This is a genomic window from Candidatus Thermoplasmatota archaeon, from assembly GCA_035541015.1.
GTDB lineage: Archaea > Thermoplasmatota > SW-10-69-26 > JACQPN01 > JAIVGT01 > DATLFM01.
In genome coordinates this window covers 1-47084 of record DATLFM010000008.1, presented here as the reverse complement: position 1 = coordinate 47084, position 47084 = coordinate 1, and the positions used below count along the sequence as shown (strand labels likewise).

The following is a 47084-nucleotide window of genomic DNA, read 5'->3' as shown; positions in this document are numbered from 1 at the left end:
TACCTTGGCGACGTGGACCCGCTCACACTTCCGCCACGCCGACGACGCCCCCGAATCCGCCTTCGAACGTGGCGACCTCGGAGATTCCGGCCTCGCGCATCACGACGATCGTCGTCCAGTCCGTGAACGAAAGGCCGCGGTCGAAGCCGGCGGACATCGCGTGGGTTGCGGAGGCGAACCGTCCCGCGTGGACGCGCTGGACGTCGCGCACGATCGGAGGTTGGCGCGAGCTGCCGAAGGCAAGCTCCATCACGCGGTCCATCGCGTCCTTTCGCCGGATCTTGCGCTGGACGAAATTGAGCGTCTCGGCGAGGACGAAGTCCGACGTCGTAACGTAGCTCCACTCGCGAGCGGCGATCCTGCGAAGGAGCTCGCCGGCCCGCTCGTGGAACCGGTCGCGCGGCGAGGCGAGGGCTACAAATGGGCCCGTGTCGACAAAGAGCGACCGCATGCGCGCTCTACTCTCCGTAGAGCGTCTCGTCGACACGGCTTGCGTCCGTCTCGGGGCCCTCGTCGGGCAGGCTTGCAAGCCAACGCTCGACTTGCTCGGGCGAGGGCGGGGCCCACGCCGCGCGTTTCTGCAAGACCGCCGTCGGGTCCTTCTCCGCTTGGCGAAGGAGGCGGGCGAGCAGTTCGCTCTGGCTGATCCGCTCCCCGGTCTCGGAAAGGACGAGGCCTTGCAGCCGATCGAGCTGCTTTTTGACGTCCTCTTCCACCCGAACTGTTGTTGGCATATACAAGGTGTATATTTGGTATCATATTTGTATTCTTTGGATTCGCAAGCCTTATCCCCCGCTGCTTTTCTGCCGCCGCGATGCGCGTCGCCAAAATCGGGGGATCGTACCTCGACTCGCCGCAACGGTACGCGCACGCCGCGCGCCTTCTGACCGAAGGGCCGCCAAGGCCGCAGGCCGTGGTCGTGTCGGCCATGGCGGGCGTGACCGACGGCATCCTCGCAACTGCTTTCGTGGACGGCCTTTCCGCGCGCGACATGGACGAGCTCCTGGCCTGGGGGGAGGTGGAAAGCGCCCGCGCGATGCATGCCGCGCTGCAAGGCGCCGGGATCGATTCGCACCTTCTCCTGCCCGACGATCCGGCCTGGCCGATCCTCACGGACTCCAAACATGGGGACGCCTCGCCTCGCGGCGAAACGTTCGACCGCCTGCGCGCGGCCTTGGAGCCCCTCCTTGCGAAAGCGGTCACGCCCGTCCTGCCCGGCTTCGTGGGCAAGGACGGCAAGGGCCGCCTCACGACGATGGGCCGGGGCGGAAGCGACCTCACGGCCGTGCTCGTCGCGCGCGCGCTCGCCGCGCAGGAGCTGGTCGTCGTCAAGGGCTCGCGCGGCAGGCCGTTACCGTGGAACGCGCCGGTCAATGGGGACTTCCTGCAGGCAAAGGCCGTCGCGGAGCTGCCCGCCGGGCTTTCCGTTCGGTTTGTGTATCCGGAGCGCGCCGATGGGTGAGAAGAAGAGCGCCGTCACCGCGATGTTCGACCGCATCGCCCCGCGCTACGACCTTGCCAACGCCGTCCTCACCGCCGGCGCCGACGCGAAATGGCGACGGCTCTCGGTGTCTCTGCTTGCGCCCCGCGTGGGCGATCGCGTGCTCGACGTCGGCTGCGGAACCGGCCGCCTCGCGGAAGCGGTGCTGTGGCAGCAACCGACGGCGCGCGTGGTCGCCGTGGACCCCGCGCGCGCCATGGCCCGACGATGCCGGCGCGACGTGCGCGGCGCCGACGTGGCCATGGCCGACGGCGAGCGCCTCCCGTTCCGCGACGCAAGCTTCGACGGTGCGGTCAACGGCTTTGTCCTGCGCAACCTGGAGGACCTGCCCGGTTTCTTCGCGGAGATGCGGCGCGTGCTGCGCCCCGGCGGGCGCCTTGTGAGCTTGGAGATCGCAAAGCCGCGCGGCGCCCTGTACGGCCCCATCCATGGGCTCTACTTCGGACGCCTCGTTCCACTGCTTGGCGGTCTTGTCGGCGGGGATGCGGCCGCATATCGTTATCTCGCGGGGTCTCTGGCGGACTTCCCTTCCCCGGAGGCTCTCTGCGGTCGCATGGAGCAGGCGGGGTTCGAGGCGGAGAGCGTGCCGCTGCAGCGGGGGGCGGTCGTGGCGTACGTGGCGCGGGCGGTCTGAGGGTGAGGCCCCTCGAACGCCTCACACCATTTCCCGCACGTCGGGCGCGTCGCGGTTCTTGTGGATGTGGTAGCCGATCACGGCCAGCGCCAACCCGAGAAGCACGGGCGGGACGCCAAGCGTCCACCCGGCAAACCCGCGCGTTCCGGTGAACATCACAAGCGCGCCCAGGGCCAGGAGGAACAGGCCGCCGACCATGAGGACGGCCGACACGAAACGGGCGTGTTCGGGCAGGGCGTCGGCGCGTGGCAGCGCCGTCATTCCGCCGCCCGCCGGGACCTTCCACTCCTCCCATCCCTCGCGCTCGCGTTCCCCCCGGTAGGCGAGAAGGGCCTCCTCCGTGTCGAACGAGAGGGGCATGGCCTTGTAGCCGCATCGGCCGCAGACGACGGTGCCCATGACGTCCTCGGTCCCTGGAATGAAGGCGTCGCCGGCCCCCACGGAAGGCATGTTCACGTCGGCCGAACCGCAGCGCAGGCAGGCGCGAAGCGTGGAAGTCACGCGCCTCCGAAGCTCCGACGGGTCATAAGCATGAGGGTGACCGGCAATACATTGATGCAACCACTGCTCTTCTCGGGGGCGCCCGATCGGGCAAAAGGGAGGCCAATCCGTGCACGCCCGCAGCATCCGAGCTTCGACCCTTGCCTGCCTTGTGTTGACTGCCGCGACCCTCGGAGCCGGGACGCACGTCGCCGGCCAACCCGAATGCGTCTCCGAAACGGTCGGACCGCTTTTCGGATACGCTTGCGCGGACGCCAATCCCGATGGGCCGGCCGCATCGGCGGGAATCTGCAGCGCCGCCATCGGGGCGGGGAGGGAAACGAGCTTGCCGTGTGTGGAATACGGTGCGATGCCTTGCGGTCACGCGACCCCCGAGGCGGCCTCGCAGCGCTGCGACGTTCACCCGCCAAAGGGCGGAGGCCTGACGGACGCTTGGCTTGACACGTGGGGTGACGTCATGTTCGGTCCTCTCGACATGCAAGCCCACCCGCTGCTCTTGAATGGGTACGGCCTTTCTGCCGACGGGGACGGCGTGCTGACGTGGAACGGATTGGCCGTCGCGACCTGCGTGCCGTTGCAGCTTCCGGGAGACGGAGGAACCGTCTTGGACGGGTGCGCAAGCGCGCTTGCCGCCGGTCTGCTGCCGGGAACCTACGTGGCGCAACTTTCGTTCACGAACCCGCAAAACGCGTTTGTGGGAGACGGTAGCGGTCTCTCGGGATTGGACGCTTCCGCGATCGCGTCGGGAACGCTCCCGGGCCCGCGATTGGCGGGCACGTACGGCGAAACCCTAGCGTTCCCCAACGCGGGCAATTCCTTCGCGGGCGCGTTCGACGGCTCGTTCGCGGGTACGTTCACGGGGGCTGCGGACGGATCGTTTGCGGGCACGTTTGCCGGCGCCGCGGACGGGTCCTTCACCGGGACGTTCACGGGCGCGGCGGACGGGTCGTTTGTCGGGACCTTCTCGGGGGACGGGTCCGGCCTTGCGGACGTTACCGCATCGAGCGTCGCACCCGGCTCCGTCACGGCAGCCGGCATCGGGGAACCTTGCCCGGCCGGATACGTTCTCAAGCGCATCGACGGCGCGTGGCAGTGCGATCGTCCGCAGGACGTCGTCGCTCGCCAGACGAAGGAGAGTTCGCCTCTCACGTCGGCGTGCGCGATCCTCGAGAAGGCCGTGCTCCAAGTTCCCATCCCCACGGCCGGGACCGTCGTCGTGCGCGGTATCGCCGCTGTCGCCCTTCAACACACCTCCGGCCAACGGGACGAACTCCGGCTTTCCCCGATCAAGCTCCCCGGGACGGCGCCCGGTTGTCTGCAAGCGCTTGCGGACAACAGCCCGTCGGCCGTCTCACGGCACACGGTCCCCGCCGGGCTTCCTTCCGCCAACGATTACGAGGCGACGTTGCCGCTGCATGCGACGTTCGAGGTGGAACCATCGGGAGCGGGAAGCGTCCTTTCCATCGGCCTTGCCGCGTGGATGCGCGAGGGAGGCGACGGCCTTGGCTTGGACAAGGTGCTTTCCTACTCCTTCGACGCCACGTTCGCCCCCGAGTAACCTTTATTCGCTGCTTGCGCGTGCCCATGGCAATGGGCTACGCGGACCTGCGCGAATTCCTCGCCGACCTCGACAAGCGAGGCGAGCTCGTCCGCGTCCGGGCGCCCGTGGATCCCGTCCTCGAAATGGGCGAGATCGCCGACCGGCTGGCCAAGCGGCGAGGCGGCGGACCGGCGGTCCTCTTCGAAAACCCGATCGGCTCTACGATCCCCGTCGCGATGAACCTCTACGGGACGCCCGCGCGCGTTCGGCTGGCCGTGGGTGATCGCGATCCCCGCGCCATCGGCGCGTCGCTTGCCGCCTTCGCGCAGCCCGAGGTGCCGCACTCGTTGCGGGAGGGCTTCGAGGCGTTCATGAAGATGAAGGACCTCGTCGTCTTTCCCCCGAAGGGCGTGCGCTGGGGCGATTGTCAAGCCGTTGTGAAGCAAGGCGCCGACGTTCGGCTGTCGGAGCTTCCGATCCTCAAGACCTGGCCGCTCGACGGCGGGCGCTACGTCACGCTTCCGCTTGTCATCACAAGGGATCCGGAAACGGGCAAGCGCAACGTGGGAACGTACCGCATGCAGGTGCTCGACGAGCGCCGCACGGCCATGCACTGGCAGACCCACAAGGGCGGCGCCATCCACTACCAGAAGGCCGAGGCGCGCGGCGAGCGTTTGGCCGTGGCCGTGGCCATCGGCGCAGACCCAGCCACGATGCTCGCGGGCATCCTGCCGGCGCCCGACGGGATCGACGAGTTCCTCTTCGCGGGCTACCTGCGCGGAGCCCGCGTGCCGCTTGTCAAGTGCAAGACGGTCGACCTCGAGGTTCCCGCCAACGCGGAGATCGTCCTCGAAGGATACGTGGAGCCGGGCGAGCGCGTCCGCGAAGGACCGTTTGGCGACCACACGGGCTACTACAGCATGCCCGACGACTTTCCGGTCTTCCACGTCACGGCGCTCACGCACCGGCGCGACCCGATCTACCCGGCCACCATCGTCGGCAAGCCGCCGATGGAGGACGGCCACATCGGCAAGGCCATCGAGCGCATGTTCCTGCCCCTCATCCGCTTGCAGCTCCCCGAGATCGTGGACATGAACCTGCCCGTGGAGAGCGTGTTCCACAACCTCATGATCGTCTCCATCAAGAAGCGCTATCCGGGCCATGCCCGCAAGGTCATGGCCGGCCTGTGGGGCATGGGGCAGCTCATGTTCACGAAGATCATCGTCGTCGTCGACGACGACGTGAACGTGCACGACCTTCGCGAGATCCTATGGGCGTTCCCCGGCCGCTACGACCCGGGCCGCGACACGTTGCTTCTCGACCGGATGCCAACGGACACGCTCGACCACGCCGCGCCCATCCGCGACCTCGGCGGCAAGCTTGGCATCGACGCGACGAAGAAGTGGCCCGAGGAGGGTTACACCCGCGAGTGGCCGCCCGTGATCGAGATGGACGAGGAGACGAAGGGCAGGGTGGACGCGCGGTGGAAGGAGTACGGGCTCCCCGACCCGGCGGGCGCGCGTTGAAAAAAGCGAGGAAACGATTCAAGAAGGTCCCTCCGGATCGGCGGACCCGGAGGCTGATTCCATCTCGAACCCGCGCACGGCCCGCGCCCTGCTTGCGACCGCCGCTTTGCTCCTTCCCGCACTCCTGGTCGTCCCGCCCGCCGTGGCGCAGGACCCAGGCCGCGTTGTCGTGGCCTTCGACGACCTCCCCGCGGGGACGGTCGTGGGGGGGCTCCTCCTGAACGGGCGCGTCGTCCAGGCCGATCCCGTGCTGCGCTTTGCCGTGGTGGATGTCCCGTCGGCCTCGCAGGCGCTTGCCTTGGCCCGCGGGATCCCCGCGGTGCGCTACGCCGAGGTCGAAGGCACGTACGAAGCGTACTTCACCCCGAACGACCCCCGATTCGCGCAGCAGTACGGGCCCGCGCGCATCGGCCTGCCCGAGGCGTGGGACCTCGGCCTTGCCACGACGAAGTCCGTCTGCATCGTGGACACGGGCACGCGCTGGACCCACGAGGACCTCGCGGGCTCGTACGTCGCCGGGCGCGACGAGGTCAACAACGACGACCTCCCCGACGACGACCACGGTCACGGCACGCATGTCGCCGGCACCGCGCTCGCCCGCATCCACAACGGCGTCGGCGTGGCCGGAGCCGCAAACGCGCCCCTCTACGTCTCGAAGGTGTTGTCCTCCCAGGGCTGGGGCACGTGGGGATGGGTTGCCTCGGGCATCCGCTGGTGCGCCGACGCGGGCGCGGATGTCGTCAGCATGAGCCTGGGCGGCGGCTTCTCGCAGATCGTCGAGGACGCGGTCGCCTACGCGGCCGGCAAGGGCGTTCTCCTCATCGCCGCGGCTGGCAACTCGGGCTACTACGGCCAGTGCATCGAGTGCGTGGGCTGGCCTGCCGCCTCGCCGCACGTCGTCGCCGTCGGCTGCACGGACCAGACGGACCAAGCCTGCTTCTTCACCTCGCTCGGCGGCCCGGTGGAGATCGCGGCGCCCGGCTACCAGATCGTTTCCACGGCCGCTCCGGACCTCCCCACGAGCGGGTGCGGTGGCGGCGGCCAGAAGTACTCCACGTGCAGCGGAACGAGCATGGCCACGCCGCACGCCTCGGGCCTTGCGGCCCTCGTTTGGGGCCACGCGCCCTCGCTCTCCGCCTGCCAGATCCGGCACGTGCTCCGACTCACGGCCACCGACCTTGGCCCGGCCGGATGGGACGAGACGTTCGGCTACGGCCTCGTTCAGGCCCGCGCGGCGATCGACCTTGCCGTCGCGGTCGAGCAGGGAACCGAAAGCCTGCCGTCCCGGTGCGACTTCACCCCCCCGACCTGCGTGCTTGCCGCGCCGGCCAACGAGGCGCGCGTTTCCGGACTTGTCACCGTCCGGGCCACGACGGCAGCCGGCGTCGCGCCCGTCGTCGCCGCCGACTACGTGCTGAACCGCGCAGGCGTCGCGTCACCGCTTGCCGAGGTCGCCGGCGGGGCCTTCGAAGGCGCGCTTGAAACCGCTACCGTGGCCGAGCGCTGGCACCGCCTGTCCGTGCGCTGCATCGACGCCGACGGCTTTGCGTCGGGCCGCGCCGCGTGGGTGCTCGTCGACAACCTGCCGGACCCCGTCGTCCGCATCGTGTTCGACGGCGTCGGCGGCCGGGGCGATCGCCTCCGCGTGGACGGCGAGATTGCGCCCCTGTTCCCCACGAAGGCGGCCCTTTGGCCCATGCAACCGGTGATCGTGCAGGCCGAGTCCCGCGTCGGGGATCCCAACCCGAAGCTCGAGCTTGGCATCTTCTGCTTCGGATGGACGTCGTACTGGGGCTGGTACGGTGGCTTCAAGCGGCTGCGCGAGAACCCGCAGGGCGGACACGACTACTACTACAACTGGAACACGGCCACCGAGCTTGGCAACGAGTGCGCGCTCGTGCCGTGGATCGAGGACGCCGGCGGCTACGCCTACGACGTCGACTTCGTGGTGGTGGGCGGTTTCCACTTCGCCATGGGCGCCCCCTCGGGCGGCGGGCCCGCGCTTCCGCCGGTCGAGTTGCTTCGGGACGCGGCGGTCGCCGCCGCGCTTCGGGGCTAGGATCCGGCACCCTCGGGCGCGCGCCCCGTGCGCGCGTCCGCGGGGCGTGCGAGCAAGCTGGAACAAAGCTTGCCCCCTGCGCCGCCTCCTTCTTGCCGGCGGCCGCGTGGAGGGTCGCCGGTGAGACCATGCGGGGACGCAGGAACCCGGAAGCAGGCCGGTGGAGGATCGTGGGCTTCGTCGCGATGGCGGTCCTGGCCGCCCAGGCAGTCGCGGTGCCGGCAGCCTCGGCAACCCTCCTGTCGCCCGAGGTCGACGCCGACGAGTGCAAGAACATCAAGGGACGCAAGAAGTGCTACGGCGGCTCCAGCGAATCGTACTGCGCCGTCGACTACTACGATCCCTACAACGGCGGCGGCGTCGACACGGCCGAGTGCCTGTTCAAGTGCGCCGCCAACAGCGTGATCGTCGTCCTGCTGTGGGCCTACGACAGCGACGCGGGAAGCTCCGCGTCGGCCGAATGCAGCAAGCTTGCCAAGTGCGCGCAGGACGCTCGCACGTGCACCGCTGCGGCGCGCACCGTCGCGGGCAAGATCGGGGAATGCTTCGGCTACGCGGACGAGACGTGGGAATCCGGCTTCTTCCTGTACTGCGAGGACGTCGGCGCGCAGACGGGCGAGTTCTGCAAGAACTTGAGCCAGTACGTCGCCGCGCTCAAAAAGGTCTGCTGGGCCATCCCCGGAGGCTCCGAGGAAGTGGGCGCGGCGACCTCGCGCGGCGGCGTCGGCCTTTGAGCGTCCCGTCCGGCGGCGCGGCCGGCGGGCTCAACCGTTCACGATCGCGCCGCCGTTTGGATGCAGCACCTGACCGGTGATGTACGAGGCGTCGTCGCTTGCCAAAAAGACGTAGCATGGCGCCACCTCGTCCGGCTCCCCGGGACGGCTCATGGGGTAGTTGGAGCCGAAGGTCGCCACGTCCTCGGCAGGGAAGGTGGCGGGGATCAGCGGCGTCCAGATGGGGCCCGGCGCCACGGCGTTCACGCGGATGCCGCGCTCGACGAGGAGGCCCGACAGGGATCGCGTGAAGGTGACGATGGCGCCCTTGGTCGCCGAGTACGCAAGGAGCTTCGGGTTGCCCTTGTAGGCCACGACGGAGGTGGTGTTGATGACCGACGAACCCTCGCGCAAGTGCGCAAGCGCGTGCTTCGTGAGGAAGAAATAGGAGTACATGTTCGTGCGGAACGTCCGGTCGATCTCGGCGGCCGTGATCTCTTCGAGCGTCTCGTGGCGGTGTTGCTCGGCCGCGTTGTTCACGACGACGTCCAGGCGACCCAACTCGTGCACCGTCCGCTCGACGTGCGCTTGGCAGACGCCCTCGTCGCCGACGTCGCCGGGCAGCAGGAGCGCGCGGCGGCCCTCCTTCTCGACCGCGCGGGCCGTCTCCTTGGCGTCGTTGTGCTCCTCGAGGTACGCGATCGCCACGTCGGCTCCCTCCTTGGCAAAGAGGGTGCAAACGGCGCGGCCGATGCCCGAATCCCCGCCCGTCACGACGGCGGCCTTGCCCGCAAGCTTGCCCGCCGCACGGTAGCCCGCTCCGCGGTAGCGCGGGCGCGGCCGCATCTCGCTCTCGCGGCCGGGCTGCCGTTCCTGCGTTTGGGGCGGGCGGGTCTGCTCCGGGGCCATGGCCGCACGGTTGTCGCGCGGTCGGCATGGGCCGTTTGGGACGGGGCGCGGTGGCGAGCCGGCGCTCGAGCGATGGATCACAGAAAAGGAAGACGGGCGGGGCGTCTCGCCCCGCCGCGGGCCGAAATTGCCCCCTAGAAGTCCATTCCGCCGGGGCCGCCGTGGCCGCCGGCCTCGCCGCCCTTGCCGGGCTCGAAGTGCTTGGCCGCGATGATGTCGTCGATGCGCAGGATCATCGTGGCGACCTCGGTCGCGCTCTGGACGGCCTGGGTCTTCACGCGGACGGGCTCGAGGACGTTTGCCTTCCACGAGTCGACGACCTTGCCGGAGTCGAGGTCGATGCCGGCGAACTTCTGGCCCTTCTCGTGGGCCGAGCGGAGGTCGACGAGCACGTTGATGGCGTCAAGGCCGGCGTTCTCGGCAAGCGTGCGGGGGATGATCTCCACCGCGTCGGCGAAGGCCTCGATGGCCAGCTGCTCGCGGCCGCCGACGGAGGCGGCGTACTTGCGGAGCGCGAGCGCGACCTCGATCTCGGGCGCGCCGGCCCCGGCCACGATCTTGCCGTAGCGGATGGCCGTCGCGACCACGCCGATCGCGTCGTCGAGGTTGCGCTCGACCTCGTCGATGACGTGCTCGCTGCCGCCGCGGACGAGGATCGTCACGGCCTTGGCGCCCTTGGCGCCGGAGACAAACGTGAGGGCGTCCTCGCCGATCTTGCGCTCCTCGACCGTGCCGGCCTTGCCCAGGTCCTCGCGGGTGAGGTCCTTGAGGTTCGTGACGACCTTGCCGCCGGTGGCGCGCGCGAGCTTGTTCATGTCCTTCTCGCTCACGTTCTTCACGGCGTAGATGCCCTCCTTGGCGAGGTAGTGGGCCGCAAGATCGTCGATCGACTTCTGGCAGAAGAGCACGTTTGCGCCGCTTCCCTTGACCTGGTCCACGAGGCGGCGGATCGTGTGCTCCTCCTCGTCCAGGAACGCCTGGAGCTGCGAGGGGTCCGTGATCTCGATCTTGGCCTCGACCTCGGTCTTCTTGATCTCAAGGGCCGCGGAGACGAGGGCGATCTTCGGGCTCTCGACGGCCTTTGGCATGCGCGTGTGGACGCGCTCCTTGTCGAGTACGACGCCCTGGATGAGCTCCGTGTCCGACACGGAGCCGCCCTTCTTCTTCTCGATCTTGATGTTGTCCTTGTCGACCGTCCACTTTCCGCCGCTCTCGTCGGAGACGGCCGCGACGGCCTTCACCGCGATCTGGGCGAGAAGCTCGGCGAAAGGAGCGCTGCCCTTGCTCGCAAGCGAGGTGCGGGCGATGCGCTCGAGCGTCTTCGTGTCCTTGATGTCGACGGACTGGGCCAGGCCCTCGAGCGTCTCGACGGCCTTGTCGCTTGCCAGGCGGTAGCCCTGGGTGATGAGCGTGGGGTGGACGTCCTCGATGAGGTCCTCGGCCTTCTTCAGGAGCTCGCCGGCCAGCACGACGGCGGAGGTCGTTCCGTCGCCGCACTCCTGCTCCTGCGTCTTGCTCACTTCGATGATCATCTTCGCCGTGGGGTGCTCGACGTCGATCTCCTTGAGGATCGTCGCGCCGTCGTTCGTGATGACGACGTCGCCCATCGAGTCCACGAGCATCTTGTCCATGCCCTTGGGGCCAAGGGTCGTGCGGACGGCCTCCGCGACGGCCTTTGCGGCCAGGATGTTGTTGCTCTGCGCGCCGCGTCCGCGCTCGCGCTTCGTGCCTTCCTTCAGGATGATCACGGGTTGGTTGCCCATCATGGTGCATTCCTCCGAAACGTTACTTCACTCGAACGGGTGTCCCCTCGTCCTTCTTCGGCTCCTCGCGCTCGATCGTGATGTCGAGGACGCCGTTGTTGAAGGTCGCGTCGGCCGTCGTGGGCACGACGCGGCAGGGGAGATGGATTTCCTTGAAGTACTTGCGGCCCGCGTCCACGCGCACGATGGCGCGGTCGGGGGTCACTTGGAGGCGGATGTCCTCCTTGGGCACGCCCGGGATCTCGACCGTGATGGAGACGCTCTTGTCGTGCTCGATCACGTCGGCCAGGGGCTCGCGGGCGTCGCCCACGTCCGGGGCGGTGTGGAACTTCGTGAGCTTGGTGTCGCCAAACTCCTGGAATTGCGGGCGCCCATCGGGGCCCACGCGGAGGCTAAAGCCGTAGACAAACGGCTGCTTGTCGGGCAGGCGGCCGACCTTGCCCATCTGATCGGTCATCTCCCGGAGCATGCGGTCCATCATGTGGCGCATGCGCTCGAACTCGCGGTCGAGGTCGCCAAAGGCGAACGGAAAGCCTCCGAGGCCGAAGGGGTCGTGAGGCTCCCGCGCCTCGCGCTTGCGCTTCTCGTCGGGAAAGTCGGCCAACGTGACACCTCCGGGAAGCGGGTAAAGGAAAGCTTCTATATAAAACTAACTCTGGCCTGCGCTTCGATACAAACGTATCGGTTTGTGCCGGGTCCCTGGCGGACGAGCCGGGCGCCTACTGGACGACGACGTTGTCGACGACCCAGCCGAGGAAGTTGTTGCCCGTCCCGTCCATGGAGTCGAACATGAACCGAACCTGCGTGCCCTCGCCGCGGAAGCTTGCGAGGCTCAAGGAGACCGTCACGGGGTTCGGCTCGTTGAGGCTGCGCGCGTCCCGCTGCCACAGGCTTGCCCAGTGCGTGCTCGGCGTGCGGACCTCCACGCGCATGACGTCGTAGACGCCCGAAGCGCTTTCCTTGACGTAGCGGGTCGTGAAGTTGAGGGTCGGCGCGGTCGAGTTCGTAAGGTTGACCGCCGGCGCCACGGCGCGACCCCACGTACGCCCGCCGGTGGCGTACTGGCAGCTGCTCGCGAGGTTGTACTGCAACGCGCTCGAGCCCCCCGCCCCGCCCCCGCAGTCGCTCCCGACGCGCCAGAGGCCCGACAGCGTCCAACCCGCCGGCACGGACGATCCGCCGAAGCTTTCGCTCACCGTGCGCCTTGAGCCCGCCGAGGTCGGGCGCACGTGCGTCGAGCTTCCGTCCGGATTGAGGCAATCGACCTGGTCGTACTCGTTCGGATGCATGTGGACGTAGTCGCGGTACACCTTCCACTCGGAGGGCGGCCGGCCCAGCGTGCGGGCGAAGGTGCCCTCGACGGAGCGCACGTTGAGCGTGCTCACGCAGTGGACCTGGTCGGGCGTGAACTTGTAGCTCATGATGTCGTACCAGGGGAACGTGGTGGATCGGAAGTCGCCCGCGTCGCCCGTGTGGCCGATGCCAAGGCAGTGCCCGAACTCGTGCGCGTTCAAGTCGAACATGCGGTGCTGTCCGAACTCGTTGACGGCGAAGTTCGTGTTGAGGACAAAACAGATGTTCTCCGTCGCGTCGCGGCAGGTCGTGACCTTCATGGCCCAGCCCGAGCCGGGGTGCTGGTGCCAATCGGGCGGAAGCGTCGGAGCGGCCCGGGCGGCGCCCGCAAGAGGCCCGTCGGCAGGCGGCGAGGACGCCGCCGAAGCGGCCGAGAGCGCCTGCAGAAGCGGATCGATGCCCTGGCAAGCGAGGTAGTCCCACGAGACGCCGATGCCAAGGAGAAGAACGGGGTTGTATTCGGCCGAGAGGACGACGATCTCCGGGTCCGCGACCGCGGCGACCGTCGGCACGTCCACGCCGACCGTGTAGCGGTGGATTTCGAGGTTCGAGGCAAGCCACGGCGCGCCCAACTGGAGAATCCCGTCTTCCCAGGCGTCGATCGACTTCTCGATCGCGTGGAGCCGCGGAAGCACGTCGGCGGCGGCCGGTGGGACGATGAGCACGTCCAGGACGTGCGTGTCCCAGTAGAACAGGATGACCTCGTGGTAGAGGTCGTCGTCGAAGTTTGCGGCGGCCAGGGGCCCCGCGGCAAGCAAGGCTGCGAGCGCGACACCGACCTTCCGACCGACTCCCATGGCTAGGCCTCCACCCGAGCGACAGCCAGGGGGCTCAAGAATGTTTTGCGCAATCCGTATTTGAAACAACGGTCGGGTGGCTCAGCCGCGTCGTCGGCGGGCGCGCATCGCCTCGCGTCCCCGCTCCATCGACCGGCCCAGGGAGCGGCTCGTGCCGCCGGCCCAGAGGTGGTCCGAGAAGAGGAGGAAACCCGCCGCCGCGAAGCAAAGGACCACGAGGCCCCCCATGGTGGCCCCGCTGCCGCCCACGGGGCTTGCCGCGCCGAAGGTGGCGCGCGAGAGCAGGCCCACGAGGATCATGCCGATGAGAAGGACGGACCACAGGCAGAAGGCGAGTCCTGCCGTCAGGAGGGGGCGACGCGCCGCGAACTGGCGGACGAGAAGCGCAGGCGCGCCCGCGAACGTCCCGCACAGCGCAAGGTAGGCGAAGCCCACCGCCGCGCGGGCGGGGTCGCGCGTCACGTCGAGCTCGGTGGGCGCGTGGAAGGACTCGAGCAGCAGCAGCAGGCCGACCGCCGTCAAGGCGAGCAGCAGGGCCGCGACGCTAGGCTTCACGGGAGCAGTATTGAAGCGGCCGGGATAAAATCGGGACGTTTGCCCTCGATTCCGAAAAGCGCCCGCTGGCAAGCGGGCTCGTTTCGCCCCAAACGCTCAAATAGGATCTTCCCTCCTAGGTCGCCCCATGGAAATGGAGCGCAAGGAAAAGTGCGGGGTCGCGGGCGTCGTGCTGCCCGCCGGCCACGCCGCGCCCCTTCTGTACTATGCGCTCATGGCGCTGCAGCACCGCGGCCAGGAGTCGGCCGGCATCGTCGTCCACGACGCGGGCGCCACCCGCGCGCACCGCGGCATGGGGCTTGTGGAGAACGTCTTCTCGCCCGAGGTGCTCGCCCGCCTCACGGGATCCCGGGGCATCGGGCACGTGCGCTACAGCACGACGGGCGGATCCGTGATCGAGAACGCGCAGCCCGTCCTCGTCTCTTCGGCCTTTGGTGACATCAGCCTTGGCCACAACGGCGACATCGCGAACTCGCGCGAGCTGCGCGAGAGCCTGCAGGCCAAGGGTTGGGCCTTCCTCTCCACGACCGACTCCGAGGTCGCCGTGCGCATGCTCGCCAACGCGCTTGCCGAGACGAAGGACCCCGTCCGCGCCATCCGCCGCACGATGGGCGAATGGACGGGCTCCTACTCGCTTGCGCTCATGATCGGGGACACGGTGTACGCCGTCCGCGACCCGCTGGGCATCAAGCCCCTCTGCTACGGCGAGCTTCCCGGCGGCGGCTTCGTCGCGGCCTCCGAGAGCGTCGCGCTCGACATCCTTGGCGCCACGTTCGTCCGGGACCTTGCCCCGGGCGAGATCCTCGAGATCGGCACGGCCGGCGTGAAGAGCCACGCGCCCGCGGCCTCCAAGGAGAAGGCGCACTGCCAGTTCGAGTACGTGTACTTCGCGCGCGCGGACTCCGTGATCGACGGGCGCCACGTGTACGACGTGCGCATGCGCTTGGGCGAGATCCTCGCCAAGGAGGCGCCCGTCTCGGCCGACATCGTCACGGCCGTGCCCGACTCGGGACGCACGCACGCGCTCGGCTTTGCCCAGGCCGCGGGCATCCCGTTTGCCGAGGGCCTCATGAAGAACCGCTACGTGCACCGCACCTTCATCATGCCCGGCCAGGAGCACCGCCAGGTGGGCGTGAAGCTCAAGCTCAACGCCGTGCCAAGCGTCGTGAAGGGAAAGCGCGTCGTGCTCGTCGACGACTCGATCGTGCGCGGCACGACCATGCGCCGCATCGTGCAGATGCTGCGCGACGCCGGCGCGCGCGAGGTCCACGTTCGCATCGGAAGCCCGCCCATCAAGTCGCCCTGCTACCTTGGCATCGACATGCCCACGCGCGAGGAGCTCGTCGCCTCGTCAAAGTCGATCCCCGAGATCGCCGCGATGATCGGCGCCGACAGCCTCGCCTACCTCTCCGAGAAAGGCCTCGTCGAGGCCATCGGCATCCAAAAACGCGACCTTTGCCTGGGATGCCTCACGGGCGAATATCCGGTAAAGATTCCCGGCGAGAAGGTGCGCGGGCCGCAGGAGCTGCCGGCGTAAGGATCCTGGCCAGCGCGAGCAACCCGCGCGGCGTCGCGCGAAGCCCGCCTTCGGCGCTGGATTCGATCCATCCGATCCGGCGAAGCGTCCCGACGCGCTCGCAAACCGTCGACGGGGCAAGGCCAAGCTCGCGCGCCGCCTGCACCTGCGTGATGCCGCGCCGGTCGCCGACGAAGCGGGCAAACTCGACGGTGGAGTCGCCAAGCGCCGCGGCCTGCGCCTGGTCCATCGTCGTCGCCGAATCGGCCGCGCCCGCCGCGAAGTAGACGCGGCCGCGGGGCGTCGCCTTTGCGACCACGAAGCCGTGGCGCTCGAGCGTCCGCAGGTGGTAGGCAACGGTCGTCGGGTGGACGCCCAAGGCGCGGGCGATCGGGGAAGCACGCGCGGCCGGAGTTTCGCCCACGAGCTCGAGCACCCGCGCGCGCATCTCCTGCTGCGCGACCGCTTCGCGGCGAAGACGCGAGTAGACCGCGACCGCGGCCAAGAGGAGCGCGCCCGCGCCCGTGAGCAAGGAGATCGTGTCCCCGCGGAAGTCCGCGACGGTCGATGGGAAGGCGTTCGCAGAGGCCTCCGGCGCGCGGGCGAGAGCGTGGCCGTGCGGCCGCGCCTGCACGGAGCCATGCTCCGTCCGCTCGCCGTCCGCAGCGACCGCCGCGTCGAGGTCACGAGCGTCCGACCCCGCGGACTCGTCGAAGGAAGGAAGCGCGGAGGCGACCGGCGCGTGCGCATCGTCCACGAGCAGGCGCGCGAGATGCCGCAAGGTCGGCGGCGACTGCACGTCGACGAGCGGGAGCTCCCGCAGCGCGGAAAGGTCCTGGTCGAGAAGGGGAGCCGCTTCGTCGGGCAGCGGAGCCAGCACGGAGCGGACGTCCACTTGGACGACCTCGTGGGCGACCGGCCATTGCGCCCGGCTTGCGCCGACCCCGTTTGCCCCCGCGAAGGGCTCGTTGGAGGCCGCGACCGCCGCCGCGAGGCCGGGCGGGCGCGCGACGAAAGGCCCGGCGGCGGCCTTGGCCGCAGCGTCGGCTTCGTGCCATTTGAGATCGGCTCCGGCAGCCGACGCAATCCCCGGCAGCGCGGCCAGGAGGGCCAAGAATACCGACGCGGCGAGAACGGACCGTTGCATTCCGATCTTCCTTCGCTCCGCGCCAAGCTTAAACGTTCTATGACAAGCCGCGCTCAATTCGGTCGGGCGAGGAGAAGCGTTAAGACGGGAGAGCAGACGGATTCGGCCGGCGACGGAAGGAATTCAAGCCTCGCGAAGGGGAGCCCGCGGGTCGGTGTGACGCTTGGAGAAGACCGGATCCCGGGTCGCCGTGCTTCGGATCGCGATTGTCGTGTCGATGGCGCTTGCCAGCATGGCGCCGGGGGCCTCGGGGGACCCCGCGGAAACGTATGTTCCGTACCGCCAGGCCATCGTGGCCTCCGCCGGATGGGGCAACGGCGCGTACCCCGAGCCCAACCAGCCGGAGGACCGAGTGGGCCTTTGGACGAGCGCGACGACGTCGATGCGGCGCGCATACCTCGACGCGCACGTCCTGCAGGAGGCCGTGCCTCCGACGGCGGTCCCGGGCGTGGGAACGATCGCCGCCGTCTACCGCATCTTTGCGCATTACGGCGTCTGGAGGGACTGCAACGAAGACCGGTTCATGGGCGCGCCGGGCGCCCTCGAATACGGTAGTCGCCTGTTCGTAACGCCGCGGACGCTCATCGTCAACGCGAACTGCCCCATCGTGGAAGGCGAGCAAGGGCACAACGACGGCGCCACCATCCGCGAGCTGCGCTGGTTCGTGTCCGAACGAGAGGGACCGGCTGACCGGCGGTACGTCGGCTACGCCTGGTCGCGGCTGGGCGGGCCCCACGACGAAGCCCGCCCGTCGTTTGGAGACGTCGTGGCACCGATCCCCATTCCCGGCATCGAGGAAGCGGTCCGCGTCCTTGCCCCCGGTGCCGGAAGCGTCCTCGAGCTCAGGTTCCGCGACGATCGTCCCGCTCCGGTGCGCTCGTCCCCCATGGAGCCGCTCCTCGTTCCGGATCCCCTCCACGCCACGGGTCCCGCCGCATGCGCGGCTGGCGCGTGCCTCGGTTGGTGGAGCGACCCGTTCATCGTCGTCGAGCCTCTCCCCGACGGAAACCTCCGCACGACGCCGGTGGGGCGGATCACGACCTACGGCAGGTCGATTGACGCAGAGGCCGGGGGCGCCGGCTTCCCGATCGCCGGTTGGGACCCGGTCGGAGGCTCCTACCGAATCCGAGACGTCGACGATTTCGGAGGCGTCGACGTCGACGCGCAGGTTCCCTGCGTGGGCGGCGGGGTCCTAACGGACGTGCGCACGGGGTCTGCGGCGCAAGGAGAGATCGCCGTTTCGGGCCAAGGATCCGCCACATCGCGTCCCTGCTTTGGTTCGGGATTGGGCCTTGCCATCGCGCGCGGCGGCGACGCCGCGTGCGACGGTGTGGCCATCGTCTGCATCGCGGTGAGTTCCGATCGGACCGCGCGGTGCGGAGACGCGATCCTGTGCCTTGCCGCGGGCTTCCAGCGAGTGGATTGCGAGACGGCATCCCTGTGCGTCGGCGCCAGCCGAAACGGTCCGGTGGTGGGCACCGAGGTCTGACCGCGCACCGAGGGACAAAGCCGCGGCGGACGCGCGCGGCGGCGGCACGCCGGTGCCCGCGCACGCGCCGCCGCAAACGGGAAACGCTCCCGGACGTCCGACCCAACGTTCTTGACGACGAACGTCCGTGCCCGCGCGATGCCGATCGAAGTCGCCGACTTCCAGAAGATCGACATTCGAGTGGGCCGCGTCCTCGAAGCGCGCGTCAGCGAGAAGGCGCGAAAGCCCAGCTATGCGCTGCGCATCGACTTTGGCCCGCTTGGCGTGAAGACGAGCAGCGCCGCCGTGCGCCCGTGGTACAAGCCGGAAGAGCTCGTCGGCCGGCAGGTCGTCGCCGTCGTCAACTTCCCGCCCCGCAACGTGGCGGGCGTCGAGAGCGAGGTCCTCGTGCTCGGGGCGGTGGAGCAAGACGGGCGCGTCGTGCTCCTCCAGCCGGACGCGGAGGCCACGCTTGGATCGAGGATCGCCTGATTTTTATGACCCTAAAAGTTTTATGACCCTAAAACACGCGCACGCAAACGTCGACCAGTTCTCCCGCGTCGCCGCGTCGTACGACCGCCCGATGCTGCGGCGATTCTTCCGCCGCACGCACGAGGCCACGCTCGAGGGCATCGACGTGCGCGGCAAGCGATGCCTCGACGCAGGCGGCGGGACGGGCGAGCTCGCGCGGCTTCTGCGCGAGCGGGGCGCGGCGCTTTCCGTGGTGGCCGACCTTGCGCTTCCCATGGCCGCCGTCGCGCGCGGCAAGGGGCTTCCCGCCGCGGCCGCCGACGCGACGCGCCTTCCCTTCCGCGACGGGGCGTTTGCGCTCGCGTTCACCACGAACTCGCTCCACCATTGGGACCCGTGGCCCCTTGGCGTGGCCGAGATGCGCCGGGTCGTCGCGCCCGGCGGGCTTGTCGTGGTCGAGGACTTCGCCTCGCACGGGCTTGGAAACCGCGTCGTGAACGGCCTTGCGCGCGCCTTCGAGCCCTCGCACGTGGGCTTCCTGTCGGTCCACGATCTTGGCGGGGCCATGCGCGCCGCGGGGCTGGCCGACGTCGTCGTGCGCGTGGCGCGGGGGCCGCTGCGGCTCAACCTTCTCGTGGCGACCGGGCGCGTCAGCGCTTGACGACGATCGCTCCGGCCAGGCGCCCGCAGATCTCGCGGCGCTTCTCCTCGGGCGCGTCGAGCACCTCGAAGAGCACGTCCGTGAGGCTCTCGGCAAAGAGGATCTCGACGCGGGCGTCGGCCTCGTCGAGGAGCACGTCCTTGCGCGAGTTCTCGGGCACGAGCACGCCGGCGTAGCCGGCGTCGGCGGCGGCCTCGATCATCTGCGTGACGCCCGCGACGGAGCGCAGCGCCCCCGTCACGGTGAGAGTGCCCACCATGGCGTAGCGCTGGTCGACGGGGACGCGCTCGACGGCGGAGATCGCCGCGACGGCGGCGGCAAGGCCGATGCCCTCGGCCTCGATGCCCTCGCCCGTGGCGATGGCCTGCACGTGGACGTCGAGGTCCTTCACGGCTTCGCCGCGAAGCGTCTTCACGATGGCCTCGACGTTCTCGGCGGCCGTGGGGCTTGCCGCCTGGAGCGTGCGGTTGGCGACGAAGGTGCCCGCGTTGCGGTCGCGCGCGGGCGTGACGGCGGCCTCGCAGGGGACGACCACGCCGGCGGGCTCGCCGACGTCGCCGCCGCCCATGAAGCCCAGGGCCGCGGCCGCGCCGATCACGCTGCCCTCGACGCGCACGGCGTCGCTTGCGCGCTGCTTGTCGAGCGCGCGCTCGACGATCTGCTGCTCGAGCGAGCGTGAGGTGCGCTTGGCGGCGCGAACGTGCTCGGCCGTGACGGCCGCGGCGCTCTGCTCGCGCGCGATGTCGCCGGCCGTGCGGACGAGGCCGCCAAGCTCGCGCAGGCGTAGCGTGAGCTTGCCGGAGCGGCCCGCGCGGCGCTGCGCCTCGCGGATGACAAGCGCCACGGCGCCGGCCTCGAAGTGGGGGATGCGGCCGTCGCGGACGACCTCCTGGGCTACGAAGCGGACGAGCTTTCGGCGGTTCTCGCTCGTGTCGTCCATGGAGCTTGCCACGTAGACCTCGTAGCCGTACCCGCGGATGCGCGAGCGCAGCGCCGGGTGCATGCCCGTGTTGCTGCCGGGCTCGGCGACGCGCACGGCGTCGAGGTTGCCTGCGGCCACGAGGATGAAGTCGCAGGGAAGGGGCGTCGTGCGCACCATGGCGCCCGAGCTCCGCTCGCTTTGTCCCACGATGGGATATTGGCGGTCCTGCATGGCCGTGAGGAGGGCCTGCTGGCTCTCGAGGCGCAGGACGTTGATCTCGTCGAGGAACAGGATGCCCTTGTGCGCTCGGTGGATGGCGCCGACCTCGACGCGCTGGTGCGTAGGCGTCTCGAGGCCGCCGGACTGGAAGGGGTCGTGGCGGACGTCGCCAAAGAGCGCGCCGGCGTGCGAGCCCGTGGCGTCGACGTAGGGCGCCGGGCGGGCCTTTGCTCCGTTCTCAAGGAGAAGCTTCGGGACGAGGTTGTCCTCCTTGACGCGGAACTGCATGACGATCATGGCAAAGAAGAGCGCGCCGATCACCGCGATGAGCACGGCCATGTAGTCGTCCTTGAGCACGAAGAAGACGAGGCCGAAGGCGAGGATGCCAAAGGCGAGCGCCCACTCGACGACGCGAAGCCCCCAGATCTTGAACCGCGCGGAGCGGCGGATCTTGGCGATGTAGGGGCGCCCCTCGCCTCCGGGCACGGCCTTCACGATGGGCTCGTTGGGGTCCTTGGGGTTGGCGCTGACGAGGAGGTCGTCCTGCTTCTCGCTGGGGAGAAGCTCGGTCATCGCCTTTGCGATCATGGACTTGCCCGTGCCGGGGTCGCCGATGAGCAGGAGGTGGCGCTTCTGCGTGGCCGCCTTGATCGCGACTTCCACGGCCTGGTCCTGCCCGATGACCTGGTCGATGAGGCGCGCGGGCACTTCGACGGAGGCCGTCGTCTCGACGCCTTCGTCGCGGATCCACTGGTCGGGCGTTCTCGTTTCGATGGGCTCGGACGGGCGGCTGGACGTCATGGCTTCTTCTCTCCTGGAGCTGGAAGTTCCTTCGTCGTCACCTTGACGCGGCCCACGAGCACGCGGGCCACGATGGCAGCGCCAAGCGCGCCGCCGACGAGGAGGAACGGAAGCGTGAACTCGCGCTTGGGCGGCTGCGTGATGGCGGTTTCGGTCTTCGAGGGCGTAAGCGGAACGGGCGAGGGTCCCAGGGGAACCGAGACGGTCTCGCGAAGCTCCCCCACGACGAGCGAGCCCGCGTCGGAGTACGCGACGAATTCGCGCGAGCCGAAGAGGACGATGGCGTCCGCGCGGTCCTGCGCGAAGCTCTCGTTGAACGCGCCGTGAACGGGGTCGCGGCGCATGCGGTTCTCGGGAAGGTCCACGGCTAGGTCGCGGCGGTACGCAAGCTCGCCCGACCCGGCAAAGGCGAAGAGCTGCTTGCGCACGCGCGGCGCAAGCTCGGCAAGCGGCGTCCCCTGGTTGGGGTCGCTCTGGTTGGCGACGGGGATCTCCTGGTAGATCACGTGGTACGTGTCGCTCGTGGCCTGCCGCGTGACGGCGAGGATGCGCGCCTCGCGCGCGGGCGGGTCGGTGGGCTCGCGCAGCGCGCGGCCGAAGTCGCGCGCGCTCGACCAGGTGCTGCCGTCCTTGCTCACCGTGAAGACGGCGCGGACGCGGTCGCCCGCGCGCTGCTCGAAGGCAAGGAGGCCCAGGCGGTCGTTGTCGGCGGGGAGGAGGAAGAGGTCGCCTGCGAAGGGCAGTCGTCCGCGGTAGCTCGTGTTGCCGGCGGCGGGATCGAGCGCGAGGATGGCGATGTCGCCGATCTCGAGCCGCTCGCCCTCGAGGCCCGGCTGCGCCGTGCAGGCGACGAACAGGAGCCCGCGGTGCGGGTGCGCGTTGCTCGCGGCCGCGCAGGGGCCCATGACGTGCTCGTCCGAAAGCCGCTGCCAGGGGGCGGCCGGATCGGCCGTCGACCATGCGACGTCGACGAATCCGGAGGGCCCGTGGGCGGAGCGCGCGTCCCGGGCAAGGCCGTGCTCCTGCCAGGCGAGGAAGACCGTCCCGTCGTCGAGGGACAGGGAGATGCGGGAGAGGACGGCCCCCTCGGTCCATGGGGCGAGGATCGCCGGGGGACTTGCCAGGGCGGCGGTTCCCGGGAACGGGCCAAGCTTCCAGACGCCAAGCACCGTGGGGCCGGTCTCTCCGCGGCGGGACCACAGCGCGGCGAGCACGAGGTTCCCCTCGTCGTCGGCGACAAGGGCCACCTCCTCGCCCAGAAGATCGTCTTGGGGCGCGGGGATGGGCGTCGTAGCGAAGGTGAGCCCGCCGTCTTCGGAAACGAGGAGCGCGTGGGGCGTGCCGGCGCGGCTGGCCGGCGTGGGGCTTCCGGCAAGCGTGCCGGCAAGCGCGGCGATCGCGACGTGCCGCGGGTTTGAGGGGTTCACGGCAAGCGCGGGCGCCCCAAAGACGTGCGCGCCGTCGGCCACGCGCGTGGGGCAGGGCGGCGCAAACGGGCCCGAGCTTGGGCAGTCGAAGTCGAGACGGTACCCGCGGGACGTCTCGTCCACTTCCCCGCTGGGCGGGAAGCCGTGCGCGGCGCCCGTCTCCGGGGCCGAATCGAGGGAAAGTGGCAGGGGCGCGGGCAAGGCGGCGGCCGCGGGCGCGAGCGCCAGGACGGCAAGGAGGATCGCCTTCATCGCCGTCGCCTCCCGGGCCCCGCGCCGGCGGCAAGGCGCGCGGCCAACAGGCGGCGCAGGGCTTCGGCCGAGACGGCCGCGGCCACGACGCCGGCACCCACGTTCACGAGCGCCGGGGCGACCTCGGCCACCGGCACGGCCTCGGGGACGGGCGGCGTCTCGTGGAAGACGATCGCGTCCTCGCGCTCGTCGAGCTCGAGGATCTCGGCGAAGACGAAGATCGAGTAGTCCGTGAAGACCATGAATTCGCGGCCTTCCACCTCGATCAGGCTGTCGCGCGTGTCCGCGTAGGCGCCCGTGTTGCGCGGCGGGTCGTCGAAACGGAACACCTCGCCCCGGTCGCGGACGTCGAGATCGAGGTTGACAAGCGGCGTGGCCAAGGGATCCAGGACGACAAGCGCCTTGCGCCAGTGGGCGGTCTTGCGCGCGGCCTCGCCGTCGCCGGACTCCTCGATCCAGAGCAGGTGGATCGTGTTCGTCACGGACCGGTAGAGCATGGAGTTCACGCGCGCGTTGGCCGCTGGAAGAAGCGGGTCTCGGATGCGCTCGGCGAACTCGTACGCGCGACCGAAGCTGCCTTCGACGGGGCCCGTCGCAAGCTGGGCGGCGACGGTCCCGTCTCGCGTCTGCACGGAGGCGATCGCCATGCGGCCCGTCTGGCTCACGGAGAGCGTGAGCTGCCCGTCGGGAACGGGCGCCTTCGTGAGCGCGCGACGGACGCCGCGCACGGGGTCGATCTCGTACACGACGACGTCGCCCTCCTTGCCGTGCGGGAAGCCGGGGGCGGGCCCGGCAAGCGTGCAGGCCACGTAGACCTTGTCCGCGTAGGAGGCGGCGTTGCTCATGCTCGCGCAGGGGCCCACCGCGAGGCTCGCGTTGAGAAGCTTCCAGCCGGAGACGAGGTCGTTGGGCGTGATGGCGCCAACGAGGAAGCGCGGCCCGCGAACCTCGTCGAGGAACGTGGCGCGACGGTCTCGCGGCGGGGGCGCGCTCTGGTTGGAGGACTCGTTGCCCGACGGCGGCTCGTCCGCGGGCGGCTCGGTCGGCACGTCAAGCGCGGGCTCCCGCTCCTCCCAGAACAGCGCCACGTTCGCGGAGGCGGGCAGCGCCGCAAGCCACACGCGGTCGATGGCGCGGCCGGGCACGGTGGAGGTGAAGACGCCGTTTGGGAAGGCGTAGTTGAGTGCGATGCCAAGGTCGGGATCGAACTTCCAGTTCGCGATGTAGTACTGCCAATCGGCGCCCGTCTTCTTCGAGTACAGCGAGGCGATGTAGATGTTGCCGATCTCGTTCATGATGGCGTGGACGTCCTCGCCGTACACGGCGCCGCGGCCGTCGTCGATCTCGTCGGGCGGGAAGTACGGCTGGTCCTGCCAGTCCTGCCCCGCCGAGAGCACGCCTCCAAGCGAGGTCGAGATGGGGACGGCCGAGTGGGTGAAGGTGGTGTGCGTCTGCCGACCGCGGGAGCGGGCCGTGGGGCCGTCCTGCAGGGTCCCGTGGAGGCTCGAGAGGATGATGTCGTTGGGATTGAGCGGGCTTACGGCGACCGTGGGGTTGCCCAGAAGATCGTCCACGTCGATGATCCGCAGGGGACAGGGCGGGTCCGAGAAATCCAGGACCGGCGGCGGGCATTGGAATTGAATCGAGTAGGAACCGGCCGTGACGGGCGCAAGCCGCGGGTCGCCCCGTTGCGGAACGACGCCTCCTGCGAGCTCGGCTGCCGCGTCGAGGGCGCCGTGACGGACGGAGAGCGGCGTGAGCTTCGAGGGCTCCTCCAGGATGTGAAGGTGGCCGGCGTGAGCCATGGCCTCGGGAGCCGCGGCCAGCAGCAGGGGAAGAAGCAAGGCGGCGGGAAGGAAACGCTTCACGGGAACGCCTCCCCCGGCTTAGGTCCAAGCCACGTGGGTTGTGCGGAACCCCAGGTTCGCATCGTGAAGTCCGTCCGCTCGACCGCGGGAAGGAGGAGCGCGCTTCCTTCCGCGCCGCCATAGTGAATCGTGTTCTGCGGCATCGCGCCCGTGGGCAGCACGTACGACGCGTCGCTCGCGGAGATCGCAAGGCCGATCGCGTGGCCCGCCCGGAACACGTAGTCCTCGGGCTGCATGGACACGGGCACCTTGTACGGGGTACCCGGCGTGCCGTGGCTGGGCTTGTCGAGCCCGTCGCGGTGGCGGATCGTGTGCACGCCCTTGTTGACGAGCACCCACGAGCCGTCCGGGTGGATGTCGTACAGGCGCGCCACCACGTTCGTGTTGGCCTTGTCCGACGAAACGAGCACCGACGCGACGGGCCGGCCCGCGTAGTGCACGGCCTCGGCAAGGGGCTCGGAGGCGAAAACAAGCCGTGCCGGCCCCGCGCCGTCCATGACGCGCGAGCTTCGCGTCCCGATCTCGCCGGCGTCCTCGAAGGGGTCCTCGCGGAAGATCGCCGTGCCGGCCGCGGCAGGCTCGCGGGAGAGCGTGCGGTCGCCAAGGTGGAAGGCGACGGGCGTGGCGTCCGCCGGCGGCCAGGCGGTCTCGTGCCGCCAGCGGCCGAGGTTGTCCTGCACCTCGATGAGGTTGTAGGTCGCATCGGCGCCATTGGGGATCGCAAGGAGATGGAAGTCGAACCAGCGGTGGACCTCCTCCCACCAGTCCGTGCGGCCCGTGCCGGGCGCATCGGTCCCCATGAAGTGGTCCGCCTGATAGAGGAAGGCGCGCTTGGGCCCGCCGTAGCCCGCGTACCACGGGTCGATGTGGTCGGGCCGCGCGTTGATGTCGTAGAAGCCGTGCGTGTAGAACATGGCCGCCGTGGCGTCCTTCGCGCGCTCGCGCAGGTCGCGGACCGTGAACCAGCCGTTGTAGTCGCCCGAGGGGTCGTTGGCCCACACCTGGTTCTCGACGGCGCACGTCTGCGAGGGCAGGTGTTGGCCCTCGTGGCCCGTGAGGAACTGCGCCCAATTCACGCCAAGGACGCTCGTCGGGTTCGAAACGATCTGCAGCGGCGAGGGGATGCCAAGGCCGTAGTTGAAGCTGTAGCCCATCGACATGCCCGGCGTCCACCCGGCGAACTTGGCGCCGCCCTTGCCCACGCCGTGGTACACGTCGGCGATGGGCGCGATGGGGACGATCGCGGCGAGGTACGGCGACTTCGAGACGGCGGCCATCTGCTGCGTCCAACCGTCGTAGCTTCCGCCGATCATGCCGACCTTGCCGTTGCTCCAGGGTTGCGTGGCAAGATACTCGACGAGCGCGGCCGCGTCGCCCTGCTCGCCGGGGCCGCCAAGATCGAGGCATCCGCCGGAGAGGCGCGTTCCGCGAAGGTCGGCGAGCGCGACGGCGTAGCCGCGCGGCGCGAAGTAGCGCAGCGTCTGCGCGTAGAGCCCGCCTCGGGGCGTGTTGTTGTTCTCGGGGTCCTTCGAATCCTCGAAGTAGGGCGAAACGATCAGGATCGTGGGCACGGGCCGGTCGATCTCGGGACGCCAGAGGTCGAGCGCAAGCGGCGTCGCGTCAAAGGACGGGATCGTGAGATTGAGCCACCCGACCGTGACGTTCTCCAGGCGGGCCGAGAGGCCGCTTGAGGTGAGGTTCTCGGCGATGGGCTCGGGCTTGGGCGGCAGGGGCTCGTAGACGAAAAACTCGAGGGAGTCCTTCAACTCGGTTCCAAGGCAGCCGGAAAGGACCGGAGCGGCCAGGAGAACCAGGAGTGCCGCAACCGCGCGCCAGGGCGCCTTCCCACCCGTCGACATGCGCGGCGTGCTCCCCTCGGAAGCACATGAAGGTTATGGTGACGACGCTGGATGGATCAGGGCCGGCGGCGCCGGCCCGCGCCCGCCGCCTGGCGCTGAGCCGCCAGCCGCCAAATGGCCACGCTTGCCACCGTGCCGGCGACGACCCCGGCACCCGCGTGCACGGTGCTCACGACGGCTTCCGCCGCGGGCAGGGCTTCGGCGGCCGGCGGCGCGCTCGACAGCGCGATCGCGAACGGACGCTGGTCGTGCTCGATCACGCGCGCCATGACGATGACTCCGTAGTCGCCAAAGGCGAGGTACTCCGTCCCGCCGAAGTCGGCAAGCGTGTCCCGCGTGTCGCCGAAGAACCGCTGGTCGCCGCCCCAATCGGTGGGGAACGAGTTCTCCCCCTTGTCGGAGACGCCAAGATCGACCCGGAACAGCACGCGGCCCGTCGGCTCCGCCACGACGAACGCCTTGCGCCACATGGGCGCGGTGAGCGTGACCGGGGCGCCGTTTGGGTTGGGAGGCCCCCCGCGCGCGTCGTCCGTGCCGTCGAGGAAGACAAAATGGATCGTGTCGGTCTCGGCGCGGTGGAGGATCGCCTGCACGCGGGCGACCGTGAGCCTGCGCGAGGGGTCGTTCAGTCCCTCGATCGCGTGCGGCCCCCGCCAGGGGCCTTCCGGCGGCCCCGTTGCAAGCTCGACGCGCGCGCTTCCCGGCGAGGGCACGTCCACGGTGACGACGGCGAGCCGGTCCTCGCCCATGGCGGCAAGGACCGGTCGTCCGCCCGAGAGGGGCGTGGCCGTCCGCGATCGCAGCGCGCCGGTCTGCGGGTCGAGCCCGAGAACGTCGATGCGTCCCTCGGGCGCGTCGCCCTCGCCCGTTCCGACGCAAGCGACGTAGAGGAGGCCGGCGAGGCTTGCTGGAAGCGAGGCGTCGCGGCAAGGGCCGACGGAACCGTTGAAGGCCGTCCACTCGCCAAGCGAGCCGTCGCGGGAGACGGCGCCTTTGAGCATAAGCGGCGCCTCGGGGCTCGCCCGTTCGTGCCACAGCAGCACGGTGGACGCGATCTGGGGCACGTACACGAGCGCTGGAGCCCCCATCACGGCGCCCTTCTCCGGCTCGAAGTGCCCCGTCGGGTTGCCGTAGTCCAGCCGCCGCTCCTCCGGGCCGAACAGGAACGTCAGCAGGTAGTAGCGCCAACCGCCGCCGTCCGCGTACGCGTACAGTGGCGAGAGGACGAGGTTGCGGTCGCCATCGAGCGTCGCGTGGATGTCCACGCCAAGATGCCGGTCCCCGCGGTCGGCCTTCGGCGAACCGTAGTACTGGTCCTGCCACGACGCGCCGCCGTTGAAGGTGGTGAAGGTCGAGTGGGGGATGCTGGAGCCTCGGGCGATGGGCGTGGGACCGTCCTCGCGGCTCCCGTGGATGATCGCAAACGCCATCCGATTGGGGTCCTGCGGGTCGGCCACGAAGCCGGGGTTGCCATGAAGCCAGCCCCACGCCGGATCGTGCACGCGCATGGGGCAGCCGCTTGGCACGACCGGAAGCGGCGCGGGGCAATCGAAGGTCACCGAATACGAAACGTCCTGGTCAGCGTCCAAACCGCGCGGCGACGGCGTCGGATCGAGGACAAGCGAGGGCAGCTCGGGCAGCGGCATCGAGGCCACGACGGGCGCCAGGAGCACAAGCGCCGTCCAGGCCGCCAAAGGCGAGGCCACGATCCGCCCCGTTGCGCACGCGCCGTGCCGACCCGCCATGCGCGGCTCCTTCGCGAGCAGGGCCATGACGCTTTTGGTCGCGACGCTGAACGGAGGCCCCGCGCATCGCCAAGGTATTTAATCGCGGGGCGGGTATGGCGCCGCATGGCTCGCCGCCGCAGCGGCCGCAAGCACGCCAAGACGAAGACCGCGCGGCGCGCGCCCGCCACGGCGAAGTCGCCCCCCCGCGCGACCCCTGCGGCAGGCAAACGCCTTTCCGACTGGGAGAAGCGCGTCCTTGCGCCCCACCTTGCGAAGTCGCCCGAGCGCGCCGCCAACTTCCGCACGCTCTCCGAGGTCGAGCCGCCGGTCGTGGCCACGCCCGAGCACCTGCGTGGCTTCTCGTACGACCGGAAGCTTGGCTGGCCGGGTGAGTACCCCTTCACGCGCGGCATCCACCCCAACATGTACCGGGGCCGCGTCTGGACGATGCGGCAGTTCGCGGGCTTTGGCTCCGTCGAGGAGACGAACGAGCGGTTCAAGTACCTCCTCGCGCACGGCCAAACCGGACTCTCGGTCGCCTTCGACTTCCCGACGCTCCACGGCTACGACAGCGACGATTCCCGCTCGCGCGGCGAGGTGGGGAAGACGGGCGTCGCCGTGTCGAGCCTGCGCGACATGGAGGACCTCCTGGAGGGGCTTCCCCTCGACGAGGTCACGACGTCCATGACGATCAACGGCCCGGCGGCGATGATCTGGGCCATGTACCTTGCCGCCGCCGAGCGCCACGGATTCCCCATGGCAAGCGTGGGCGGCACCATCCAGAACGACATCCTGAAGGAGTACATCGCGCAGAAGATGTTCATCTTCCCGCCCAAGCCGGCCATGCGGCTTGTGATCGACACCTTCGAGTTTGGAAGCCGCAACGTCCCGCGGTGGAACACGGTCTCGATCTCCGGCTACCACATCCGGGAAGCCGGCTCCACGGCCGTGCAGGAGCTAGCGTTCACGCTGCGCAACGGCATGGAGTACGTGAAGTGGGGCATCGAACGAGGGCTTGCCGTCGACGACTTCGCGCCGCGCCTGTCGTTCTTCTTCAACGCGCACAACGACCTCTTCGAGGAAGTCGCGAAGTTCCGGGCCGCGCGCCGCATCTGGGCCCGGTTCATGCGGGAGGAGGCCCGGGCGAAGAACCCGCGCTCGTGGCTCCTTCGCTTCCACACGCAGACGGCCGGATGCTCGTGCACGGCCCAGCAGCCCGAGATCAACATCGTGCGCACCACGATCCAGGCGCTCGCGGCCGTGCTCGGCGGCACGCAGTCGCTCCACACGAACTCCTTCGACGAGGCGCTTGCGCTTCCCACGGAGAAGGCCGTCCGCATCGCGCTCCGCACGCAGCAGATCCTCGCCCACGAGTCGGGCGTCGCCAACACGGCCGACCCCTTGGGGGGCTCCTACTACGTCGAGTGGCTCACGGACGAGATGGAGCGCCAGGCGGAGGACTACTTCGACCGCATCGAGGCCCAGGGCGGCGTCATCCCGGCCATCGAGAAGGGCTGGTTCCAGCGCGAGATCGCCGCCGCGTCCTACCGCTACCAGAAGGAGGTCGAGGCGGGGACACGCGTCGTGGTGGGCGTGAACAAGCACACCGAGACCGAGGAGAAGGACGCGCTTCCGATCCTCAAGGTCTCCGACGAATCCGAGGTCCGGCAACGGGCGCGCCTGCTGGAGCTTCGCCGCACGCGCGACGCGCGACGCGTGGACGAGTCCCTCGAGCGGCTCACGCGCGCGTGCGAGAAGGAGGGCAATCTCGTTCCGCCCATCCTCGAAGCCGTTCGCGCCTACGCCACGCTCGGCGAGATCCGCGCCGCCATGGTGAAGGTGTTCGGGGAGTACGAAGAGCCGGCAATGTTCTGAGCGCGCGGGGGGCGCGAGGAACTTGCCGGCGCCGTGGAACGCGGAGCGTTCCACCAAGCCGGCGGAGTTTTGAGTGAAACGAAAAACTCCGACGGCGACTTGGAACCGAGCGGAGCGAGGTTCCGCGGAGCCGGCGGAGTCCTGAAGCGCGGAGGGAGTTCCGACGGGAACGGGGACGCTGCCGTCACCGTCTGGAAGCGCTGCCGCTTGGGGCGAGGCCGTCGGCGGGACCTCCCGTGAGCAAGCCTTCCCGCCGGAGGCGCCAAACGCATCCATGCACGGTGGAAAGCGGCATGCCCGCTTCCTGCGCCACGGACCGAAGCGAGGCGTCCGGGCGGACCGAGAGGATCGCAAGCACGCGTCGGGGCGCCTCCTCGCGCAGGATGGCGGCCGCGCGGCGTCGGAGCGCAGGCTCGGCGCCGGCTTGCCACACGAGCGTGCGGTTGCCAAAGACTTCGATTCCGACCAAGCCCTCGGAAGCCATGCGATGCACGTGGTAGGTCACAGTCGCGCGGGTGACGCCCGCCTCGCGCGCCAGCGCGGAAAGCGTGACGCCGGGGCGCCGGCCCACAGCCTCGAAGATCGCCCGCCGCGTCGCGCTGCCCTCCAGGAGGTCGTGCGAGCGGATGCGCTGGTAGAGGCCCGCAAGCGCGAGCGCAAGCGTCGCGGCCATCCCGACCGTCCACAGGCCGGGCGAGGGCGGGGACGGATCCCGCCACGCGCCCCGCTCCTGGAACGGTGGGCTTGGCGCGCGCGGCGCGAGGGCGGGGTCTTCGGTCGGTTGCGACGGGGCCGACGCGGCGGCGCGGCTTGTCGCAAGCGCATCGACGAGGGCCTGCCATGCGACGGGCGGCTGCGCCGACGCGTCCGCCATCGTGGCGGGGGCCTCCGGGGCGGTACGCGCCGGATCGACGAGGCCGCGCGGCGGAGAGCCCACGGCGACGCCTTGGGCCTGCAACCGCACGGCGATCCGCGGAGGGCTCCCTTGGAACTCCGAACCAAGCCCAAGGTCGACGGGGCAAACCCACGACAACTCCTGAATCGCCGGTTCCCAAGCGTGCGGACAAGCCACGGCAGGCGCCGGCGGCAAGGGGATGCGGACAACCGGGAGATCGAGGGATCGCGTGTCGGCCTCCGCTTCAAGCCTAGAAACGCTTGCCGGCGGAACCGCGTTGGCGACTCGCGCCTTGTGGTGAATTTCGATTTGATCCGCGCCGATTTGCGCGTCGATCCCTTGCGTGCTTGCGGTCGCCTGCGAGTGGCCTGCCTCGTTCGTTTCCCGGTGCAACTGTGCCCAGGCCGCGCAGGGGCTGGCGAGCGCTGCAAGCGTCGCGGCCGTCAGCACCCAGCGCGCTGCCCGCGCCCCGCCTCTCCCCACGTCCTTGGGGTGTCCGCCGGCGGGCTTAATCCTTGTCGCGAGGTCGTGTCATGCCCCGCACCGGGGCCGTCCGGCCAGTGCAGAGAAGGCTTTTCTGCGCGGGCGCCCCGCCGGGTCGCATGCCCACAAGTTTCCGGTTCGGCAAGCCTGCGCACGCCCACGCCCGCCTTTGGCGCGGGCGCTTGGTGCTCGCGTCGACGATCGCGCTTCTGGTTCTACTTCTGGCAGGGTCCCACCCGGCCGCTTCCTACCACGAGGTCCAGGTTTGCTCCGACGCCCTCGGTGGGCCTGATTCCTGCGTGGGCGTGTGCGTCAACAACGACCGGCCGTGGGTGAGAGAGTCGTGCCTGCTTGAGATCAAACTGTGGGGCGGCGCGGGCGCGTGCGCGCATTTCGAAGGGCCCGAGAGCGCTTGGTGCGTCGTCCAGGACCCCGAGCGAGGCCGCGCCGTGTGCGTCGGCTCGTGGCCGAACTACGATCTCTGCGCTTCCTGGCTCCAATGACGGGGCGGACGACACAAACGACCTAGGGCGTGGCGCGGAGGTGAGAACCCTCCGCGGCCGGCGTTCGGCAAGCGGGGTCAAGAGAGAAAGCCTCCCGCGCAAACGACCCCCCGGCGCCCCGAACCGGGTGCCGGAGAGAAACCATGACCTCCACACCAAAACGCACCTTCGGCGGGCGCGTCGCGCTTGTCGCGCTGGCGCTTGCCCTCTCGGCCGTGACCTTCGCCGTCCCGGCGTCGGCCGACAAGTGCTCGAGCGCGACCGTAGCCCAAAACTGCGAGCACCAGTGCACGACGACACCCGACCCCAAGACGGGCAAGGGCGTCGAGCGCTGCGAAATCTGCTCGGTTGCCGTGCTGGGCACGTGCCACTACGACGCAAACCAGCTGCATCTTGCGCGCTAGCGCCGACTTCGCAATCTACGGCGGGCCCCAACCCCCGCGCCCTCTTTCCCCGGCCCGCCGTCTCCTTCTCCTGCGCCGATGCTTGTCGCAAGGCTCGCGCGCGAGTCCCGAAGGCATTTGGGCCTTCCGCGCGGCCCGCCTAGGGACGCGCCAAGAGGCCCGTGCCGCCGTCCTGCACGGCCACGCGGATCTCGATGAGCTTCTGCGTGTCCTTCGCGTAGGTCACAAACAGGCGCCCGTCGGGCAGAAGGTCGGCTTCGAAGAAGTCGAGAAGCGAGCGGTCGGAAGCCGTGAGGAGGCAAAGGCCTCCGCGCGAGCAGATGCCGCCGACGTGCACCGCGGCCTCCACGATCGCGTGGTGCATGGACGCGCCGTCCACGTAGGTGGCGACGACGTCCCAGACCGTGCCGCCGTAGTCGGTGTCAAGCGGCGAGTCGGTGACGTAGTAGACGATGGCGAAGCGATCGCCGGCACCGCCGGTCACCCAGGGCATGATCGCCGACGCGCGGTCGCTTGCGACCGCAGGTGGGCTCCAGTTGACGCCATCGTCGCGGCTCGTGACGTACCGCACCTTGGCGCCCACGCTTGTGGCGCCCGTCGGGTCGGGCTCGTCCTGCGACCAGGCCAGCACGATCGTGCCGTCGCCCGTGACGTCAAGTGAGGGGGCCATGTGCACGCCCGACCAGTGGAGGCCCGTCGCCGTCGTGCGGACGACGACTCCCGTGTCCACGACGTCCCACGAGCGCCCGCCGTCGAGCGTGCGCGCGACCCGAAGGCTCATGTCCCGCTGGCCTGCCAAGCGCGTGAGGTCGGCGTCCAGGCCTTCCGTGAAGGGAACGAACGCTTTCGTGCCGGACGGGTCGAACTGCACGCTTCCCAGCCAACCGATCCGGTCGCCAAGATAGGTCGTGCCCGTCCAGCTCTCGCCGCCGTCGAAGGTGGTGTTCACGGCGACCGCCCGATGGCTGCTTTGCGCTCCACCCATCCATGCCACGATGAGGTGCCCGGGGGCACCGGCGGCCATCCACTGGCGGTCGGCCCAGTGGCGTGCGGGCGTCGCGTTGCCAAGATAGCTCCACGTCTGGCCGCGGTCGTCCGAGCGGAACACCTGGATCCCGCGCGCTCCAAGATTGCTCGCGTAGACGGTTCCCGCCGCGTCCACGGCGACGTCCGCGTCCCCATTTGCCGCGGGCGAATCCGCCGTAAGGCGCCCGCCGGGCGCGGAATTCAGGCGCACGAAGCGTTCGCCGCCGTCGTCGCTTCGGTACACGGGGCCGTGCTCGCAACCGGCGAAGAAGCGGGCGGCCCACAGGGGATCCTCGCACCCGGGGAACGTCACGTACAACGTGCCGTCGAGGTGCGCCCAGACGCTTGGCTCCCCCAACGCGAGCACGGCGCCGCCGCGGGCGACGCTGCCAAGGAGTCGGAAGGTCGGCGCGAGGAACTCCGCCGGCTCGACGGCGCCCTCGAGCACGTGCGTGCGCGCAGGCGGCGCCGCGACGGGAGCGTCGTGCGAGGGGGCCAACGGCTCCTCGATCGAGCCCAGGCAACCGCCAAGCGCGGAAGCGGCAAGCACGCAAGCGAGGACGAGGGCGCGGACCATGGGAGCCTCTCCGCAGGGCCTCTTGTAGAGCAAGAAACTTTCCCAACAGTCGTCGTCCACGCGCCCCCGGTTTCGCGAGGTCGTATCCACGCCGGGTGGAGGGGCCTGTGGACGGCGCTTGGCGGGGCCCACGGCCCCCCGTCCTCGTTCCTACGTCGATGCTTGCCCCAGAAGCGACCGCGCCCGCTGCGAAAGCTCAAAGCGGGTCGCCGCCCCGCGCCGCGTCTCGAGGAGGCCCTCGCGCTCGAGCCGCGCGGCGCATCCGTGCGCCGTGGCGACGGGAAGGTTCGCCTCGCGGGCGACCTCCCGCAGCGAGGCGGTGGGCTTTCGCAGCAGGGCCTCGAGGAACCGGCGCGGGCGGTCGTCCTGGAGCACGGCGGCGGGACGGCGAAGGTCGCAAGGCACGGCGCCGTTTGCGTACACGAGCGTCTGGTTGCCGAAGCCTTCCAGCACGACGGCGCCTTCGGCGGCCAGCACGCGCGCGTGGTAGGCGGCCGTGCGCCGGGTGACGCCCGTGCGCCGGCCCAGCTCCGTGAGCGTAAGACCGGGGCGGGCCCGCACGATGTCCAAGATTTGCGCGCGGGTCGCGCTGAGGATGGGCGCGCGGCGGAGCCGGTGATACAGGCCAACGCCGACGGCGAGCAGCGAGAGGGCGGTCGCGACGGCCAACGGCAGCGAATGGGGCTGGTCGACCGGGGTCTCGTCCCGCGCGGGTCGGGACGGCGTCACGGCGACGGAGAGCTCGCGAGCGGGCGCGTGGCCGGCCGGTGCCAAGGCGGACGCCTCGAAGGCGGCAGCCGACGCGGAAGACGCCTCGGGCTCAGGGGCGGCGTCGGACTCGTCGGCGGCTTGGGGACCGGCGAACGGATCGGCGGACTCAAGGGGCGCCCATGCGCTGGGGGCCTCCGGGGGCTCGGGTAGGCGCGCCTCCTGGCAGTGCGCTTCGGATTCCTCCTCCCGCACGACCCAGACGCAAGCGAGCGCAAGCGGGTCCCCGGTGGGGTCGGAAGCTTCGGGCAAACCCTCCGGGAAGAGGGCGACGCCGGCGCCGGCGCCGGGCGCCGAGACGGGCGGATCCTCTTCCTCGACGGTCGGAAGCTTGTCCTCCACGCCCGCGTCCTCCAGGCCCGGGTTCTCCGGCTCGCCGACCGGGAGATCGCGTTCGGGCGCGTCGGGCGCGGGGGGGATGGGCGGATTGCGGACCGCGTCGACGGCGGCGTGGCAGTCCTGCGAGCGGTCCACGTACGCAAGCGAGCCGACCTTCACGCGCAGATCGTCGCAAGGGCCAGCGGCGGCGGTGACCGCCAGCGCCAGGAGCGCAAGCGTGGCGGCCCCCAGAAGGGCGCCCGATCGCAGAAGCCTCGCGTGTCGCATGGGGTTCCTCAGTAGGGCGCCTGGGACTCGCAGTCGCTGCGATCGTCGTAGCAGTCGCCGCGCGCGCACACGGGCCCGCCGAACGGATTGACGCCGCTGTAGCGAACGTCCACGCAGAGGAAGCCGTTGGAAACGACGACGTACACCTTGCACTGCCCCACGTGCGCCTTGCCCCGGCACTCGGGCTCGTTGCTGATCATGCTCATTTCGGGAACTTGGCAGCACGCGAGCAGGAAGGCGTCCCGCGTCGCGTTGTCGAAGCCCTGGCAGTTCATCATAATGGGTCCCTGGCCGCCCATCGCCTGCGCCGGCGACGGGATGGCGACGACGATCATTCCGACGGCAAGCGCCGCGGCCGTGCCGCACCGCGCAAGTTGCCCCGACATGGAACGCTTCTTGCCCAAAGTGACCTCTCCCGCCCCCTTCGTGCCCGCGCGTAGTATCTTAACGTTGTTGTCCGCTGCCCGAACAGGCGTTCGGGAAGCGGGGTCACAAGCTTTGGCAACGCCTCCGGAAGGGAGCGCATGCGGGTCCGAACGTTCCTCGCGTTTGCAGTCGTCAGCTCGCTGATGTTCGCGTCCCCGGCCGCCCACGCGCTCGAGCCGATCCTGCATCGGACCTCGGGAGGCGCAGAGGCCGTGCCGGCGGCGGGCAAGGCCGAAGGTCGCATCCCGTCCTGCGACCCCCACGCGGGGCCGTCCTGCGCGTTGGACGTGGCGCTTGCCGAGCTTCGCTCCCGCAGCCCGCGCGTCTACGACCTTCTCCGAAGCGGCGCGCCGTCGGTGGACGCCGACGTTCTCCTCGCCCAGGCCCGCTTGGCCGACGTGGCCGAGCTCTTGCGCAGCCTCGCCGGGGACGTCGTCCTTCCGCCGCTCCAGGCTGCCGCCGATTACGCGAGCCTCGAGCAGGCCTCGTGCGCCTTCCTCGATCAGGATGGACGCTCCTGCGACGACGCGTACCGTTCCTACCTTCGCTTTCTGGACGCGCTGCCCAGGCCACTTGTAGGGAAGCTGCTTGGCGTCGTGAACTCCTTCCATGACATGCACGCCGCCGCGCGCGCCATGTTCGCGGAGAGCGACCGGGCGCTTGCGCCCGAGGGCACGCCCGACCCTGCGCAGAGGGCCCGATTGATTCCGGTCGTGGAGGCTCAGGCGCGGCTGGCGGGCGCGGTCCTCGCGTTGGAGCGGGCGTTGCAGGACGTCGAGGTGCGCGAGGCTCTCTCCGTCGCGCTCTCGGGTCACTCGTGCCCCGCGGCGCCGGGCGCCGCGGGACTCCCCCTGGAGCGGTGGCCGGTCTGGATCGACCTCGCCTCCTGCGACAACGACTACGGCTACGAGCTCGTGCCGTACCTCCTCGTGGACGCGGGCGGAAACGACGTCTACCACGGGTTCACGGGCGGGACTCGCCAGATGTGTGCGCCGTCATGGAACTACGGCACGTGCTACACGTTTGCCGGGGCCCTCCTTGACCTTGGAGGAAACGACCGCTACCGTCCGCTCGACGGATATTACTATTTCTACGACGGGACGATGCAGCCGCTCAGCGGCGGCGTCAACGGCGGCGCACACGAGCTTGGCGCAGGATTCCTTTGGGACTCGGGGGGGCACGACACGTACGACGCGGGAGGCTACGGCGCAAACGGCGGCGGCAGCGATCTTGCCTCCGGATTCCTGCTCGACCGCGGCGGCAACGACGTGTACCAAACCTCGCTTACGACCTACGCCATGCAGTACGCTTCCGACCCGCGCGACGACTGGTACGCGCGAGCCGGAGGCGCCAACGGAGGCGCCTTCCGCGGCGGCGTTGGGCTTCTCGTGGACGCGGCGGGGTCCGACAGTTACACGTCCCTGCGCGGGGGCGCCAACGGAGGAGGTCAATACGGCGGCGGGGGCTTCCTGCTGGACCTTGCCGGCGACGACCATTACCTCGCGGGGGCCCTTGGGACAAACGGAGGCGCCAACGGCGAGGGCGCAATGGGCAACCTGTGGGACGCTGCGGGCAACGACGCGTACGTCGTCCACGACCGTCTCCACGACGGCCAGGGCGCAAACGGCGGCGGCTCCGCAGCCGGATCGGGAGCCCTTTTCGACCTCGCGGGCAACGACGCCTACGGCGTGAGCCAGGACACGCACGGCGAGGGAGCCAACGGGGCGGGAATCGGGCTTGGACGCGGGCTTCTCCTGGACCTCGCAGGCGACGACGAGTACGGCGCGCCCGGGGCGTTGGCAAACGGCGCGGCGGAGGGATACGCCTCCGGTCTTCTCGTCGACGCCGGAGGCTACGATCGTTTCCGCGACGCCTCCGGATCGTGCTCGAACGACGAGCGGGCCGCGATCGACGTTTCCGATTGCACGCGCCTCCACGGCCCGACGCCGTGGGCGACCGGCGCGCGCGTGGACCTGCCGCACGCCGACGCGACCGCGTTTCTGTGGACGGCCGCGCCCGTCCTCCACCGCGAGGACTTCGAATCCCGCGAGCCTGGACACTTCGGCGGCGCGCAGTGGCACGTGACCGACTGCCGGGCCCACAAGTCGGAACGAAGCCTCGCTTTCAACCAGGCGCATTGGGGCTCGTGTCCGGGTTCCGTCGGCGGGCCGTACGCAGACAACACGTGGGTCGAGTCCGGATGGTTCTTCCTCGAACCCTGGAGGCTTCCCCTGGAGGCGCCGCTTCTCCTGCGGTGGCAAAGCTGGCACTACACGCGCGAGTCGCCCGAAGGACGGCCGCCCGTGGACGTGAAGCGCGTGTGGCTTGTCGTGGACGGCGCGTTCCTGCCGGCGCCGCTTCACGAGGAAACCGGGCCCCAGAAGCAGTGGAACGCGCGCGTCAAGGACCTCTCGCACTACGCCGGCTCCACGATCCAGATCGTCTTCCAGTTCGATTCCGTCACGCGGGCCACGCAGCACGAGGGCTGGTTTGTCGACGACGTCGAAGTCGTGGCGTCAAGCGCCGCGAGCCTCCCCTTCGATCCCGACGATCCGGAAGGGTTCGTACCCGACGAGGGGTGGGCCCCGCGCGAATTCGCAACGCCGTCGGCCGCGGAGAGCACCAACTCGCGCGCCGAGATCACGTGCGCGGTCGTCAACAGCTACACGCACGTGGGCGGACGGCTCTACCGCGTGGTGAGCCTCGTTTGCGACGTGCTCGATTTCGTGAGCGTGTGCATCCTGGTGCGTCACCTTTGCATGCTCGTGCTCGTGCCCTACATGAGCAAGCGGGTCACCGTCCTGCAGTCGCACCCGGTCTAGGCTCTCGCGAAGCCGTGTTCGCGTTCGGCAAGCGGGGTCAACGCTCAAGCCGCGGCTCGCCGGTCGGCGCGTCATGCGCCTTGCTGCGTGCCTCGTGTTTGCCGTCGTGCTTGCCAATGGAGCCGCCGTGCTGCCCGTCGAGGGTTCGGGTTCGACGCCGTCGTCCCGATCCTTCTCGGTGGTGGCCATCGTGGACACGGGCATCCGCCCCAACCTCGCCGTCTACAACGACACCACGCTCAACGCGCATCCGTCCACGTACGTCACGGGCTACCCGTCGTCCGCGCTGCCGCTCGACAAGCTTGCCACGGGCGCCGTCCGAAACCAGCTCTACTACGTTCCGGGCACGCGCGTCGTGGGCGCCATCAGCCTTGGCGAGCACACGAGCGCGCTTTCGTGCGCGAACTCGGCGCAGACGCCCGTGTGGGACGACTGCGGCCACGGAAGCGGCGTGTCGGCCATCGCCGCCGCCCAGTCGCCCAATGTGCTCATCGTCCACGTCGAGGTGTCCTCGCCGACCCAGGGCGTCGCGTGGGCCCTCGAGCAGCCTTGGATCGACGTCATCTCGATCTCCTGGGGGACCATCGCCAACGCGCCCGTCCCCGGCATGGACTCGCTCACGCGCGAGGCGACCGCGCGAGGCAAGATCGTCGTCGTGGCCGCCGGAAACGGCGTCACGAACACGGCCCTCCTGCCGGACCGCTCGCTCACCTACACGAGCCCGTTCTCGGGGCCGTCCTGGGTGATCGCGGTGGGCGCCGTGAACGACGACACCCAGCGCGACTACTATTGGCACAGCATCCCCGTCGACGTCGCCGCGCCAAGCCCCCGAGGGGGCGGCACGAGCTACGCCGCGCCGGTCGTCTCCGGCCAGGCCGGGCGTCTTGTCGCCTCCGCCCGCGCGGCCGTCGGAGACACCTCCGAGGGCCCCAAGGGCGCGATCCTTGCGCAGGGCGCGCCCGCGGGAAGCGGCCCCCTTGCCGACGGTGCTCTTACGCGCGACGAGCTTGCCGCGGCCCTGCTTCGGACCGCCGCGCACACGCCTGCCGACTCCCAAGGCCGCGACGTGCCCCTCGCGCGCGACTTCTACGAATGCATGCGCCTTGCGTTGCGGGACGGCAACGGCTACGCGGGCTCGTGGGCCTGCCAATCGCCCGTGGGGGCCACGGGCGTGGCGCTGCCGCCGTGGCCCGGCGGCACGGTGCCCGTCGAACCCGACGGCACGCAGCCGCCCACGCCCCTCGACTTCCTCTTCGAGGGCTACGGCATCGTGAACGGCGCAAGCGGCGACCGCGCGTGGCGAGTGCTCCTTGGGCTCGACGCTTCGCCCGACCGCGTGGCCGAGGACGCCTTCCGCGGCGCGAGCCTTGCGATCCGCGACGCCGTGTGGAAGCGCGACGTCCCGCGACCGGGCCTCCACCCGTGCGACGTCCCGTCCCCGCTGTGGGAGTGCTGCGGCGACCCCGACGACCCCAAGCTGTGCTGGCGGCCCTAGGGCGGCACGCCTAAGTGCAAACGATGCGCTTGGGCTCCCGTGGACGCTGCGGCCTACCGCGCTTCGATGGAAGCCGCGCGCGCGGCGAAGGACGATCGCTTCCGGAACGACCCGGACTCGCCCGTCCCGCCGCACGCGCGCGCGGCCTTTCGCGGCCTCGCCTACTTCCCGATCGACGAGGCGTACCGCGTGACCGCGCGCGTCGAGCGCCTCCCGTCGCCGCAGCGGGTCCGCGTCGTTGCAAGCGGCGGGGACGTTCGCGACTACGAGCGCGCGTGCGTGCTGCGTTTCGAGCTTCGCGGCCGCGCGCTGTCGCTTGCGGGGTTCGTGCCCGAGGAAGGCCAGAGCGACGAGCCGTACCTCTTTGTTCCCTTCCAGGACGCGACAAGCGGCAAGGAGAGCTACGGAGGCGGCCGCTACCTCGACCCGGACGTCCCGTCCGGCCCGACGCTTTCGATCGACTTCAACGAGGCCTACCACCCGTACTGCGTCTACGACGATTCGTGGTCGTGCGTCATTCCGCCGCCGGAGAACCGGCTTCCGATCGCGGTGAGGGCCGGAGAGCGGCTGCCGGATCCACGTGGCGCCACGCCGCCTCGCTGAGAAGGTAGGTCGCGCCGCGACCCTCGCGCCGACGCGCGAGGAGGCCGTGCCGCTCGAGCTCCCGGACGTGCCAGTGCGCGCCCGAGGGCGCAAGGCCGCACTGGGCCGCCACGTGCCGCAGCGAAGCCGAAGGATTGCGGGCGAGGATCGAAAGCACGCGGCGCGCCGCGTCGTTGGACAGCGCGCGCGCGGCGCGGACGTCGTCGGGGGAGGAGCCCCCCGGCGCCACGAACACGACGCGCTTGCCCACGCGCTGCACGGCGACGATGCCCTGCGCGCGCAGGAGGCGCAGATGGTACCGCGCCGTCGTGCGGCACACGCCGGTCACGGCTGCAAGCTCGCCGGCCGTGCGCCCGCGCGGATCGGCCAAGGCTTCGAGCATGCGGCTTCGGACCGTCTGGTCCAGAAGCTCCTGCTGCGAGCGGAGCCGGTGCAGGCCCGCAAGCAGCGCCACGGCAAGCGCGCCGGCGGCAAGCCAAAGCAGGCCCGCGGGCGCGGGCGCCTGGCGCGCCGCGCCGCCGCGGGCCAACGCGACCTCCGCGCCTGCCGGCGAAGAGGGACCCACGGCCAAGGAAGGCACGCCGCTTCCATGCGCGGCGGTTGCGGCGGCCGCGCGCGCGTCGGAGGACGCCGCGTTTGCGGCGTCGTGGATCGCGCGCGCATTGCCCCCGGCGCGCTCGCGTTCCGGCGCGGGGCCGGAGGAGGCGTCGCCTCCGGGCCCCCGGTGCTCGAAGGAGAGGCGCTCCACGCGCGCGCGCACTTGCAAGCCCGGAAGCGTTGCGGGCGCGGCGACGGCGGCCGAGGGCGCCTCGTCCGGCAGGGGCGACTCGACGGTCGCCTGCGGCGCGTCGGCCGTCGGCACGCGTTGCGTGTGCCGGGGAAGGTCGCGTTCGAGCAGGCGTCCGAGGGAATCGAGCGACCCGGCGGCCGAGAGAAGCGTGGGCTTGAACGCGCGCATCGCGCTTCCAAGGACGCCCCCCACGAAGGCGAGGAATGGAAGCCCTCCGTTCTTGCTCGGGACGCCGCCAAGCGAGCCCGTGCACCCTTCGAGGGATCGGGTGCCTTCCTCAAGCTCGCACGAGCGCTCGCAGCGCCAGTAGAGGTCGGATTGCTGCTTGCACCCGCCGAAGTTGGCGTCTCCGCCCTGGGGGCGTGGGCAGAACGTGTCGTCCACGTCGCAGTAGTGGTAGATCATTCGGTACGTGTCCTCGACGGCGCGCGTCCCCTTGTTCTCGAACGCGTCGGCCAGCGTGCGCATCGCGCCCGTCGCGACGGTCGAGGCGGACGCGTAGGCGGCTCGCGCGTGCGCGAGGTCGGGCGCGACGGTCACGCGGTCCGGCAGCCGTTCGAGGAGCGGGTCGAGCGCCGGCGTCGTGATGGTCCGCGGCAGGAGCGCCTGCACCGGCTCGGACACGGTCGCCGTGGAGACAGAGGGCGCGTCGACGGGCGCGACGTAGTCCCGCGAGTCCCATTGGAGGTCAAGGGGAAGGGGGCTTTGCGCGGCGAGGTGCTCGTTCACCACCACGCTTGCGCGCGCGCCTTCCTCGTCCACGCCGGTCGTGGCGTAGGCTTGGACGGGGGGCGCGGAAAGGAGGATGCCGACGAGGAGAATCGTGCCCCCGGCTCGACGTTTCGCGCTCATGCCTCTCCCGATGCAGCCGCTTCCGTCGACCGGCGTCAAGCTTCTCGCCCGATCGCTGGACGGACGTTTGCCCCGCGAGCGTGCGGCCGGGGGTACTTCTAGGTTTTCCCGAAGACCTGTTCGATTTTACTGCGCAACTGCGCAGTAATCTAGGACACGGCCGCACGTAGAATGAAAACGCCCCCCGCGTCGAGGGCGCAGTGGACCTCGCCGATCGTCCCGCCGGCGCGGCTCACGGCGGCAAGCGGCAGCGCGCACAGGGGCGACAGTTTGGCGCCCGAGGCCGAGGGGACCGGCGTGGAAAGGTCGGCGGCGCGAAGCTCGAAGCCGTCGTCGAAGAGCCGCAGCGTCACCTCGCGCGCCGCGCCGCGGCAGGCGAGCGCGTCCACGACGGCGCAGAGGGACTCGCGCCACGTTCCCCGCGCGGCCACGCCCTCGCTCTCGAGCTGCGCGAGCATGCGGTAGCCGATGGAACGGAGCGCGCCTTCGACGGCCGCCTCGCTGAAGTAGCGCTGCACGGTCTGCGCGATTGCGTCGAGGAACAGCGGCAGCAGCGGGTCGGGCGCGGCGGGGCGCTCGTTCGTCCACGTCTGGGACCAGCGCTCGCTCTTCTCGGCGACCGTTCGAAGCGGCGCGGCGTTTGCCATCGAGCCTCGATGCGGGGACGGCGTGAAGTGCGGCGTGCATTTCGAAAATTGGGAAAAGGGGAAGCCTTAAGGCCGAAACGTGACGCCGCGAAGGATGCCCTGCACGGCCAAGCGCATGGCAAGCGCGTCGAGGATCTGGCGCGGCGGCGGCGCGGCGCGTCCGAGGATGGGCAGCGGGCTTTGCACCGGCGCCATCCGCACGACCGTGAACATGCCGGGGCTCGTGTGGATCGAGAGCTCAAAGCCGGGCGTGGAGAACCCGAGGCCCCACCCTTGGCCGTCGTCGATTCGACGGACCGACGCCCGCGTCCCGTTCCACTCGACGGTGAATCCTTCCTCGGCGAGCAGGGACTGCAGGCAGTTCTGCACCTGCTCGGGGGAGGCGACGAGTGTGAGGTCAGCCCAACGCATCGCCCTCCCTTTTGTTCGTCCCCGGGTATGAAGCGTGGGTCGGGACCCCTACGCCCCTCTACCCTTGCGGCCCCCCTCGGAAGGTTCTTCTTTGCCCTGCGCGCTCGCCGGCTCCGATGCGACCTCACGCCGTCGCGGCCCTTGCCTTGGCGACGCTCCTTGTTGCAGGCTGCCTGGAAACGACCCCGCCGCCCTCCCAGGGAGCCGACGCGCGGGAGCCGCCCGGCGAAACGCAAGTCGAGGTCCCCCGCGCCGTCGCGCGCCACAACTTCACGGGGGTCGTCTCCGGCCTCCCCGCCGCGCCGGGGGAGAGCGCGCACGCGATCGAGGTCCCGCCCGGCGCCACAAGCCTCGTCGTGAACCTTGCGTGGAACCTCCCGGTCGCGCGCCTTGCTCTTGTGCTCGTCGACCCCGCCGGCGCGTCCACGAGCGCAAGCGCGCCGCTTGGCCCCACGGGCGCGCACGTCCGCGTGCTCGACCCGGCGCCGGGGTCCTGGACGCTGCTTGTCCGCACGGAGCGCGCGGTGCAGGAGGCCTACCGTCTCCAGGCCCGCGTGGGCGTGGGCGACGTCGCGACGAACTGGCTTGCGGGCTCCCTTCCGGTGCGGCCGGGCCTTTTTGCCGAGGTCAACCTCGAGATGCAAGCGGGCCGGTCGTTCGACTTCGCGTGGAAGACCTCGGACGGTTCGCAGGCCTACTTCAACGTGCACGTGCACCGCAACGGGCAGACCGTGAACTTCCACGAGGGCCGCTACGCCGAGTACGCGGGCAGCTTCACGTCGGAGGACGACGGCGGCGCGTCGCTGCTTTGGGCCAACGAGGGCGCCCTTGCGTTCTCGGTCGACTACGATGTCGAGGGCGACTTCGCGCTGCACAGCGTCTTTGGCTGAACGGGTGCGACGATGGCCACGCCGTCCGTTTCCTCCCGGCAAGCGACCTTCGGCGTGCTCGCGGGCGCGGCCGCGGGAACCGTCGGAGCGCTTTTCCTCGCGACGGCCACGCGCGACCCCAACGGCGTGCACGTCATCCTGGCCCTTGCGGTGGGCGGGGGCCTGGCCGGCGCGATCGCGCGCGGCGGCCTCGAGGCAGGATTCCGCAACGGCTTCACCGCGGGGCTCCTTTCCTTTGGCCTTCTCACCGTCTTCGTCTCGAGCTTCGACGCCGCCGGCCTGGGGCTTCGCCGACTCGTCTTCCCGAGCACGGGCATCGATCCGAGCTTCCTTCTCGTGTTTGGCCTCTCGCTCATGATGGCAAGCTTCGCCGGCGCCGTCACCGGCACGTTTCTCCGCTCTCCGGCCAAGCCCTCGCAGCCGGAGACGCAACCCGCCTACGCGCCATGGTCTCCGCCGCCTGGCGCACCGCAGGCCCCGCCCGTCGCCGGCGCGCCGTACGCGCAAATGCCCGCCCCGTCGCCGCCTCCGCCGTGGGCGCAGGCGCCGTTGCCGCACGCCTCGGCTGCGCCCCCGCTTCCGGCCGCCGCGCGTCCGCGACTGCCCGAACCGGCCTACTTGGAGCGGGCCCTCGACTGCCCGGGCTGCGGCCGGCGTTTCCTCGCGCGGTACGCGTCGCTTCCCGCCCCCGTCGTGTGCCCCTCGTGCGGAAAGCGCGGAACGCTCCAAGCGTAGCTTGTCGCGTTCCGCTTTTCCCTCGGCGGCTGCGGCCGCCTCGGGAAGCGCGGCACCCTCCAGGCCTAGCTCGTCTCGTTTCAGCCTTCCGCGCGGCGGCTGGCCCGCAAGGTTCTTCCGTCGTGTCCGCGGTTGCGCTGCGATGGTCTCGCGCCGCCGCGCGCTCTTCATCGGGCGCTTCCAGCCCTTCCACCTGGGGCACCTCGAGGTCGTCCGCGCCATCGCAAGCGACTTCGAGGTCGTCATCGTGGGCATCGGCTCGGCGCAGGAGAGCCACACGCCCGACAACCCGTTCACGGCCGGCGAGCGCCACCTCATGATCCAGGCGAGCCTCGACGCGGCGGGCATCCGGAATTACGTCGTCGTCCCGATCGTGGACGTGGGGCGCAACGCGCTGTGGGTGTCGCACGTGGCCGCGCTCGTGCCGCCCTTTGAGGTGTTCTTCTCGAACAACGCGCTGCCCCGCCGCCTGTTCGCGGAGGCGGGGTACCAGGTGCAGGAGGCGCCTTTCTACGAGCGAGCCCGGTACAGCGGGACGCTCGTGCGCGAGCGCATGCTCGGCGGCGGCCCGTGGCGCGAGCTTGTGCCCAAGGAGGTCGTCGCCGTCGTCGAGGAGGTCCGCGGCCTCGACCGGATCCGCGAGCTTGCGGTCACGGACGAATGAGCCGGCGGCGCGCCGCTTCCGGACCGTACATATAGGGCTTTGTCGAATCCAAGCCGCATGTCGGGCGCGGACGCCACGCCGCAGGGCTCCCTCCCCGCGCTTCCGCCGGAATCGGGCGCGCCGGGCCAAGGCGAGGCCAAGTCCTCCTCGGCGGCCGATCTTCCGCCGGGCATCTGCGTCTCCATCCTCCACACCGGAAAGGCCGTCCGCCTCACCGCGCAGACGCCCGCGGACTTCCTGACCACGATCGCAAAGGCGAACGTGAGCTGGGTGAACTTCGGCGTGGACGAGCTTGCCGGCGACGGCGAGTTCGTGGCCTCGCTGCTTGGGTTCTCAAGCTCGCTTGTGAGCCTGCTATGCCGCGCGGGCCCCTCCGCCTACGAGGACCTCGACAGCGAGCTTGGCCTGCGTTTGCCGGTCGTGCGCGTGCGCGGCATGCAGGTGGAGGTGTTTCCGCTCCTCGTCTTCGTCCGCAAGGGCCTCGTGCTCACGGTCCACGAGCGCGGCAAGGTGGTGCGCATGGCCAAGTTCGCGCGCTACGCGGACACCTTCATGCGCAAGATCCCGCACGACGCGCCCATGCAGGACAAGCTCACGCTCCTTCTCATCCGCATCCTCAACGAGAACAACGACCGCAACTTCGACGGCCTGCGCACGCTCGAGGACGCCGGCGAGCGCCTGGCCGCCTTCCTCCTCAACCCCGAGGGCAAGGCGTCCGACCTCGGCCGCCAGGTGTACGAGATGAAAAGCGCGCTCATCGCGTACCTCGACACGCTGTGGGCAAGCCTCGACGTGATCCAGAACCTGCGCTACGGGGACGCGGAGCTCATCAGCGACGACGACCAGATCCTCGGGCGCGTGGGCATCCTTGCCGACGACATCACGCGCCAGATCTCGCTCTCCGAGCACATGAGCGAGGTGCTCGCTTCGGGCCTCGAGGTCCTCCAGTCGATCTACAACAACCAATTGCAGAAGCTCAACAACAAGCTTGCCCTCTTCGTGGGGGTGCTCACGCTCCTTGGCACGGCCGTGCTCGTGCCCAACACGCTTGCGACGGCCATCGGCGCCATGCCCGGCGGCTGGCCCTACGGCAACGACGCGTACTGGGGCCTCATGCTGGCAAGCACGGTCGTGTCGACGGGCGTCGCGTGGTACTGGGTCCGGCGCCGCGGCTGGATCCCGGACGTCGAATGAGGCACGAAGCCATGGACCGCCCGGAAGGCTCGTTTGCGACGGCCTGCGCGCTTGGCGCCACGCTTGCGCTCTTCTTCCTGCTCCTGCTGCTTCCGATCCCCATCCTCGGCGCGATCCTCGGGTCGTTCCTCGCCGGCCTTGCCTGCGGCATCGTCGTGCGCGGCGGGGCGCTTCGCGGCGCCGTGGCCGGCGTCGTTGCCGCGCTCGTCGCGATCCTCGTGTTCTCGCT

The 47084-nt window shown here is 70.1% G+C and carries 42 protein-coding genes; 21 read left to right on the top strand and 21 right to left on the bottom strand.

Annotated elements, in window-relative coordinates; genetic code table 11:
• Nucleotides 1-22 precede the first annotated feature (22 nt).
• Nucleotides 23-451, bottom strand: a complete 429-nt coding sequence (locus VM681_00695) for a PIN domain-containing protein (protein HVL86514.1) — start codon at nt 449-451, stop codon at nt 23-25.
• Between the two features lie 7 nt (nt 452-458).
• A complete protein-coding gene (locus tag VM681_00690) occupies nt 459-716 on the bottom strand; it encodes a hypothetical protein (protein HVL86513.1) in 258 nt (85 codons plus the stop codon).
• 98 nt (nt 717-814) lie between these two features.
• Here VM681_00690 and VM681_00685 point away from each other — a divergent pair, with 98 nt between their 5' ends.
• Nucleotides 815-1462, top strand: coding sequence for a hypothetical protein (locus VM681_00685; protein ID HVL86512.1), 648 nt, complete (start codon nt 815-817; stop codon nt 1460-1462).
• Nucleotides 1455-2135: a ubiquinone/menaquinone biosynthesis methyltransferase gene (locus VM681_00680; GenBank protein HVL86511.1), complete on the top strand. Its 681-nt coding sequence runs from the start codon at nt 1455-1457 to the stop codon at nt 2133-2135. The genes VM681_00685 and VM681_00680 overlap by 8 nt, the downstream gene beginning before the upstream one ends.
• 21 nt (nt 2136-2156) lie before the next feature.
• On the opposite strand, the gene VM681_00675 is transcribed toward VM681_00680, so the two are convergent.
• On the bottom strand, nt 2157-2636 hold the full coding sequence (locus VM681_00675; protein HVL86510.1) for a hypothetical protein: 480 nt from the start codon (nt 2634-2636) through the stop codon (nt 2157-2159).
• A gap of 457 nt (nt 2637-3093) precedes the next feature.
• On the opposite strand from VM681_00675, the gene VM681_00670 reads away from it, so the two are divergent.
• The 4 genes from VM681_00670 (at nt 3094) to VM681_00655 (ending at nt 8495) form a co-directional block, all read left to right on the top strand.
• On the top strand, nt 3094-4194 hold the full coding sequence (locus tag VM681_00670) for a hypothetical protein (protein ID HVL86509.1): 1101 nt from the start codon (nt 3094-3096) through the stop codon (nt 4192-4194).
• 32 nt (nt 4195-4226) lie between these two features.
• Nucleotides 4227-5702 (top strand): menaquinone biosynthesis decarboxylase, encoded by a 1476-nt coding sequence (locus VM681_00665; GenBank protein HVL86508.1) that lies wholly within the window; start codon nt 4227-4229, stop codon nt 5700-5702.
• Nucleotides 5703-5808: 106 nt separating this feature from the next.
• Nucleotides 5809-7761, top strand: a complete 1953-nt coding sequence (locus VM681_00660) for a S8 family serine peptidase (protein ID HVL86507.1) — start codon at nt 5809-5811, stop codon at nt 7759-7761.
• 170 nt (nt 7762-7931) lie between these two features.
• Nucleotides 7932-8495, top strand: coding sequence for a hypothetical protein (locus tag VM681_00655; protein HVL86506.1), 564 nt, complete (start codon nt 7932-7934; stop codon nt 8493-8495).
• Nucleotides 8496-8525: 30 nt separating this feature from the next.
• Here the strand turns inward: VM681_00655 and VM681_00650 are convergent, their stop codons facing one another.
• The 5 genes from VM681_00650 to VM681_00630 all read right to left on the bottom strand — a co-directional run bounded on the left by VM681_00650 (nt 8526) and on the right by VM681_00630 (nt 13851).
• Entirely contained in the window at nt 8526-9383 is an 858-nt protein-coding gene (locus VM681_00650; GenBank protein ID HVL86505.1) for an SDR family oxidoreductase, read from the bottom strand.
• A gap of 134 nt (nt 9384-9517) precedes the next feature.
• The gene (gene thsB, locus VM681_00645) at nt 9518-11149 is read right to left on the bottom strand and encodes a thermosome subunit beta (GenBank protein ID HVL86504.1); all 1632 of its coding nucleotides are present in this window, start codon (nt 11147-11149) and stop codon (nt 9518-9520) included.
• Nucleotides 11150-11168: 19 nt separating this feature from the next.
• Nucleotides 11169-11750 (bottom strand): archaeal heat shock protein Hsp20, encoded by a 582-nt coding sequence (hsp20, locus tag VM681_00640; GenBank protein HVL86503.1) that lies wholly within the window; start codon nt 11748-11750, stop codon nt 11169-11171.
• A gap of 115 nt (nt 11751-11865) precedes the next feature.
• The gene (locus VM681_00635) at nt 11866-13296 is read right to left on the bottom strand and encodes a hypothetical protein (GenBank protein HVL86502.1); all 1431 of its coding nucleotides are present in this window, start codon (nt 13294-13296) and stop codon (nt 11866-11868) included.
• 81 nt (nt 13297-13377) lie between these two features.
• Nucleotides 13378-13851 (bottom strand): hypothetical protein, encoded by a 474-nt coding sequence (locus VM681_00630; protein ID HVL86501.1) that lies wholly within the window; start codon nt 13849-13851, stop codon nt 13378-13380.
• 127 nt (nt 13852-13978) lie between these two features.
• On the opposite strand from VM681_00630, the gene purF reads away from it, so the two are divergent.
• Nucleotides 13979-15388 carry an amidophosphoribosyltransferase gene (gene purF / locus VM681_00625; GenBank protein ID HVL86500.1) on the top strand — a complete coding sequence of 470 codons (1410 nt, stop codon included), beginning with the start codon at nt 13979-13981 and terminating at the stop codon, nt 15386-15388.
• Here the strand turns inward: purF and VM681_00620 are convergent.
• Nucleotides 15321-16514: a helix-turn-helix domain-containing protein gene (locus VM681_00620; protein ID HVL86499.1), complete on the bottom strand. Its 1194-nt coding sequence runs from the start codon at nt 16512-16514 to the stop codon at nt 15321-15323. The genes purF and VM681_00620 overlap by 68 nt on opposite strands.
• 163 nt (nt 16515-16677) lie before the next feature.
• On the opposite strand from VM681_00620, the gene VM681_00615 reads away from it, so the two are divergent.
• From VM681_00615 to VM681_00605, 3 genes are all read left to right on the top strand, one after another.
• Nucleotides 16678-18003, top strand: a complete 1326-nt coding sequence (locus VM681_00615) for a hypothetical protein (protein HVL86498.1) — start codon at nt 16678-16680, stop codon at nt 18001-18003.
• Between the two features lie 138 nt (nt 18004-18141).
• Nucleotides 18142-18474, top strand: coding sequence for a tRNA-binding protein (locus VM681_00610; GenBank protein ID HVL86497.1), 333 nt, complete (start codon nt 18142-18144; stop codon nt 18472-18474).
• Nucleotides 18475-18496: 22 nt separating this feature from the next.
• Nucleotides 18497-19114 carry a class I SAM-dependent methyltransferase gene (locus VM681_00605; protein HVL86496.1) on the top strand — a complete coding sequence of 206 codons (618 nt, stop codon included), beginning with the start codon at nt 18497-18499 and terminating at the stop codon, nt 19112-19114.
• On the opposite strand, the gene lonB is transcribed toward VM681_00605, so the two are convergent.
• Genes lonB through VM681_00580 form a run of 5 tightly spaced genes read right to left on the bottom strand, consistent with a single transcriptional unit; the run spans nt 19104 to nt 28207 of the window.
• On the bottom strand, nt 19104-21056 hold the full coding sequence (gene lonB / locus VM681_00600) for an ATP-dependent protease LonB (GenBank protein HVL86495.1): 1953 nt from the start codon (nt 21054-21056) through the stop codon (nt 19104-19106). The genes VM681_00605 and lonB overlap by 11 nt on opposite strands.
• The gene (locus VM681_00595) at nt 21053-22735 is read right to left on the bottom strand and encodes a hypothetical protein (GenBank protein HVL86494.1); all 1683 of its coding nucleotides are present in this window, start codon (nt 22733-22735) and stop codon (nt 21053-21055) included. The genes lonB and VM681_00595 overlap by 4 nt, the downstream gene beginning before the upstream one ends.
• Nucleotides 22732-24603 (bottom strand): hypothetical protein, encoded by a 1872-nt coding sequence (locus VM681_00590; GenBank protein HVL86493.1) that lies wholly within the window; start codon nt 24601-24603, stop codon nt 22732-22734. The genes VM681_00595 and VM681_00590 overlap by 4 nt, the downstream gene beginning before the upstream one ends.
• Nucleotides 24600-26462 (bottom strand): CocE/NonD family hydrolase, encoded by a 1863-nt coding sequence (locus VM681_00585; protein ID HVL86492.1) that lies wholly within the window; start codon nt 26460-26462, stop codon nt 24600-24602. Before VM681_00585 ends, VM681_00590 begins: the two co-directional genes overlap by 4 nt.
• Before the next feature lie 56 nt (nt 26463-26518).
• A complete protein-coding gene (locus VM681_00580) occupies nt 26519-28207 on the bottom strand; it encodes a hypothetical protein (GenBank protein ID HVL86491.1) in 1689 nt (562 codons plus the stop codon).
• A gap of 105 nt (nt 28208-28312) precedes the next feature.
• On the opposite strand from VM681_00580, the gene VM681_00575 reads away from it, so the two are divergent.
• Complete coding sequence (locus VM681_00575) at nt 28313-30064, top strand: methylmalonyl-CoA mutase family protein (protein HVL86490.1); 1752 nt, start codon at nt 28313-28315, stop codon at nt 30062-30064.
• A 184-nt stretch (nt 30065-30248) separates the two neighbouring features.
• Here the strand turns inward: VM681_00575 and VM681_00570 are convergent, their stop codons facing one another.
• On the bottom strand, nt 30249-31097 hold the full coding sequence (locus VM681_00570; GenBank protein ID HVL86489.1) for a winged helix-turn-helix transcriptional regulator: 849 nt from the start codon (nt 31095-31097) through the stop codon (nt 30249-30251).
• Between the two features lie 464 nt (nt 31098-31561).
• Here VM681_00570 and VM681_00565 point away from each other — a divergent pair, with 464 nt between their 5' ends.
• Together VM681_00565 and VM681_00560 are read left to right on the top strand one after the other, a co-directional pair.
• Nucleotides 31562-31945, top strand: a complete 384-nt coding sequence (locus tag VM681_00565; protein ID HVL86488.1) for a hypothetical protein — start codon at nt 31562-31564, stop codon at nt 31943-31945.
• A gap of 143 nt (nt 31946-32088) precedes the next feature.
• Nucleotides 32089-32349: a hypothetical protein gene (locus tag VM681_00560; GenBank protein HVL86487.1), complete on the top strand. Its 261-nt coding sequence runs from the start codon at nt 32089-32091 to the stop codon at nt 32347-32349.
• A 139-nt stretch (nt 32350-32488) separates the two neighbouring features.
• On the opposite strand, the gene VM681_00555 is transcribed toward VM681_00560, so the two are convergent.
• The 3 genes from VM681_00555 to VM681_00545 all read right to left on the bottom strand — a co-directional run bounded on the left by VM681_00555 (nt 32489) and on the right by VM681_00545 (nt 35712).
• A complete protein-coding gene (locus tag VM681_00555) occupies nt 32489-33952 on the bottom strand; it encodes a hypothetical protein (GenBank protein HVL86486.1) in 1464 nt (487 codons plus the stop codon).
• Nucleotides 33953-34102: 150 nt separating this feature from the next.
• Entirely contained in the window at nt 34103-35326 is a 1224-nt protein-coding gene (locus VM681_00550; protein HVL86485.1) for a winged helix-turn-helix transcriptional regulator, read from the bottom strand.
• An 8-nt stretch (nt 35327-35334) separates the two neighbouring features.
• Nucleotides 35335-35712 (bottom strand): hypothetical protein, encoded by a 378-nt coding sequence (locus VM681_00545; GenBank protein ID HVL86484.1) that lies wholly within the window; start codon nt 35710-35712, stop codon nt 35335-35337.
• A 138-nt stretch (nt 35713-35850) separates the two neighbouring features.
• Here VM681_00545 and VM681_00540 point away from each other — a divergent pair, with 138 nt between their 5' ends.
• From VM681_00540 to VM681_00530, 3 genes are all read left to right on the top strand, one after another.
• The gene (locus VM681_00540; GenBank protein ID HVL86483.1) at nt 35851-38574 is read left to right on the top strand and encodes a hypothetical protein; all 2724 of its coding nucleotides are present in this window, start codon (nt 35851-35853) and stop codon (nt 38572-38574) included.
• A gap of 73 nt (nt 38575-38647) precedes the next feature.
• Complete coding sequence (locus tag VM681_00535) at nt 38648-40069, top strand: S8/S53 family peptidase (GenBank protein ID HVL86482.1); 1422 nt, start codon at nt 38648-38650, stop codon at nt 40067-40069.
• A gap of 39 nt (nt 40070-40108) precedes the next feature.
• Nucleotides 40109-40672: a DUF1684 domain-containing protein gene (locus VM681_00530; protein ID HVL86481.1), complete on the top strand. Its 564-nt coding sequence runs from the start codon at nt 40109-40111 to the stop codon at nt 40670-40672.
• On the opposite strand, the gene VM681_00525 is transcribed toward VM681_00530, so the two are convergent.
• From VM681_00525 to VM681_00515, 3 genes are all read right to left on the bottom strand, one after another.
• Nucleotides 40584-42314, bottom strand: coding sequence for a helix-turn-helix domain-containing protein (locus VM681_00525; GenBank protein HVL86480.1), 1731 nt, complete (start codon nt 42312-42314; stop codon nt 40584-40586). The genes VM681_00530 and VM681_00525 overlap by 89 nt on opposite strands.
• Before the next feature lie 149 nt (nt 42315-42463).
• Nucleotides 42464-42961 (bottom strand): hypothetical protein, encoded by a 498-nt coding sequence (locus tag VM681_00520; GenBank protein ID HVL86479.1) that lies wholly within the window; start codon nt 42959-42961, stop codon nt 42464-42466.
• A 66-nt stretch (nt 42962-43027) separates the two neighbouring features.
• Nucleotides 43028-43372: a hypothetical protein gene (locus VM681_00515; protein HVL86478.1), complete on the bottom strand. Its 345-nt coding sequence runs from the start codon at nt 43370-43372 to the stop codon at nt 43028-43030.
• Between the two features lie 116 nt (nt 43373-43488).
• Here VM681_00515 and VM681_00510 point away from each other — a divergent pair, with 116 nt between their 5' ends.
• The 5 genes from VM681_00510 to VM681_00490 all read left to right on the top strand — a co-directional run.
• Nucleotides 43489-44262: a hypothetical protein gene (locus VM681_00510; protein HVL86477.1), complete on the top strand. Its 774-nt coding sequence runs from the start codon at nt 43489-43491 to the stop codon at nt 44260-44262.
• Nucleotides 44263-44274: 12 nt separating this feature from the next.
• On the top strand, nt 44275-44997 hold the full coding sequence (locus VM681_00505; GenBank protein HVL86476.1) for a hypothetical protein: 723 nt from the start codon (nt 44275-44277) through the stop codon (nt 44995-44997).
• A gap of 142 nt (nt 44998-45139) precedes the next feature.
• On the top strand, nt 45140-45661 hold the full coding sequence (locus VM681_00500) for a nicotinamide-nucleotide adenylyltransferase (protein HVL86475.1): 522 nt from the start codon (nt 45140-45142) through the stop codon (nt 45659-45661).
• Nucleotides 45662-45718: 57 nt separating this feature from the next.
• Nucleotides 45719-46855: a CorA family divalent cation transporter gene (locus VM681_00495; protein HVL86474.1), complete on the top strand. Its 1137-nt coding sequence runs from the start codon at nt 45719-45721 to the stop codon at nt 46853-46855.
• Nucleotides 46852-47084: hypothetical protein (locus VM681_00490; GenBank protein ID HVL86473.1), on the top strand; the 233-nt coding region annotated here is incomplete at its 3' end. The genes VM681_00495 and VM681_00490, both read left to right, overlap by 4 nt.

Excerpts from the sequence above, each read along its gene's own strand:
- VM681_00695 (HVL86514.1), bottom strand. The coding sequence starts at position 451 with ATGCGGTCGCTCTTTGTCGACACGGGCCCATTTGTAGCCCTCGCCTCG.
- VM681_00685 (HVL86512.1), top strand. The coding sequence starts at position 815 with ATGCGCGTCGCCAAAATCGGGGGATCGTACCTCGACTCGCCGCAACGG.
- VM681_00680 (HVL86511.1), top strand. The coding sequence starts at position 1,455 with ATGGGTGAGAAGAAGAGCGCCGTCACCGCGATGTTCGACCGCATCGCC.
- VM681_00670 (HVL86509.1), top strand. The coding sequence starts at position 3,094 with ATGTTCGGTCCTCTCGACATGCAAGCCCACCCGCTGCTCTTGAATGGG.
- VM681_00665 (HVL86508.1), top strand. The coding sequence starts at position 4,227 with ATGGGCTACGCGGACCTGCGCGAATTCCTCGCCGACCTCGACAAGCGA.
- VM681_00650 (HVL86505.1), bottom strand. The coding sequence starts at position 9,383 with ATGGCCCCGGAGCAGACCCGCCCGCCCCAAACGCAGGAACGGCAGCCC.
- thsB (HVL86504.1), bottom strand. The coding sequence starts at position 11,149 with ATGATGGGCAACCAACCCGTGATCATCCTGAAGGAAGGCACGAAGCGC.
- VM681_00635 (HVL86502.1), bottom strand. The coding sequence starts at position 13,296 with ATGGGAGTCGGTCGGAAGGTCGGTGTCGCGCTCGCAGCCTTGCTTGCC.
- purF (HVL86500.1), top strand. The coding sequence starts at position 13,979 with ATGGAAATGGAGCGCAAGGAAAAGTGCGGGGTCGCGGGCGTCGTGCTG.
- VM681_00620 (HVL86499.1), bottom strand. The coding sequence starts at position 16,514 with ATGCAACGGTCCGTTCTCGCCGCGTCGGTATTCTTGGCCCTCCTGGCC.
- VM681_00610 (HVL86497.1), top strand. The coding sequence starts at position 18,142 with ATGCCGATCGAAGTCGCCGACTTCCAGAAGATCGACATTCGAGTGGGC.
- VM681_00605 (HVL86496.1), top strand. The coding sequence starts at position 18,497 with ATGACCCTAAAACACGCGCACGCAAACGTCGACCAGTTCTCCCGCGTC.
- lonB (HVL86495.1), bottom strand. The coding sequence starts at position 21,056 with ATGACGTCCAGCCGCCCGTCCGAGCCCATCGAAACGAGAACGCCCGAC.
- VM681_00595 (HVL86494.1), bottom strand. The coding sequence starts at position 22,735 with ATGAAGGCGATCCTCCTTGCCGTCCTGGCGCTCGCGCCCGCGGCCGCC.
- VM681_00585 (HVL86492.1), bottom strand. The coding sequence starts at position 26,462 with ATGTCGACGGGTGGGAAGGCGCCCTGGCGCGCGGTTGCGGCACTCCTG.
- VM681_00580 (HVL86491.1), bottom strand. The coding sequence starts at position 28,207 with ATGGCGGGTCGGCACGGCGCGTGCGCAACGGGGCGGATCGTGGCCTCG.
- VM681_00575 (HVL86490.1), top strand. The coding sequence starts at position 28,313 with ATGGCTCGCCGCCGCAGCGGCCGCAAGCACGCCAAGACGAAGACCGCG.
- VM681_00565 (HVL86488.1), top strand. The coding sequence starts at position 31,562 with ATGCCCACAAGTTTCCGGTTCGGCAAGCCTGCGCACGCCCACGCCCGC.
- VM681_00560 (HVL86487.1), top strand. The coding sequence starts at position 32,089 with ATGACCTCCACACCAAAACGCACCTTCGGCGGGCGCGTCGCGCTTGTC.
- VM681_00555 (HVL86486.1), bottom strand. The coding sequence starts at position 33,952 with ATGGTCCGCGCCCTCGTCCTCGCTTGCGTGCTTGCCGCTTCCGCGCTT.
- VM681_00550 (HVL86485.1), bottom strand. The coding sequence starts at position 35,326 with ATGCGACACGCGAGGCTTCTGCGATCGGGCGCCCTTCTGGGGGCCGCC.
- VM681_00545 (HVL86484.1), bottom strand. The coding sequence starts at position 35,712 with ATGTCGGGGCAACTTGCGCGGTGCGGCACGGCCGCGGCGCTTGCCGTC.
- VM681_00540 (HVL86483.1), top strand. The coding sequence starts at position 35,851 with ATGCGGGTCCGAACGTTCCTCGCGTTTGCAGTCGTCAGCTCGCTGATG.
- VM681_00535 (HVL86482.1), top strand. The coding sequence starts at position 38,648 with ATGCGCCTTGCTGCGTGCCTCGTGTTTGCCGTCGTGCTTGCCAATGGA.
- VM681_00525 (HVL86480.1), bottom strand. The coding sequence starts at position 42,314 with ATGAGCGCGAAACGTCGAGCCGGGGGCACGATTCTCCTCGTCGGCATC.
- VM681_00520 (HVL86479.1), bottom strand. The coding sequence starts at position 42,961 with ATGGCAAACGCCGCGCCGCTTCGAACGGTCGCCGAGAAGAGCGAGCGC.
- VM681_00515 (HVL86478.1), bottom strand. The coding sequence starts at position 43,372 with ATGCGTTGGGCTGACCTCACACTCGTCGCCTCCCCCGAGCAGGTGCAG.
- VM681_00510 (HVL86477.1), top strand. The coding sequence starts at position 43,489 with ATGCGACCTCACGCCGTCGCGGCCCTTGCCTTGGCGACGCTCCTTGTT.
- VM681_00505 (HVL86476.1), top strand. The coding sequence starts at position 44,275 with ATGGCCACGCCGTCCGTTTCCTCCCGGCAAGCGACCTTCGGCGTGCTC.
- VM681_00500 (HVL86475.1), top strand. The coding sequence starts at position 45,140 with ATGGTCTCGCGCCGCCGCGCGCTCTTCATCGGGCGCTTCCAGCCCTTC.
- VM681_00495 (HVL86474.1), top strand. The coding sequence starts at position 45,719 with ATGTCGGGCGCGGACGCCACGCCGCAGGGCTCCCTCCCCGCGCTTCCG.